The sequence below is a fragment of the Thermomonas hydrothermalis genome (genome assembly GCF_900129205.1).
GTDB lineage: Bacteria > Pseudomonadota > Gammaproteobacteria > Xanthomonadales > Xanthomonadaceae > Thermomonas > Thermomonas hydrothermalis.
Window position 1 is genome coordinate 1 of the sequence record NZ_FQUK01000011.1, and the last position, 57671, is coordinate 57671.

Consider the following 57671-nt stretch of genomic DNA (forward strand, 5'->3'; position numbering starts at 1 on the left):
AGATCCAGGCCGCCAAGGCCCGCGCCAAGGGCTATCGCACTGACGCCAACCTGATCGCCATCAGCTACCTGCTGTGCGCCAAGCTCAGGCATCTACCCCGTCACCCTTGGCTCCATGCTCCCCATCAGACATGAACCGTTTCCACTGGAATCGCGATTGAGCCCTATTTCGACAAGCCCACCCAGTACGAGGTCCTCCGCAAAATCGTGCCGCTGCTGGCGCCCGGCGGGCGCTTCTATGCCGGTCATTCGGAAAGCTTCACCCATGCGCTGGATCTGTTGCAGCCCTGCGGCCGCACGATCTACCGCGCCACCCGGGAGGCCGGATGAACGCCTCGTTCCCCTCCCCTGGCAGCGCCCCGCGCCCACCGGCCGGCAGTTATTACGACCCGGCGCTGGATGCACATGTGCTCAAGCTGTTGCCGGCGGAATGGAAGGTCTCGTCCGACGACGTGGCGCTGGCCACGGTGCTGGGCTCGTGCGTCGCAGCCTGCATGTATGACCCGCAGGCCAAAATCGGCGGGATGAACCACTTCATGCTGCCCGATGCCGCCCCCGGCGACGGCAGTGCCCGCTACGGCGCCCATGCCATGGAGCTTTTGATCAACGGCATGCTCAAGAACGGCGCCTCCCGCAGCCGCCTGCAGGCCAAGGTGTTCGGCGGCGGCAACGTGCTGCCGGGCATGACCATAGACCCGATTGGCACCCGCAACGCCAACTTCGTGCTGGAGTACCTCAAGGCCGAAGGCATCCCGATCCTGGGGCAGGACCTGGGCGGGACGCAGCCGCGCAAGGTGGTGTTTTTCGTGCGTACCGGACGCACCCTGGTCAAACGGCTGCCGGCCGCTGGCGAGATCGCCCGGGTCGAACGCGACTATCGTAGCCGTCTCACCCAGACCCCTGTGGCTGGTTCGGTGGAGTTGTTCTGATGAATACCCAGATTCCGCAACGCCCCGGCAAAATCCGCGTCCTGATCATCGACGACTCGGCGCTGGTTCGGCAGGTTCTGACCGAAATCCTCTCCGCCGACCCGGCCATCGAGGTGGTCGGCGCTGCCCCCGACCCACTGGTCGCCCGGGAAAAGATCAAGCAGCTCAATCCCGACGTGCTCACCCTGGACGTCGAGATGCCACGCATGGACGGGCTGACCTTCCTGCAAAACCTGATGCGGCTGCGGCCGATGCCGGTGGTGATGGTGTCATCGCTGACCGAAGCCGGCGCCCAGGTCACCCTGGATGCGCTCGCGCTGGGCGCGGTGGATTTCGTGACCAAGCCCAAACTGGACATCCAGCACGGCCTGACCGGCTACGCGCAGGAGCTGCAGGAAAAGGTCAAACAGGCCGCACGCGCCCGGGTGACCCGCCTGCAACCCACTGCGGCGCCGCCGCCGACCAGCGTCATCCAGTACCGCACCACCGACCGCCTGATCGCCATCGGCGCCTCCACCGGCGGCACCGAAGCCATCCGTGTCGTCCTCGAGCGCATGCCCGCCGATGCCCCGGCCATCGTCATCACCCAGCACATCCCACCCGCCTTCAGCAAACCGTTTGCCGAGCGCCTGAACAAACACAGCCGGATGACCGTGGTGCATGCCGAGGACGACATGCCGATCCTGGCCGGCCATGCCTACGTCGCCCCCGGCGGCCTGCACCTGCGGGTGCAACGCAGCGGCGCGCGCTGGCGCTGCCGGCTGGGCGATGACGAGCCGATCCGGCTGCACCGCCCGAGCGTGGATGCGCTGTTCGAATCGGTGGCCAGCGCGGCCGGCGCCAATGCCAGCGCCGCCCTGCTCACCGGGATGGGCGACGATGGCGCGCGCGGGCTGCTGGCCCTGCGCAAAGCTGGCGCTGCAACCATCGTCCAGGACGAGGCCACCAGCGTGGTGTGGGGCATGCCCGGTGCCGCCTACACCCTCGGCGCCGCCCAACAGGTGCTGCCGCTGACGCAAATCGCCGACGCCCTGCTGGCGAGCACCATGCAGGGGGCGGCGTGATGCCGCCAGTGCCCAGATTGCCAAGCCGCTAAAGAAGGCACCCAACGCTGCCGTTAATCCAGGTACGCAAGACACCGAGATCGACGATGGAACCCCGCACACTGCTTCGTATCGCCGCCCCTTTGCTGCTGACAGTTCTGCTCATGCTGGCCGAGCTGCTGGCCTGGCCGCTGCCCCTGCGACTGGCGCTGGTGGTGACCACGGCGTTGGCGTGGGGGGTGGTGGTCTGGCGCCACCTGCCCAGCAAGGCTGAGACGCAGCGACTGCACGACCACGCCCGCCTGCTGGATGAGCTGCGCGGCTTCGTCGGTAACGAAATCGACGGGACCCACAACGAAATCAACCGCACCCGCGCCCTGATCCGAGATTCGGTGGCCAGGCTCGGCATGAGCTTTGAAGCCGTCAACCGCAAATCACGCGAGCAGAGCACCGTGGTGGCGCGGCTGGTCGAACGCACCGGCGAGGACAGCGGCTCGATCGACATCACCCGCTTTGCCCAGCAGGCTGCACAGCAGGTCGAGCAGCTGGTGCAGGTGCTAGAAGAAGCCAGCACCCAGAACGGCGTGACCGTTTCCCACATCGACGCCATGGCCGGACACCTGGATGGCATCTTCTCGCTGCTGGAAGACGTCAAGTCGATTGCCGACCAGACCAACCTGCTAGCGCTCAACGCTGCCATCGAAGCGGCCCGCGCCGGTGACGCCGGACGCGGCTTTGCGGTGGTGGCCGACGAGGTGCGCAACCTGTCCGAGCGCAGCACCGCCTTCAACGAGCAGATCCGCAAGCTGGTGCACAGCTCCAAGGACGCCATCGCCAAAGTGCGCGAGACCGTCTCGCAGATGGCGTCGCGCGATATCGAGCGGGTGCGCACGGCTCGTGCGGAATCGGCGGCCATGCTGGAACGGGTGGACGTGATCCAGCGCAGCCTGGGCAACAGCGTGCGGGAAATCGCCGATTGCGGTCGGGCGATCGACGCCTCGGTGGCCGAGGCCGTGCGCTCGCTGCAGTTCGAGGACATCGCCACCCAGGCGCTGGGCGCCGCCGACATCCACCTGCAACGGCTGACACAGATCAACAACGAAGCCATCGCCCTGCATGATCTGCTGAAGCGCAGTCACGGCTTCCAGGATGAGGAAATGGAAAAGGCGCTGGCGCGCATCAGCAACCGCATCAACCAGATGCGCGGCGAGTGGGAGCGCCCGCCACACAAGCCGGTCTCCCAGGAAAACATGAGCCCCGGCGGTATCGAACTGTTCTGACCAACGTCACGCAAGCCCCTCCCCTTGTGAAGTGACGCAATCCCGGCCTCCGGCCGGGATTTTTTTGTTCCGCCCTGCCCGACCTGCGGCTGACGCCGGGTCAGCGCTGCGCAGCCCGCGCCTGCGCACGCGCTGCACGCAGGGCGTCGAGCTTTTCTTTGAGCCTGGCCTCAATCCCACGCTCGCTGGGGTTGTAATAGACGCGCTCGCCTAAAGCCTCTGGGAAGCCGGTCTGGGTCAGTGCCACGCCGCCTTCCACGTCATGGTCGTACTGGTAATCACGGCCGTAGCCCAGCCCCTTCATCAGCCCGGTGGGGGCATTGCGCAGATGCAAGGGCACCGGCTGGCTGCCGTGGGCCTGAACATCGGCACGGGCGGTGTTCCAGGCCCGGTAGGCGGCATTGGACTTGGCGGTGCTGGCCAGGTACAGGGTCAGCTGGGCCAGCGCCAGCTCCCCTTCCGGTGCGCCAAGCCGGTCATACGCCTCCCAGGCGTCGATCGCCATCGCCAAGGCGCGTGGGTCGGCCAGGCCGATATCCTCCACCGCCATTCGGGTCAGCCGACGCGCGAGATAAGCCGGATCGGCGCCGCCGTCCAGCATCCGCGCCAACCAGTACAGGGCGGCATCCGGGTTGGAGCTGCGCACGCACTTGTGCAGGGCCGAAATCTGGTCGTAGAACACATCGCCGCCCTTGTCGAACCGGCGGGTGCGGTCGGCCAGCACCTGTTGCAGAGTGGCCTCGGTGATCACCCCGCCCTCGTGCTCGGCGAGATCGGCGGCGATTTCCAGCAGGGTCAGGGCGCGCCGCACGTCGCCATCGGCCGCCTGGGCGATCTGCTCCAGCAAGGCCGGCGCCACGGTCAGGCCACGTCCCCCCAGGCCACGCTCGCGATCGTCCAGCGCCCGTTGCAAGGCCTGCACGATGGCCGCCACCGCCACCGGCTCCAGCACATGGACCCGGCAACGCGACAACAGCGCCGAGTTCAGCTCAAAGGACGGGTTTTCGGTGGTGGCACCGACAAATACGATGGTGCCGCGCTCGATATGCGGCAGGAAGGCATCCTGCTGCGCCTTGTTGAACCGGTGCACCTCGTCCACGAACAGCAGCGTGCGCACGCCGCTTTCGAAGCGGGCCTGCGCCCGGGCCAGCACCTCGCGCACCTGCGGCAGCCCGGCCAGCACGGCCGAGATGGCCTCGAACTCGGCCTGAGCATGGCGCGCCAACAGCAGCGCCAGAGTGGTTTTGCCGCACCCCGGCGGCCCCCACAGGATCATCGAATGGATCCGCCCGGCCTCCACCGCCCGGCGCAGTGCCGAGCCTGACGCCAGCAGGCGCGGCTGTCCCACCATCTCGTCCAGGCTGCGTGGCCGCATCCGCTCGGCCAGTGGTTGCAGGCCTTGCGCCTCGGTTTGCAGCAGGTCGGCGGCGGGCTCAGGCGGACGGGACATGTCCGGATTCTACCTGTCCGGCGTCAATCACCACCGATCACGTCCACGCCCTTGGGCGGCGTGAAGCGGAAGGTATCGGCGGCAAATGCCGGGTTGCGCCGCCAGCCGGAAAAGTGGATCACAGTGCGTTGACCCAGCGCGTCGGTGTATTCCAGCTGCCGCAACTGATCGCCTGCAAAGCCGAGCCGGGCCGACTTGAACGCTGCGTCGGCCTTGAGGGGCGCGATCTCCAGCCAGTCCAACCCGTCCTGGCTGGGCAGCTCGCGCACCTGATAGTCACGTTCTAGCCGGGCCGGTTCGAGCAACAACGCCAGCGGGCTCCCCGACTCCTCGACGCCCTGCGGGCGCTTGCTCACCTGGTTGAGGTCGGGTTCGTACACCCAGACCGTGCGACCATCGGCCAGCACCAGCTGCGCATAGGGCGCCTGTGCTTCCCAGCGCAACCGGTTCGGTGCCGCGAGCGCCACTCGCCCCTGGGTGCTTTCTTTGGGGCGGCCGCGGGCGTCGAACACCTGCTGCCTGAACTGCCCGTCCAGCCCTTTCAGGCCGGCCGTGAACGCCTGCAGCGCTTCACGTGCGCCGGCCCAGGCAGTGCCGGTCACACCCAGCGCCAACAGCAACAACGCAGAACCCAAAACGCGGTGGGGACGCATCGGAACAAGCCTCCAGACGTGGAAACACACCGGCACGAGTGTGTCGACAGCCGGCTGAATGCCGGCGGGACGAGGATACGGGCGCACGCCGATCAGGCCCGTGGCGGCGGCGGCGGTGCCAGCACCCGGCGATCGCCGTTGTGCTCGGGCGGGCTGACGATGCCCGCTGCTTCCATCGCCTCGATCAGGCGTGCAGCGCGGTTGTAGCCGATCTTCAACCGTCGCTGCACCCCGGAAATGGAGGCGCGGCGGGTCTCGGTGACGATCTGCACCGCCTGGTCGTACAGCGGATCGGCTTCCGGGTCGTCGCTGACCGCCACTTCCGGCAGACCATTGGCGCCGACGCTGGTGCCGTCGTACAGGGTCTGCGCCTCTTCCAGCACGCCCTGGATGTAGTCCGGCCCACCGCTCTGCTTGAGAAACTCCACCACCCGGTGCACTTCTTCGTCTGAAACGAAAGCGCCGTGCACGCGCTCGGGCATGGCGGTGCCGGGCGGCAGGTACAGCATGTCGCCATTGCCCAGCAGGGTCTCGGCGCCAGACTGGTCGAGGATGGTTCGGCTGTCGATCTTGCTGGACACCTGAAAGGCGATGCGGGTGGGGATGTTGGCCTTGATCAAGCCGGTGATCACGTCCACGCTGGGCCGCTGGGTGGCCAGGATCAGGTGAATGCCGGCCGCGCGCGCTTTCTGCGCCAACCGGGCGATCAGCTCTTCCACCTTCTTGCCGACGATCATCATCATGTCGGCAAATTCATCGATGAACACGACGATGAACGGCAGCGGCTCCAGCGTCGGCGGCGCGTCCGGCGCCTCCGGGTTGGCGCGGAACAACGGATCCACCAGCGGCTGGCCGGCCTCGATGGCGTCCTTGACCTTTTTGTTGAACCCGGCCAGGTTGCGCACGCCGACCGCGCTCATCAGCTTGTAACGGCGTTCCATTTCCGCCACGCACCAGCGCAGGCCATTGGCCGCCTCTTTCATGTCGGTGACCACTGGCGCCAGCAGATGCGGGATGCCCTGATACACCGACAGCTCCAGCATCTTGGGGTCGATCATCAGCATTCGCACGTCGCGGGCCGAGGCCTTGTACAGCAGCGACAACACCATGGCATTGACCGCCACCGACTTGCCGGAGCCGGTGGTGCCGGCCACCAGCAGGTGCGGCATGCGCGCCAGATCGGCCACGATCGGCTTGCCGGCGATGTCCTTGCCCAGCGCCAGGGTCAGCGGGCTTGCGGACTTGTCGTATTCCTTCGAGCGCAGCAGCTCGGACAGGTAGATCATCTCCCGGTGCGTGTTGGGAATCTCAAGACCAATCACCGACTTGCCAGGGATGACATCGACCACCCGCACCGACTTCACCGACAGCCCGCGGGCGATGTCCTTGTCGAGCGAGGAAATCTGGCTGACTTTGACGCCCGGCGCCGGCTCGATCTCGAACCGGGTGATCACCGGCCCCGGATAGGCCCCGACCACCTGCGCCTCGATCCGGAAATCGCGCAGCTTGAATTCGATCTGGCGCGACAGCGTCTCCAGCGTCTGCGTGTCATACCCCTTGGGCTGGGGCTTGGGATCATCCAGCAGCGCCAGCGGCGGCAACCCGTTGGGATCGGCGGCGGCAAACAGCGGGATCTGCTGCTCGCGCTTGGCACGCTCACTCTTCTCCACCGTCGGCGCAGCGGGCGGCTCGATCTTGACCTTCTCGCGCTGCTGGCGCTGTTCGCTATCGGTCTTGCGCGCCACCTCGCGCTGCTCGCGCAGGCTGCGCACCTGCTGCCACTCCGCCGCCTGCTGCGCACCACGGCGAGTGAGGCGCGCAAACAGCCCGGGCAAGGCCAGCACCAAGCCGCCCAGCCGGTCCATCACCCACAACCAGGACAGCCCGGTGGCCAGCGTGATCGACACCAGCAGCAGGCTGATCAGAAACAGATTGGCCCCGACCGGGCCAAACAGCATCAGTAGCGAGTTGGCCGCCAGCCGCCCCAGCACGCCGCCGCTGCCGGCGGCCAGATCATTGCCACCGGCAAAGCGCTGGGCCAGAAAGCCGCAGGCGGCCACCAGAAACCCGACGATCCCCACCAGCCGCAGGGCCGGGCCCAGATCGGCCTGGCCGTCGCCGTCCTCATCCATCCCAAACAGCGCGATCCAGGCGATCGCCGCCAGGATGAACGGCAGCAGGAACGCCACATAGCCGCACAAAAACAGCAAAAAGCTGGAGATCCACGCGCCCGCCAGCCCACCCCAGTTGTGCAACGGGGCCAGGACGCTGGGGTCGCGGTCAAAGCCCGGATCCTGCGGCGACCAGCTGACCAGACAGGCCAGTAGATACAACAGGGCCGGGGCGATGGTGATCAGGGCAAAATCCCGCCACAACCGATGCCGGCGCAGAGACGTCCCTGCGTCGGCACGGATCGGACGGGATTTACGGGCGGCCCGGCCCGCCTCGGATGTCGCGTTGGCCACCTGCGATCAGACCTCAGGAAGTGCTCCCAGGTCTTTGATAGTACGTCAAACCTTCATTTCACGCAGGGCCGGGTGCACGATCTGCCCGGCCTCGACGTTGATGCCCTTGGCCAGCGCCGGATTGCGCCGCCAGTCGGGATCGCCCGCCAGCTTGTTCACCCACGGCAGGATCGCCGCGCAGATCGCCTGCGAGCTGGTCTGCGGCACCGCGCCCGGCATGTTGGTGACGCAGAAGTGGGTCACGCCCTCCTCCACGTAGGTAGGCTCCTTCCAGGTCGTCGGTCGCGAGGTTTCAAAGCAGCCGCCCTGGTCGATGGCGATGTCCACCATCACGCTACCCGGCGCCATCGCCCGCACCATCTCGCGGGTCAGCACATGCGGCGCGCGTGCGCCGGTGATCAGCACTGCGCCGATCACCAGATCGGCCGCGGCCACTTCACGCGCGACCACGTCGTGATAGGGGTACAGGGCAGTGACGTTGTTGCCCAGCCGCATCATCTCGTCCATGCGGTCCTGGCGCATTTCGAACACGGTGACATTGGCCCCGGATGCGGCGGCCAGCGCTGCGGACGCACCACCGGCCTTGCCGGCACCAAACACCACCACCTTGCCGCGCTCGGTCGAAGGCAGCCCGCCCAGCAGCTTGCCCTTGCCACCCATCGGCTGGTGCAGCAGGTGGGTGCCGACCTGCACCCCGATCTTGCCAGCGATCACCGACATCGGCGCCAGCAGCGGCAACTCGCCATTGGCCAGCTCCACCGTCTCGAAGGCCACTGCCGTCAGGCCGATGTCGAGCAGGCGGCGGGTCAGCGCCGGCTCGGCGGCCAGATGCAGATAGCAGAACAGCAGGTGATCCTTGCGCAGGTGTTGCAGATCGCCTTCGATCGGCTCTTTGACCTTGACGATCAGCTCGCCCTGCTCGTACAGCGCGGCCGCATCGGGGGCGATCTTGACACCCAGGCGGGTGTACTCCTCGTCGCTGAAACCGGACTTCACGCCCGCGCCCTGCTCCAGCCAGACCTCATGTCCGCGCTTGACCAGATCACCGGCGGCCGCCGGTACAAGCGCGACGCGCCCTTCGAGGGTCTTGGTTTCCTTGGGAACACCGATACGCATGCAGTTTTCGCTCCTGGGCGATGGCAAAGTGGGGAAGGAAACACGACAGCGTTGCAGCCGTCGTGACTTGTGCCCGGGCGACGTCACCCCCAAGCTATGGGCGGTCACGGGCGCCAAAGCCCGCAAATTATAGAGTAAGGACTCCAATCACGATGAACCCGACCAAGCACGCCCGCCTGCTGATCCTCGGTTCCGGCCCCGCCGGCTGGACCGCCGCCGTCTATGCCGCCCGCGCCAACCTCAAGCCGGTGTTGATCACCGGTTTGCAGATAGGCGGGCAGCTGATGACCACCACCGAAGTGGACAACTGGCCGGGCGATGCGCATGGTCTGCTGGGGCCGGACCTGATGGCGCGCATGCAGGCCCATGCCGAACGCTTCAACACCGAGGTGGTGTTCGACCACATCCACACCGCCGACCTGTCCAAACGCCCGTTCCGGCTGGTGGGCGATTCCGGTGAATACACCTGCGATGCGCTGATCATCGCCACCGGCGCCACCGCCAAGTATCTGGGCCTGCCGTCGGAAGAGGCCTACAAGGGCCGCGGCGTCTCCGCCTGCGCCACCTGCGACGGCTTTTTCTACAAGGATCAGGACGTGGCCGTGGTCGGCGGCGGCAACACCGCGGTGGAAGAAGCCCTGTACCTGTCCAACATCGCCCGCAAGGTGTATCTGGTGCACCGCCGCGACACGTTGCGGGCGGAAAAAATCATGCAGGACAAGCTGTTTGCGCGGGTCGAGGCCGGCAAGATCGAGCCGATCTGGCACCACGTGGTCGATGAGGTGCTGGGCAATGACACCGGCGTCACCGGGCTGCGCCTGAAATCCGTGCAGGACGCCAGCACCCGCGACATCGCCGTGCAAGGCGTGTTCATCGCGATCGGCCACAGCCCCAACACTGCGCTGTTCGAAGGCCAGCTGGAGATGAAAAACGGCTATCTGAAGATCAAAAGCGGGCTGGACGGCATGGCCACCCAGACCAGCATTCCCGGTGTGTTTGCTGCGGGCGACGTGGCCGACCAGGTCTATCGCCAGGCCATCACCTCGGCCGGGTTCGGCTGCATGGCCGCGCTGGATGCGGAACGCTTCCTCGACGGCGAGTAAGCACACACACGGCATGAGCAGGCGTATCGTCGAACTCTCCCCTGACCCGGACGCGCCATTCCCGCCGGTGGACTGGGCGCTGCGTGACCCCGATGGCCTGCTGGCCGTCGGGGGCGACCTGTCTCCCACCCGCTTTCTCAATGCCTACCGCAACGGCATTTTCCCCTGGTTTTCCGAAGGTGAGCCGATCCTCTGGTGGAGCCCGTCGCAGCGTGCGGTGTTTCGCACCGATGGCGTGCATCTGGCCCATCGCCTGCGCAGACGGCTGCGGAACAGCGGCTGGACGGTGCGCGCCGATACCGCCTTCGCCGAGGTGGTGGCCGGATGTGCAGCCCCGCGCCCGGGCCAACACGGCACCTGGATCACCGCCGGAATGCAGGCGGCCTACCAGCACCTGCACGCACTCGGGCATGCACACAGCATCGAAGTGCTGGATGCCGATGGTCAGTTGATCGGCGGCCTGTTCGGGCTGTCCTTCGGCCGGATGTTCTGCGCCGACAGCATGTACTCCGCCGTGTCCGGCGCTTCCTCGCTGGCACTGGCCGCACTGGCATGGCGGCTGCGCGACTGGGGCTGGCCACTGATCGATGCCCAGGTTCCCAATGCCCACACGCAACGGCTGGGCGTGGATATCTGGCCGCGCCCGCGCTATCTGGCCGCACTGACGGAACTGCGCGATGCGCCGGGGCTGTCGCAGCCATGGTCTGACGCCTTCGGCCATTGGTCTGCCGCACAGGTGTGTCCACTCTTGCCCCACGCACCTGCCGCCTGAGCCATCGCTTCACCCTGCTTGTTTTTGCAAGCCCTGCGATGGCATGGCACAATGCTTGGCTTGCAGGCAGGCGCAACCCTGCCTGCACGTTTTCTCAACCGACATGCCCCACCTGACCAGGACGCTCCGGCACCCACATGGCGAAAGACGACGTCATCGAATTCGAAGGTACGGTTACCGAAACCCTTCCGAACACCATGTTCCGGGTCAAGCTGGAAAACGGCCACGAAATCATCGCCCACATCTCCGGCCGGATGCGCAAGAACTACATCCGCATCCTGACCGGCGACCGGGTCAAGGTGGAGATGACCCCGTACGATCTCACCAAGGGCCGCATCACCTACCGGCACCGCTGACGCCACACGCGTCCTGCCAGCCTGTGAGGTTCAAAAAGCGCCCCATCCGGGGCGTTTTTCGTGTTTCCCCCACATGACCGCTTGCCGACGGTCTTGCCGTAGCGTATGAAGCATGAACCGGCTTCGTACAGGACATGCGTGACCAGGGACGGTGCGGTCTGACACCCCACTCAAGGAGTGGCACCGCGCTGCCGAAAACGATGCTGTGGCACGCCTGTGGCGTGCCCCTGCCCAAGGGATCATGCCGTGCCGCCCACCCGCCGCTCCGATTCGATCCTGCGCCGTCTTTCCCTGACCATCTGGGGCCTGTTCCTGGCCCTGATCGTGCTGCTGCTGGGCCTGGGCTATCTGGCGATGCGTGCGGCCGCCGACCGCCTGGTGCCTGCCATTGCCGACCATACCGTTTCGTTGCGCGCTGCCGGCAGCCAGGCTCTGTTCCTGCAGGCAGAACAGAGCGTGCACCGGCTGCATGAGGAACTGCTGCGACGACTGGCCATGGCCGACCCCCAGGCCGCCTCCGCCCGCTTCGAGCACCTGTTTGCCCGCAGCCCGGATGGTCTGTGGCGGCTGCGGCCGCAATGGCTGGATCCCGAACACGCCCCCACCCTGTACCTGCATGCACCAGCCACCGGGCCCGACGACTCGACCAAGCTGCGCGCAGTGGTGGCCTATGACCTGCTGCGCGAACAGGGGCCGGCGCTGTCACCGCCGTTCTATTCGGTGTACATGGATTTCGTCGAGGATGGGCTGCTGGTGTACTCGCGCGGCCGAAACTTGGCCGCCAGCGCAACCGCCAGCTACACCAACCGCGACTACCCCACCATGCGCGGTTCCGATCCGCGCCGCAATCCGGCCCGCCGGCTGTTCTGGACGCCGGTGTATTTCGACCGTGAAGCCAACATCTGGATGGCGTCGGTGATCCAACCGCTGGACTGGCAAGGCCGCTGGGTCGGCACGGTCGGCCACGATCTTTCGGTGCAGACCCTGCTGCAACAGGGGGCAAGCCAAGACCAAATCGGTGGACTCACCGTGATATTGAGCGGCTCCGGTGATCTGATCGCACACCCGCAGTTGCAGCGCCGGATTGCCCATGCACAAGGACAGCTTGCAATCGCCCGACTGGGCGACCCCGATCTGGCGCAGGCGCTGGCCACGGTCACCGCCGCCGGCACCGAACATGGCGCCCGCCGTTCCCCGGACGGCCGTCTGTGGGTGGCCTGGGCCAAAATCCAGGGGCCGGGCTGGTATCAGGTCTATCTGCTGCCGCAGGCCCGCATCGACCGCCTGCTGGCGCTGGGGCTGCTGGCCCTGCTGGGCATCGGCATCCTGGCCCTGCTGCCGGCCCTGTGGTGGCTGCGCCGGCAGATTGCCCGGCTGATCGCCCAGCCCCTCAGGCGACTGACCCGTGCCGCCGACGAGGTCAGCGAGGGACTGACGCCCAACCCGCTGGCCATGTCGGGGGACGACGAGCTGAGCCGGCTGGGCCAGGCCTTCGACGAGATGGTCGAAGAGCTGTCCGCCCAACGCGCCCTGCAACAGGCGCATGCACAGGCCCTGCAGACCGAGATCGACGAGCGCCGCGATTACATGCAGCGCCTGCAGGAAGAACGCACCCGCCTGCACACGCTGTTGCAAGCAATGCGGCAAGGCATCGTGTTCGTCGATGCCAGCCATAAGGACGGCCGCATCATCACCCACGACGCCTACCCGCTGCAGGATGCAAAGGGCCAGCACATCGGCCGGTTGTGGGTGCAGGAAGACGTCACCCACGACCGCCAGGTGGCCGAACAACTGACCCGACTGGCGGAACAGGACCCGCTCACCCGTCTGCTCAACAGACGCCGTTTCGAGGAAGATTTGGATGCCTGTTGCCGCGAGGCCGAGCAACGCCCGACCGAGTTTGCGCTGCTGTTCTTCGATCTCGACGAGTTCAAGTACGTCAACGACACCTACGGCCATCGCGCTGGCGATGCCCTGCTGACGCGCATCGCGCAGCAAGTGCAGCTCTTGATCCGCGCTGGCGACCGCCTGTATCGCCTGGGTGGGGACGAGTTTGCGGTGCTGATGCCGCAGGCCAGTGTGCATGAAGCCACCCAGCTGGCGGATCGACTGGTGCGCCGGATCAGCCAGATTCCGCTGGAAGTGCCCGACCAGACCCTGCGGCTGACCGCAAGCCTGGGAATTGCCCACTTCCCGACCCACGCCACCGGCGCCCAGGATCTGGTCGCGCACGCCGACATCGCCATGTACCAGGCCAAGCACAGCGGCAAGAACCGCTGGAGCATCTACCGCCCCGATCACGATGCCTCGCGAGCGATGGCCACCCGGTTAGGCTGGAACGATCGCATCGCCCATGCCCTTGAACACGACCTGCTGCGACTGCACTTCCAGGGGATCTACCGCGCCCGTGATGGCCATCTGGAACATCTGGAAGCGCTGCTGCGCATGGAGGATCCGGCCCATCCAGGCGTCCTGATCCTGCCGTCGGAGTTCATCCTGCATGCCGAAAAAAGCGGCAAGATCCTCGATATCGACCGCTGGGTTCTGCGCACCGCCATTGCCCTGCTCGGCCGCCACCCACACCTGCCGGCACTGGCGGTCAACGTGTCCGGGCGCTCGCTGGACGACCCCGATCTTCCCGATTTCATCGTCGGCCAGCTCAAGGCCCGTCATGTCGCCCCGCAGCGTCTGCTGGTGGAGTTGACCGAAACCGCGGCAGTGTCCGACATGGGCGATGCCGCCCGCTTCATCGCAGCCCTGCGCCGCGCCGGCTGTCTGATCTGCCTGGATGATTTCGGTGCCGGCTTTGCATCGTTCGCCTACCTCAAGCACCTGCGCGCGGACATTCTCAAGATCGACGGCATGTTCATCCGTGACCTGCCGCAGGACCTCGACAATCAGGTCTTCGTGCGCACCATCATCGATGTGGCCCGCGGCATGGGCATCCGCACCGTCGCCGAGTTCGTGGAAGACGGCAAGACCCTGCTGATGCTGCGCGAGATGGGCGTGGACATGGTGCAGGGCTATCACCTGGATCGCCCCAAGGCCGATCACCCCGCCCTGCACCCGCCGCCGTTCCGGCTGGAGGGCTAAGGCGGCAATCACCAGCGGCTTGCACGTCCCGCTTTACCCCGCGGCGATACGGGCACGCAGATGTTGCAACGCCAGTTCCACCTGGTCGATCAGGATCAGACACAGATCACCGGGGCCAAGCTTCTCCAGGGCACGATCGATGGCAGCCAGCTCGCCGCGGATCTCCTCGATCACCCGTGTCCGAGTGGCCCCTTCCAGCCCCTGCCGCAACAACGCCAGCACCTCACCGTCGGCCCGCCCACGCTGGCAGGCATCCTGATACAGGATGACCTCGTCGAATGCTTCGCCCAGGATCCGGGTTTGTTGGCGAATGTCCTCGTCCCGGCGATCGCCGGCGCCACTAATGACCACCAGCCGGCGTGTGGCCGGCAGATTGTCCACCGCCGCCACCAGTGCGCGCATTGCATCGGGGTTGTGGCCGTAATCGGCGATCACCGTGGCACCCCGGTAGGCCATCAGGTTGAACCGTCCGGGGGCATTGCCCGCATTGGTCTTGAAACTGGCCAAGCCCTGGCGAATGATCCCCCAGTCCAACCCGAGCGCCCAGCCAGCGGCCAGCGCCGCCAGCGCATTTTCGACCTGGAAACCAATCCGACCGCCCCCGGTCATGGGCACCTCGGCCAGCGGCAGGCGCATCTCGACCCCATCTTCCGCCGCCACCAGATCACCCTGCTGTACGAACACCACCTTACCCCCCTGGGCACGATGGGCGGCCAGAACCGGCTCAGCCGGGTCGCGGGCGAAGAAGATGACCTTCCCCGGGCAGTGCGCTGCCATCGCAGCCACCACCGGATCTGCCGCATTGAGCACCGCATGCCCGGTGCGTGCCACATTGCGTACCACCACCCGCTTGAGCACCGCCAGATCATCGACCGTGGTGATGAAGTTCAGGCCGAGGTGGTCGCCCATGCCGATATTGGTGACCACCGCCACATCCGCCTGGTCGAACGCCAGCCCCTCGCGCAGCAGTCCACCGCGCGCGGTTTCAAATACGGCCGCCTCGACATGTGGATGCATCAAAATCCTGCGGGCACTGCTCGGCCCGGCGCAATCGCCGGAATCGATCTGCATGCCATCGACATAGACGCCGTCGGTACTGGTCATTCCCACGGTCCAGCCACGGCAACGCAACAGGTGCGCAATCAGGCGCACAGTGGTGGTTTTGCCATTGGTTCCGGTCACCGCCACGATCGGGATGCGGCCGGTCTCGCCCGGCGGAAACATGGCATCGATGATCGCCTTGCCGACATCGCGCGGCTTGCCATAGGACGGCGCCAAATGCATGCGCAGACCAGGCGCGGCATTGACCTCGACGATGCCACCGCCCTGTTCCTCCAGCGGCCGCAGCACGGTCTCGCAGACCACATCCACACCGCAGATGTCCAGGCCGACCATGCGCGCGGCATCAATGGCCCGCGCCGCCAGTTCCGGATGGACATCGCCCGTGACGTCGGTGGCGGTGCCGCCGGTGGAGAGGTTGGCATTGTTGCGCAGCACCACCCGACGCCCTTTTTCCGGCACCGAATCCGGGGTCAGCCCCTGTTTTTCGAGCGTGCGTAAAGCGATCTCGTCCAGACGAATCCGGGTCAGCGCCGTGGCATGGCCATCGCCACGGCGTGGATCGGCGTTGACCTGTTCGACCAGGGCGCGCACGCTGGAAACCCCGTCGCCGATCACGTTCGGCGGCTCGCGCCGCGCCGCTGCCACCAGCCGGTTGCCCACCACCAGCAGGCGATAGTCACCACCGGGCAGATAGCGCTCCACCATCACGTCGTCACGGAATGTGCGGGCGACTTCATAGGCACGACGAATCTCGTCCTCGCTACGCAGATTGACGGTCACGCCTTTCCCCTGGTTGCCGTCCAGCGGCTTGACCACCACCGGCAGACCGATCTCCTGCGCCGCGGCCCAGGCATCGTCGGCACTGGACACTGGACGCCCGTCCGGCACCGGCACGCCAGCAGCCCGCAGGAGTTTCTTGGTCAGGGCTTTGTCCTGCGCGATCGCTTCGGCAATCGCACTGGTGCAATCCATTTCCGCGGCCTGGATGCGACGCTGCTTGCAGCCCCAGCCGAACTGCACCAGGCTGCCCGTATTGAGGCGACGGTAGGGGATGCCGCGATTGACCGCCGCCTCCACGATGGAGCCGGTACTGGGACCAAGCCGCACATCCTCGTCCAGCGCCCGCAACTCGGCCAACGCAGCGTCCAGATCGAACGGCGTATCGTCCCGCGCCGACAGGCACAGCTGCAGCGCCAGCGTCAGGGCACGCCGACCGACCGCTTCTTCACTGTATTCGACCACGACCTGGAACACGCCTGGATCCACGGTTCGGGCAGTTCGACTGAAGGTGACCGGGCATCCAGCCTGGGCCTGCAGGCACAAGGCCGTGAACTCCAGCGCATGGGCAAGGGTGAGGGTGTCAGACTGACGGGTGGTTCGCAGAAAACCGAGTTCCGGGAACCGCTGCCGCAGGCGCTCTTCGAAGCCTGGCAGGCTATCCAGCGGGCGCTCGCCCTGCGACAGGGTCACGATCGCCTCGATCGCCGGTTTTCGGGTCCACAGATTGGGCCCGCGCAGAGCCCGGATACGGGTAATGTCCATCAGTCGTTCACCTGGTCCGCGACGTGAACGGCTGCCATCCACGTCTGCTGGAAATGCTCGATGCCAGCCGGGATCAGTGCCGGCGGCACATCCAGTGCCCACGCGCAAGCGATCGCCGCCAACACGGCCTCCACCTGGGCCGGGCTTGCGCCTGGGCCGGTCAGACGGAACCGCAAGGCACGCGCCAGTGGTTCTTCCTGCTGGCCGGCTGCCAGAACGAGCGCGCCGCCGCGCATGAACACGGCCCGCCCACCCGCGGCCAGATGCGCGTCGAGCCCCGGCGCCTGGTCGACATCACGTGCGAAATAGATGACCTCGCCGTCGCACAGCGGTGCCAGTGCCGCCACCTGCGGCTCGCAGGCATTGAGCACGGCCGCGCCACGTGCGAGCACCACGTCGATCTGGGTACGCAGAACGGCTTGCAGACGGTCGGGCGTATCGATGTAGAACTCCGCCAGGGACGGGTCGGGATCGGCATCCGTCACCACTCCGACCTGGCAACGGTCATACGGCAGGCCTTCGCTGAGGATGGCGCGGGCACTGGTTTCGATCACCGCGGCTTCGATGTCGCGGTTGATCAGCAGACATTCGCCACCGTCGTAATGGACACCGGAGCTTGCCCGGATCTGGCGCTGATCGAGAAAGACACCATCGCCACAGGCCAGCCCCACCCGACACCCGGCCAGATACAGCAGATGCGCCAGCAGATGCGCCAGCAACGTCGGCTCGCGCCGCCCCAGGATGCCGATCACGGGGATGCGACCATCCTCACCGGGTGGGAACAGGTGATCGACGATGGCCTGCCCGACCGGCCGCGGCGTGCCGGAGGCCGGTTTTAGATGCATCAACAGACTGGGTCCGGCATTGACCTCGACGATGGCGCCGCCGGTTTCTGACAGCGGCTTGCTGATGTCACGAGTCACCAGATCGATGCCGGCGATATCCAGCCCCACGACACGGGCCGCCAGTACCGCTGCGGCGGCCACCTGCGGGTGCACTTCGTCGGTGACGTCGAAAGCCATGTTGCCATGGCGTAGCACCAGCACCTCGCAGCCGGCTGCAGGCACCGAATCCGGGGTGTAGCCCTGCCGTGACAGCTCATGCAGAGCAATCGGCTCACGCTCCAGGTAGAGGGTTTCCAGCGGGTATTCCTCTTCCTCACCACGACGCGGATCGCTGTTGATCTGCTGGTCGATCAGCGTGCGGATGGTGGATTGGCCATCGCCTACCACGCTGGCGGTGAAGCCCCGATTGGCGGCAATCAGTCGGTCGCCGACCACCAGCAGACGGTGCTCCTCGCCCTCGATGAAACGTTCCACCATCACCCCGCTGCCCTCGGCCAGCGCGCCGGCATAGGCCGTCTCGACGTCCTGCTGGCTGCGCAGGTCGGCAAATACCCCGCGGCCATGATTGGCATCCAGCGGCTTGACCACCACTGGCAGGCCGATTTCCTGGGCTGCCTCCCAGGCATCCTCGGGGCTGTCCACCAGCCGCCCTTCTGGTACCGGCACACCGCAGGTCGCCAACAGGGTCTTGGTCAGATCCTTGTCACGCGAGATGCTCTCGGCAATTGCGCTGGTGTGTTCGGTCTCGGCAGTCCAGATGCGACGTTGCCGGGCGCCATATCCCAACTGCACCAGATTGCCGTCAGTCAACGCCAAGTGCGGAATGCCGCGGGCGCGGGCAGCCTCGACGATGGCCGTGGTGCTGGGCCCCAGCAGTCGCCGGTCCGCCAGTGCGCGCAACGGCGCAAGCCGGGCTTCGAGGTCAAACGGAGTGGCATTGATGGCCGCCATGAGCAGATCGCGCGCCAGCATCAGGCAGCCGCGGCTCACCTGCTCGTCGCGCGAGCGCACCACCAACTTGTAGAGACCGCGCGGGCCGGCTTCACGCGCTTTGCCGAAACCGGTCTGCATGCCAACCTGGGTCTGCACCTCCAGCGTGACGTGCTCGAGAATGTGCGCGGCCCAGGTGCCCTCGCGCAGGCGCTGCACGAACCCACCCGGCACACCCCGGCTGCAGCGATGTTCCTGCAGCCCTGGCAGCCAAGCCAGCAGACGTTCGGTCAGCCCATCGATACGGTCGGAGGGATAGTCCTCCAGTGCACCAATATCGACCCAAGCCTCCAGCACCGGACGGTACGTCCACAGATTGGGCCCGCGAAGGTAAGTGATCCGCAAAAACCGGATGTCGTCGAATGTCATGCTGGTTGGCCGTCTGTGTACGCAGGCCGGTGAACCAGCCAGCGCGATCGTATACTTGTGGTTCTTTGCACGCATGTGCCCCTGTTCGTGCACCAGATTACCGGGGCGGCACATTTACGTCAGCTTACAAAAACTTTAGCTTCCCCCATGCCAGCCCCCACCAGCGCCGCCCCCCTCCCTCTGCCGCCGCTGTGTCCGGGCCTTACCGCCCACTGGCAGCCTGCCCTGGAGCAACAACTGGCGCCCGGCGAAACCGCGTTGGCCGCCTTCCGGATCGATCTGGATCCACACATGCGCTATGCCGAGGGGGTGGTCATATTGACCGACCGACGCCTGCTGGCACACCTGCCGGGGGCCTCTGGCTGGCAGGACTGGCCGCTGTCACCGGATCTGCAGTTGCGCCACGGCGACCACGGCGGGATCGGACACCTTGAGCTGCTCGACGCACGACAGCGTCTGCTGCACTGTCGTTTCACCCTCGACCAGAATCTGGACGTCCTGCGTCTGCTGGCCCAGTTTGAACGCTGGCAGCAGCAGGCCAGTGGCCTGCCGTCCTCTGCCACGACCGAGGACGACGACACACTGTGCCCGCTGTGCAAGGCGCCACTGCCAGCAGATGCCGAGGACTGCCCGGTCTGCACGCGCGAACTGCATACCCCACCCTCGACCTGGACCCTGCTGCGGCTATGGCGGTTTGCACGCCCCTATCGCGGCGCTCTGCTGGCCGGCTTTCTACTGACGCTGGCCTCCACCGGCGCCACCCTGGTTCCGCCGTATCTGACCATGCCCTTGATGGACAAGGTGCTGATCCCGTTCCAGAACGGCACGCCGATCGACCAAGGTCTGGTGTTGATGCTGCTGGCCGGCATCCTGGGGGCGGCGCTGCTGGCCTGGGTGCTGGGCTGGGCACGCACCTACATCCTGGCCCTGGTCTCCGAACGCATCGGCTGTGACCTGCGAACCGTGACCTACGAGCACTTGCTGAACCTGTCGCTGGAGTATTTCACCAGCAAGCGAACCGGTGACCTGATGAGCCGGATCGGCTCGGAGTCCGATCGCATCTGCCTGTACCTGTCGTTGAACCTGCTGGATTTCGCCACCGATGTCCTGATGCTGGCGATGATCGCGGCCATCCTGTTCTCGATCCATCCGGGACTGGCACTGGTGACCCTGCTGCCCCTGCCGTTGATTGCCTGGATGATCCAGCGGGTGCGTGAACGCCTACGCACGGGGTTTGAAAAAATCGACCGCAGCTGGTCGGAACTGAGCAGCGTGCTGGCCGACACCATCCCGGGCATCCGCGTGGTCAAGGCCTTTGCCCAGGAACCACGCGAAATCCGACGTTTCCGCACCGCCAACCAGCATTATCTGGCGATCAATGATCGGCTCAACAAGACCTGGGCGCTGTTCAGCCCGACCGTCTCACTGCTGACCGAGCTGGGCCTGGTGGTGGTCTGGGCATTCGGAATCTGGCAGGTGGCTCATCACCAGATCACGGTCGGTGTGCTGACGGCGTTCCTGGCCTACATCGGGCGGTTCTACACGCGCCTGGACTCGATGAGCCGGATCGTATCCGCCACCCAGCGTGCGGCTGCTGCCGCCAAACGCATCTTCGACGTGCTCGACCATGTCTCCAGCGTTCCCGAACCGGCTCAACCGGTACCGCTGCCGGCACCCCGCGGTGCACTGAGTCTGCGCGACGTCGGCTTTCGTTATGGCAGCCGCGGCGTGTTGCGCGGAGTGAGCCTGGAGATCCAGCCTGGCGAGATGATCGGCCTGGTCGGCCACAGCGGCTCTGGTAAAACCACACTGGTCAACCTGATCTGCCGGTTCTATGACGTCACCCAGGGCGCCATTCTGGTCGACGGCGTCGACATTCGTTCGATCGCGCTGTCCGAATACCGCCGTCACATCGGGCTGGTGCTACAGGAACCGTTCCTGTTCTTCGGCACGGTCGCTGAGAACATCGCCTACGGCAAACCCGACGCCACCCGGGAAGAAATCATCGCCGCCGCCCGCGCGGCCCATGCTCACGAGTTCATCCTGCGTCTTCCGCATGGGTATGACTCGCTGGTGGGCGAGCGCGGGCAAGGGCTGTCGGGGGGCGAGCGCCAGCGTATTTCGATCGCCCGCGCATTGCTGATCAACCCACGCTTCCTGATCCTGGACGAGGCCACTTCCTCGGTCGATACCGAAACCGAAAAAGAAATCCAGCGCGCGCTGGACAACCTGGTCAAGGGCCGAACCACGCTCGCCATCGCGCACCGTCTGTCCACCCTTCGGAAGGCTGACCGACTCGTGGTGATGGATCGGGGACGGATCGTCGAGGTCGGCCCGCACGACGAACTGATGGCTCGCCGCGGCGCCTACTGGCGGCTCTATCAGGCGCAGCTGCGCAACGTCGACCAGGAGGACGCGATCAGCGAGCTGCCACGGCAGGAGATCGAGCATGTCCGCTGATTTCGACCTCGAGCGTGATGCGTTTGGTCAGCTGGTGCTGACTCTGGCCGATGGCCGCCGCCATGCCGGCGTGAGTGTAGTTCGCGCGTTTCCGCTGAGCGCGCCCGGCGAGCATATCGCCGTGGTCGGCAGCGACGGCCATGAACTCGCCTGGATCGCCCGCCTGGACGCAGTACCGCCGGGGCTACGCGCCCTGATCGAAGACGAACTGAAGCAGCGGGAGTTCATGCCGGTGATCCGCCGCCTGCTGAATGTCTCCAGTGTTGTCACACCCAGCCAGTGGCAGGTCGATACCGATCGCGGCCAGACCCGTTTCACCCTCAAGAGCGAGGACGACATCCGCCGCCTGGGCGATGGCAGCTTGCTGATCGCCGACAGCCACGGTGTGCACTATCGGATCCCCGATCTACAGGCGCTGGATCGGCATAGCCGGCGCCTGCTCGATCGCTTCCTGTAGCCCGTGATGCCCGACTTGGGACGCCTCAGTTGCCGTGCGGGGCGTCAAACCCAAGGATGGCAGCCACCACCCGGTCAGCAAGGACTGCCGGATCCTGCCCCAGCGTTTGCAAATGCAGTTCAGGCCGCTCCGGCGGTTCGTAGGGCGAATCGATGCCGGTGAAGTTGCGCAGCTCACCGCGCCGCGCCTTGGCATACAGGCCTTTGACGTCGCGTCGTTCCGCTTCTGCCAGCGGGGTATCGACGAACACTTCCAGGAACTCGCCGGGCTCGAACAGGCTGCGCGCCATCTCGCGCTCGGCGCGGAACGGGCTGATGAAGCTGACCAGCACGATCAGCCCGGCATCGGTCATCAACTTCGCCACCTCGGCCACCCGACGGATGTTCTCGACCCGATCCTCCGGCGTGAAGCCCAGATCCTTGTTGAGACCGTGGCGGACATTGTCGCCATCCAGCACGTAGGCATGCCGGCCGAGCGCCAACAGCTTGCGATCGACCAGATTGGCGATGGTGGATTTACCGGCACCCGACAGGCCGGTGAACCAGACACAGCGCGGCGTCTGGTGCTTGAGCGCGGCGCGCGCGGCCTTGTCCACATCCAGATGCTGCCAGTGCAGGTTGGCGGCACGGCGCAGGGCGAACTCCAACGTGCCAGCCGCCACCGTGGCGTTGCTATGGCGATCGATCAGGATGAACCCGCCCAGCGTGCGGTTTTCGGCATAGGGCGTGAAGGCGATCGGCTGATCCAAGTGCAGGTTGCACAGCGCCACCTCATTCATCGCCAGATGCTTGGCCGCCAGCGGCTCCTGGGTATTGATGTCAACCCGATGCTTGATCTCGGTGACCGATGCACCCACCGTGCGGGTACCGAGCTTGAACAGATACGGACGGCCCGGCAGCAATGGCTCCTCGCCCATCCACAACAGATGCGCGGCAAACTGGTCGGCCACCTCCGGCGCATCCGCTGCTGCGGCAATCACATCGCCACGGCTGACATCCAGTGCGTCCGCAAGCGTCAGCACGACGGCCTGGCCGGCCTGCGCCTGATCGAGATCACCGGCGGCCGTGACGATCCGCTCGACCTGGCTGCGCCGACCCGAGGGCAGCACCACTACCGCATCGCCGGGAGCCACGCGACCGCTGGCGATGGTGCCGGCCAGCCCGCGGAAATCCTGGTGCGGACGACAGACCCACTGCACCGGCATGCGGAACGGGGCGTTTTCGGCCATCCCCGGCAATGGCACCGTCTCCAGCAGTTCCAGCAGTGCCGGGCCGGTGTACCAGTCCATCGCCGGTGACCGGGTGATGACGTTGTCACCGCGCAGGGCCGACAGCGGCACCGCATGCACGTGGGCAATGCCAAGTCGGTCTGCCAGGGCGCGGTATTCCTGTTCAATGTCGGCAAACACGTCCTGGGCATAGCCCACCAGATCCATCTTGTTGACCGCCAACACCACCCTGCGTAACCCCAGCAGCGAGACGATGTAGCTGTGCCGACGGGTCTGGGTCAGCAGCCCCTTGCGCGCATCCACCAGCACCACCGCCAGATCGGCGGTGGAAGCGCCGGTGGCCATGTTGCGGGTGTACTGCTCGTGGCCCGGGCAGTCGGCGACGATGAACTTGCGCCGGCCGGTATCGAAAAACCGGTACGCCACGTCGATGGTGATGCCCTGCTCGCGCTCGGCCTGCAACCCGTCCACCAGCAGGGCGAAATCGATCGCCTCGCCCTGGGTACCGTGCCTGCGGCTGTCTTCTGCCAGCGTGGCCAGCTGGTCGTCGAGCAACTGGCGGGTATCGTGCAGCAGTCGGCCGATCAGCGTGCTCTTGCCATCGTCCACGCTGCCGCAGGTGATGAAGCGCAGCAGCTCGCGGTGCTCGTGCTGGTGCAGGAGCGCGGCCATGCGTGCATCGGCATCATCCAGACGCATCAGAAATAGCCCTCCTGCTTTTTCTTTTCCATCGAATCGGCCGGATCATGGTCGATCACCCGCCCCTGCCGCTCCGAGGTGCGCGCCTGCATGAGTTCGGCCACCACCTGCGCGGGTGTTTCTGCATCCGACACGATGCCACCGGTCAGCGGATAACAGCCCAGCGTGCGAAACCGCACCTTGCGCTGCTGCACCACTTCCCCAGGTCGCAGCCGCATGCGCTCGTCATCGACCATGAGCAACACGCCGTCGCGCTCCACCACCGGGCGCTGTCGGGCGAAATACAGCGGCGGCAGCTCGATGCGCTCGCGCAGGATGTACAGCCACACGTCCAGCTCGGTCCAGTTGGAGATCGGGAACACTCGCACCGACTCGCCCTTGTGGATGCGGGTGTTGTACAGGGCCCACAGCTCCGGCCGTTGCTGCTTGGGATCCCAGCGGTGCTGGGCGCTACGGACACTGAAAATGCGTTCCTTGGCGCGGGATTTTTCCTCGTCGCGGCGGGCGCCACCGATCGCACAGTCGTAACCGCCCTGCTCCAACGCCTGGCGCAGCGCTTGGGTGCGCATCACCTCGGTATAGAGGCTGGCACCGTGATCGAATGGATTGATGCCGCGGCGCACCCCATCCTGGTTGATGTACACGCGCAGCTCCACGCCAAAGCGCGCCGGCACCTGATCGCGGAAGGCATAGGCTTCACGGAACTCGAACGTGGAGTCGATATGCAGCAGCGGGATCGGCGGCGGTGCCGGGAAAAACGCCTTGCGCAGCAGGTGCAGCAGCACCGTGCTGTCCTTGCCGATCGAATACAGCAGCACCGGACGACGGAACTCGGCGGCGACTTCGCGCAGGATGTGGATGCTCTCGGCTTCGAGCCGATCGAGGTGGGTCAACGAGGTCATCGAAGGCAGGCAGCCCGGAAATCGCCGGCAAGGGTATCAGGTTGACTTGCTGCTGCGCAGGTGCAGCAGATGCGCGGGCGGCTGGAAGGTGTCGCTGCGCGCATGTGGCCAGAAATCACGGAACACCGCATGCGCAGGCACGCGCCCGTCGCGTAGCGCACCCGGCTCCAGGAAGCGGTACAACGCCGCTAGCGAGCGCACTTCCACCGGCGAGACCCGGCGCAGGATGTGTTCCGGCCCGAGCTGGTCGGGATGGGTCAGACCAGCCGCCGCCAGCAGATCGCGCAGCGCCAGCACTGTATTGCGGTGGAAGGCGAACACCCGGCTAGCCTTGTCGGCCACGTCCAGCGTTCTCCAGCGCGACGGATCCTGGGTGGCAATGCCGGTCGGGCAGCGATTGGTATGACAGCTCAGCGACTGGATGCAGCCCAGGGCGAACATGAAGCCGCGTGCCGCATTGCACCAGTCGGCTCCCATCGCCAGGGTGCGGGCGATGTCGAAAGCACTGACGATCTTGCCGGCAGCGCCAAGGCGGATACGATCGCGCAGCGCCAGCCCCACCAGGGTGTTATGCACCAGCATCAACCCCTCGTGCATGGGCACACCCACATGGTCGATGAACTCGGCCGGGGCCGCGCCGGTGCCACCTTCGGCCCCATCCACGACGATGAAATCGGGCAGCAACTCGGGATTATAGTCGGCTTGCTCGGCCATCGCCTTGGCGATTGCAAACCATTCCCACGGGTGACCGATCGCCAGCTTGAAGCCGGTGGGCTTGCCGCCGGACAAACGACGCAATCGGGCGACAAACTGCAACAGCTCGATCGGCGTGGAAAACGCCGAATGCCTGGCCGGCGAGATGCAATCCTGGCCCATCGGCACGCCGCGGGTGGCCGCGATCTCGGCGCTTAGCTTGGCGGCGGGCAGCACCCCACCATGGCCCGGTTTGGCGCCTTGCGAGAGCTTGATCTCGATCATCTTCACCTGCGGCGCAACCGCCTGCTCGGCAAAGCGTTCCTCACTGAATCGACCCTGCGCATCACGGCAGCCGAAATAGCCGGAACCCAGCTCCCAGACCAGATCACCGCCGCCCTCGCGGTGATACGGCGAGATCGAGCCCTCCCCGGTATCGAGATAGAAATGGCCGCGTTGGGCACCGGCGCTGAGCGCCCGGATCGCCGCTGCCGAAAGTGCGCCGAAGCTCATCGCGGAGATGTTGAACACGCTGGCCGAATAGGGCTGCGCGCACCCGGCCCCGATGGTGATGCGGAAGTCGCTATCGGCGATTTCTGTCGGCGCCAGCGACTGGTTGATCCATTCGTAATCGACATCATAGACATCCTGCAGCGAGCCGAACGGACGCACGTCGCTCAAATGTTTGGCGCGCTGGTACACCAACGCACGTTGCTCGCGCGAGAAAGGCGCCTGCTCGGTATCGGACTGAATGAAGTACTGGCGCATCTCCGGGCCGATGCTTTCAAGCCCGTAGCGCAGATGCGCCAACAGCGGGTAGTTACGGCGCAGCGTGCTCTTGCGCTGCAGCAGATCCACCGTGCCGATCACAGCCAGCAGCCCAAACCCGGCCACTGCCCACCAGGCGTTTGCCGACACCGGCACGAAGGCCAGGGCAACTGCGGTCAGCAGCAGGCTCAGGAGGTAGGGAATGAAGCGCGCCACGGCAGGCCTTCGTGCGGGTCAGAGGTGGTGCCCGGAGTCGGAATCGAACCGACATGGCCTTGCGGCCGAGGGATTTTAAGTCCCTTGCGTCTACCAGTTTCGCCATCCGGGCCTGTGCCGAGCTTACCGCGAAGACCGTTTTACTGCGTCATGACCGGGCGGTGCTCCCCCGGTACAAACGCCAGGGCCCCGCATGCGCGGGGCCCTGAAAGGTTGGAGGCCGGGGTCGGAATTGAACCGGCGTACGCGGATTTGCAGTCCGCTGCATGACCACTCTGCCACCCGGCCGTAAACGGTAGCGCGCTGCATTCTTCCACAAGCAGCGGCGGCTGCGAAGCCCCCGATGCCCTGGAAAAAACGAAGCCCCGCAAGCGGGGCTTCGGAAAAATGGAGCGGGAAACGAGACTCGAACTCGCGACCCCGACCTTGGCAAGGTCGTGCTCTACCAACTGAGCTATTCCCGCGTCGTTGGAGCCCGCCATTATACGGACGTTTTTCAGGTCGTCAACAGGTTGTCTGCATCTTCACACGTTGCGTTCCTGTTCCGACGCATGCTGCGCGGTGTGCGCCGCCTCACCCGCGCGCAGCACCGGCCAGGCCGCACGCAGGTACTCCCAGCCGGACCACAAGGTGAGCACGGCGGCTGCGGCCAGCAGCCACTCGCCGATCAGAAATACCGGCAGTCCCAGCACCGGGGCGCGGTACAGCAGGAAACCCAACGCCACCATCTGCACGATGGTCTTGATCTTGCCCACCAGCGCCACCGCCACCTTGGCGCGCTGACCCAGTTCGGCCATCCATTCGCGCAGTGCCGACACCGCGATCTCGCGACCGATGATGATGCTGGCCCACAGCGCCATCCAGACCGTGTGATGGTGCTGCACGGTGATCACCAGGGCGGTGGAGACCATCAGCTTGTCGGCCACCGGATCGAGAAAGGCGCCAAAGCGGGAGAACAGGCGGTAACGGCGTGCGATCCAGCCGTCCAGCCAGTCAGTCAACGAGGCGGCGACGAAGACCAGGGTGGCGGCCAGATTCGACCAGCGTGCATCGAGGTAATACACCACGACCAGCACCGGAATCAGGGCGATTCGGGCCAGGGTGAGCCAGGTGGGAACGGTCAGGGTCATCGCTGCCATTCTACCGGCCACCGGGCTCGCCCGAGCCTGGATCCGTCAGCCCGTGCAGGCTGTCCCACAGGCGCTGGGCAAGCGCACGGTGGATGCCTTCCACGTTGAGGATCTCCTCCACCGACGCCGCTTTGAGCCCCTGCAAGCCACCGAAATGACGCAGCAGTGCCGCGCGCCGGCGCGGGCCGATGCCGGGGATGTCCTCCAACCGGCTGGTGCTGCGCGCTTTCTGGCGCTTGCCACGGTGGCCGGTGATGGCAAACCGGTGGGCCTCGTCGCGCACCTGCTGAATCAACTGCAAGGCCTTCGACGCGGGTCCCGGCTGCACCTCGCGCCCATCCGGCAACAGCAGGGTCTCGGCCCCGGGCTTGCGCTCCGGGCCCTTGGCGACACCCACCACGGCCACTCCGGTGATCCCAGCGTCGGCCAGCACTTCGCGCGCTTGCGCCACCTGCCCTGCCCCGCCGTCGATCAACAGCACATCCGGCAGCAGTGCCGCCGGCTCGCCGTCAGCGACCGGCCGGAACCTGCGCTGCAGCGCCTGACGCATCGCTGCATAGTCATCGCCCGGAGCGATGTCGTGAATGTTGTAGCGCCGGTACTGGCTGCGCTGCGGGCCCTCGGCATCAAAGACCACGCAGGACGCCACGGTGGCCTCGCCCAGGGTGTGGCTGATGTCGAAGCATTCGATCCGTGCCGGCCGCTCGGGCAGTGCGAGCAACTCGCGCAGCGCCTCCAACCGTGCCTGCTGGGCGCTCTCGCTGGCCAACTCGGTGGCCAGTGCCAACTGGGCATTGCGCCGCACCAGCTCCAGATACGCCGCACGTTCGCCACGGACATTGACCCGCAACTGAACCTTGTGACCGCTATGTGCCGACAGGGCGCGCTCGATCAGGGCACGTTCGGGGATGTCGCGATCCAGCACGATCTCGGCTGGCGCGGGATGCTCGACGTAGTACTGCGAAACGAATGCCGCCAGCACGGCGTCAGCACCGTCTTCGCCATTGGTTTTGGGGAAGAACGCCCGGGTGCCGAGGTTGCGCCCCCCGCGAAATGCCAGCAACTGGACGCAGGCCGATGTCCCCTGCATCGCCACCGCCAGCACATCCAGATCGGCCGCACGGCCATCCATGGTCAGGCGCGCCTGCACCCGGCGGATAGTGGTGATCATGTCGCGCAGGCGCGCGGCGCGTTCGAACTCCAGCGCGTCGCTGGCCGCCTGCATGGCAGACACCAGCTCGGCATCCAGCTCGCGGCTGCGACCTTCCAGAAACAACTCGGCGCGACGCACCGCCTCGGCGTACTCATTTGCCTCCACTCGGCCGACGCAGGGGGCACTGCAGCGCCCGATCTGGTATTGCAGACAAGGCCGGCTGCGGCTTTTGAACACGCTGTCCTCACAGCTACGCAGGCGGAACAGCTTGAACATCAGATCCAGCGTCTCACGCACCGAGGCGGCACTGGGGTACGGGCCAAAATAGCGCCCGGGCAGCGCGCGCGGGCCGCGATGGAATGCCAGCCGCGGCCACGCTTCGCGGGTCAGCAGCACGAACGGGTAGCTCTTGTCGTCGCGCAGCATGACGTTGTAGCGGGGCTGCAACGCCTTGATCAGCTGGTTCTCCAGCAGCAGCGCGTCGGCCTCGCTGTGGGTGACGGTGATCTCGATCTGCGCCACCTGCGCCAGCATCGCCATGATCCGCGCTGGTTTCGGCGTGGCGTTGAAATAGCTGCCAACCCGGTTGCGCAAGGCGCGCGCTTTGCCCACGTACAGCACCCGGCCTTCGCGATCAAGCATCCGGTACACCCCGGGCGCCTGCGGCAGGCTGGCGGCGAACGCGCGTCCATCGAACGCGGGCGGGCTGCTTTCCGCCATTACAGCCGGCCCTCACGAAGGCGCGCCACGATGCCCGCCACCCCCTGTTCGATCAGCCGGTACGCCTGCTCGAAGTCGCGCGCGCCGCCGTAATACGGGTCGGGCACGTCCTTTTTGCCAACACCGGCCCATTCCAGCAGCAGCTCGACCTCGGCATGCGCGGTGCGTGGTTTGCGGATCCGCGCCTCATGCAGGATGGAGCGATCGGCGCACAGGATCAGGTCGAACTCGTCGTAGTCCTCCAGGGTGAGCCGACGAGCGCGCAGGCCGGACAGGTCGATCCCATGCCGGGCGGCGCAGGCGATTGCGCGCGGGTCCGGCGCCTGCCCGACGTGCGAGCTGCCCGTGCCGGCGGAATCCACCCGCACCTGCTGGTCTAACCCAGCTTCGGCCAGGCGCGCCCGCAGCACGCCCTCGGCAGTAGGCGAGCGGCAGATGTTGCCCAGGCACAGCATCAGGATGGAAAACGGTCGACTCATGCACGTCCCTCGCGCAGCATCGTCTGATAAAGGCGCTCCGCCCGCGCCAGATCTTCAGGCGTGTCCACACCCGGCGGAAACGGTGACGGCGCCAGCGCCACCGCGATCCGCCAACCCGCCTCCAGCGCCCGCAGCTGTTCCAGCGCTTCGATCTGTTCCAACCGCCCCGGCGGCAACGCGGCGAATGCACGCAGCGCGGCCACCCGGTAGCCGTAGATGCCGATGTGACGCAGCCAGGGCCCGGTATCCGGCAGCACACTGCGGTCGCGGGCGAAGGCATCGCGCGGCCAGGGCACCGGCGCACGACTGAAATAGAGGGCATCGCCGCTGGCAGCACGCACGACCTTGACCGCATTGGGATCGAGCAGGGTCTCCGCCGAATCGATCGGGGTGGCCAGGGTGGCGATCCCGGCACCACTCTCGGCCACGGTGCGGGCCACGCAGGCGATGCCATCGGCCGGCGCAAACGGCTCATCGCCCTGCAGATTGACGACGATGGCCGTATCAGGCCAACCGGCGATCTGCGCGCATTCGGCCAGGCGATCGGTGCCGGACATGTGGTCAGGTGAGGTCATCGCCACCTGCACCCCGGTGCCGTCCAATGCCGCAGCGATGCGGGCATCGTCAGTGGCCACCCACACCGCGTCGGCACCAGCCACCAGTGCACGCCGGGCCACGTGCAGCACCAATGGGATGCCGCCGATCAGGCGCAGCGGCTTGCCCGGCAAGCGGCTGGCCGCGTAGCGGGCGGGAATGGCGACAATGAAAGGCGGAGGCGGAGTCATGGCGTCATTATCGCCGCTTCACCACGCCACCGCCTCCAGCCTTGCTGGTTTTACGCTTGCGTATTCCAGTGCGGCAGACGCGCCAAGAGCGCCTCCCAGAACGCATCTGGCAAGCACGCCCGCACCGGCACCTGATACCAGTCCGGGGCGGCGAACGCCTCGCACTTGACTGCATCCTTGGCCGTCATCAGCACGGGAAGCCGGCTGGAAAAGTCGAAATCCCCCGGGGTGTAGGCATGGTGATCGGGAAAGACATGCGGCACCACTGCCAGCCCATGCCCACGCAGCAGGTCGAAGAACCGTTCCGGCTCGCCAATCCCGGCCACGGCATGCACGCGCTGGCCGGCAAACGCCGACAGCGGCCGCGCCCGCCCCGGAAGCAGAGGCTGTGCCTCGCCGGTCATCAGCCACATCGGCCATTCCCGACCCACCTGCGACGATAGCGGCTGCCCCGGCATCAGGGCGCCTAGATTGAGCACGCGCAGGTCACAATCAACGGCGCGTTCGAGCGGCTCGCGCAGTGGGCCGGCTGGCAGCAGACGGCCATTGCCATACCGGCGCCGCACATCCTGCACCTCGATTTCGACATCACGCGCCAGCCGGTAGTGCTGTAGGCCGTCGTCGCAGATGACGATGTCACAGCCGGCTTCCGCCAGCGCCACAGCCGCTGCCGCACGATCACGATCCACCCGTACCGGCACACCGGTGGCACGTGCGATCAGCCGCGGCTCATCGCCGCTCAGGGCGGCCGGCAGGTCAGCCGTCACCCAGCGCGCCACCTGCGCCTCGCTGCGACCATGGCCACGGCTGGCCACCCCAGGGCGCCAGCCTTCGGCCCGCAGCCGCTCGACCAGCGCCACTACCAACGGGGTCTTGCCGCTGCCCCCGGCCACCAGATTGCCCACGACCACCACCGGCACGCCGGGATGACGGCGACGCAGCCAGCCGCCTCGATAAAGGCCACGCCGCACGGCCACGGCCATGCCATAGGCATGACTGAGCATCCGCGCCCACAGCGGCGGCGGGCTGCCGTCGTACCACCAGGACGGGGTGTGCCACAGGTGCGGCGCACTCACGCACTCGCCTCCCGGAACTGCATGGCGTGCAGATGGGCATACACCCCACCGCGGGCGAGCAGCTCGGCGTGCGTACCCTGCTCCACCAGACGGCCATCGTCCAGCACCAGAATCTGGTCGGCATGTTCGACCGTGGACAGCCGATGCGCGATCACCAGGGTGGTGCGATCCGGAATCAGATGCGCCAGCGCGTCCTGGACCAGCCGCTCGGATGCGTTGTCGAGTGCGGCGGTGGCCTCGTCCAGGATCAGGATCGGAGCATCCTTGAGCATGGCGCGGGCAATGGCCAGGCGCTGGCGTTGACCGCCGGACAGACGCCCCCCCTTGATACCGATATGACTGTCTTCGCCTTCCGGCAGTTGGCTCACGAACTCCATCGCGTTGGCGGCTTCCAGTGCCCGATTCACCTCGGCCCGCGTGGCCGGTTGCAACTCGCCATAGGCAACATTTTCCAGCACGGTGCCATCAAACAGCATCACCTGCTGGCCAACCATGGCCACCTGACGGCGCAGATCGGCCAGCCGGTAGTCTGACAAGGGGTGGCCATCGAGCAGGATCTGGCCCGCATCCGGGTCGTAGAAGCGCGGGATCAGCTTGACCAGGCTGGATTTTCCACTGCCGCTGCGACCGACGATGGCCGTCACCGTCCCCGGCCGGGCGGTGAAGCTAATCCCGGTCAGTGCCGGCTTTTCCTGCCCCGGATAACGCAGGCTCACGTCGCGGAACTCGATCAGCCCGTGCGCACGTGGCAGCGGGCGCTGGCCGGTGTCCACTTCGTCGTCGGCGTCCAGCACCTGGAACAGCCGCTCGGCAGACGCCACCCCGCGATGCAACATGCCCTGGACATTGGTCAGCTGCTTGAGCGCCGGAATGATGGCCAGCATCGCGATCATCAGCTGGACGAAGCCACCGGCGGTCAGTCGCCCGGCCAGCGCCTCGCGGCTGGCAAAAAACAGCAGCAATGCCAGCCCCACCGCCCCGGTCAGCTGGACGATCGCCGAGGAAATGCTGCGGGTGGCCTCCACTTTCAGGCTCAAGCGCAGGGTGTCATCGGCCAGCCGGGTATAACGCGCCAGCTCCGCAGACCTTGCGCCATAGACCTTGACTTCCTGCTGGTTGGACAAGGCCTGGTCGGCGGCCTGCATCATCTGCGCAGCGGTTTCCTGCACCTTGTGACCGTAACGCCGGTAACGCCGCCCGACGCGATCCATCAGCCAGGCGATCAGCGGCCCCAGCAGCAGCACGGCCAGCGTCACCCGCCAGCTCGCATACAGCATCACGGCCAGCATCGCCACGACCTGCAGGGACTGCTGCAGCATCACCTTGCCGGCATCGACCACCGCCTGCGCCACCTGATCGCTGTCGGAGCCCAGCCGCACCAGCATGGACGGCACCGGCTCGGCATCAAACCGCAGCCCCGGCAGACGCAGGTATTTGTCCAGCGCACGCACCCGCATGTCGCGCGCCACCCCGCGAGCAGCCCGTGCCATGAAATAGTCGGACAGGTAGCCGGCGCCCCCACGCACCACGAAGATGCCGACGATGGCCAGCGGCAACAGCACGCCAAACTCACGATTGCGCGCGACAAACGTCTCATCGACCATCGGCTTGGTCAGCACGCCGAAGGCGCCCGCCGCCGCGCCTTCCACCAGCAGACCGAGCAGGGCCAGCAGCAGCGCCCACCGATACGGCCGCACCAGCCCAAGCAGACGCCGGTAAATCCGCCAGGGCGAACCGCCCGCGGGGCTGTTCATGGGCCAGCCTCCGGCCTGCTTGCGGCTGGTGACGGTGCGGTGGCATTGGCGACCGTGCGGAAGCCAAGCTGGCCCAGCGCCTCGTAGGCCGTGACCACCGCCTGCCAGGGCGTACGTGCATCGGCCCGCAGCAGCACCACCCGCTTGCGGTCATCGCCGGCCACCTCGCGCAGGGCCTGCTTGAGCGATTCCACGTCGGTGCGCAGCACCTCGCGGTCAGCGACGAAATAGCGCCCCTGGGCGTTGATCAGGATGCTCAGCGGCTGGGTCTCGGCGGCGGCCGGCTGGCCGTCGGCGCGCGGCAGTTGCAGCTTGAGCACCGAACGCGCATCGAAGGTGGTGGTGACCACGAAAAAAATCAGCAGGCACAGCATCACGTCGATCAACGGCACCAGGTTGATCTCGGGAACATCGTCATCGCGAAAATCGGTAATCCGCATTGGCCGTCAGCCCTTCCTGCCGGCCCCTCGGGACGCCACCGCGTCCAGCACATCGGAAAGTTGCATCGCCTCGTGCTCCATCTCGACGATGTAGCTGGCGATCCGGCCACGGAAATAGCGATGGAACACCAGCGCCGGCACCGCGACCACCATGCCGGTGGCAGTACACACCAGGGCCTTGCCGATCCCGCCGGCCAGTTGCGCGGCATCGCCCAGGCCGTGATCGAGGATGCCCAAGAACATCTGGATCATGCCGACCACGGTTCCAAACAGGCCCAGCAGCGGGCCGGCCGCCGCGATGGTGCCCAGTGCATTGAGGTAGCGCTCCATCCGGTGCACCAGATGCCGTCCGACGTCCTCCACCCGCTCCCGTACCACCTCGCGGCCACGCTGGCGCACGTCGAGCGCAGCCGCCAGCAGCGCCCCGAGCGGCGAGTTGGCGCGCAGCGATTCGATGTGCTCAGGCGCCAGCGGATTGCCACGCCCGACCCACTCGCGCACTTCCTCGCCCAGCCCGGGCGGCAGCACACGCTCACGGCGCAGGCTCCAGAACCGCTCGAGAATGATGGCCAGCGCCACCACCGCCAGCAGTAACAGCGGGATCATCGGCCAGCCACCGGCCTTGATCAGCTCCAGCACGTCACAATCCTCCGGCCTTCATGGCCGCATGAACTCCGGCGCGTAGCATAGCCCAGCCGCCTGCCCGCGCCGACGCACGGCGTCCCAGATACGCGCTTGGGCGCTGCGTTGCTCGCGTACCGCAAGCCCCTGCGCACCGAGCCACACCCGCAACGCGCCGGAACGGGCGGTATCGAGCACCTCGGCACCGGCCTGGCACCAGCGCCGCACCACCTCCGGACGCGGGTGACGGAAGCGGTTGTCGGCGCCGGAGGACACCAGCGCCAGGCGCGCCCCGGTGGCGGCCACGAACTCCGGAGTCGAAGACCCTGCGCTGCCGTGGTGCGGCACCAGTACCACGTCGGCCCGGAGCGCCTGCGGCATCGTGGCCAGCAGCCGGCGTTCGACAAAGCCACCGATATCGCCGGCCAGCAAAGCACGCCCGCTGCGGGCCTGGATCTGCACGACACAGGCCGACTCATTACCCAGATAGGGGAACCACCGCGTCGGGTGCAGGATGCGGAACGTCACACCATCCCACTGCCAGGACTGGCCGGCCAGACACGGCCGGGTCTGGGGAAGCGGGCTGCCATCCGGGGCCAGCACCTGCGGCAATGGGAAAGCGGTGTGCACGGCGTCGCGCCCGCCAGCGTGGTCGTTGTCGGCATGACTGATGATGGCCAGATCCAGCCGCCGTACCCCCAGCGCGTGCAACGCCGGCACGACCGCCTGCTCGCCGGCATCGAACCCGTCTTCCAACGCCGGCCCCATGTCGTACAGCAAGGTGTGACCGGCTGTCCGCACCAGGACCGACAGCCCCTGGCCGACATCGACCACCAACAGTTCGACCTCGCCTTGCCGGGGCAGCTCGCGCGGGGGCAACAGCAGCGGCAACCACAGCAGAAGCCCCAGCCAGCGTCCAGGCAGGCCGCGCGGCAGCAACAACCAGAACGCGCCCAGCAGCGCCAGCGGCACCGCGTAAGCGCGCGCCTGCGGCAGCCAGACCAGCGCCAACGGGCTGTCAGCCAGCCAGGTCAACGCCGGCCAGAGCAGCTCGAAACTGCCGGCTGCCAGGCGCCAGAACAGCACGCCCCAGCCGGCATGCAGGGTGTCCGCCAGCACGCCCAGCAGGCTCAGCGGCACCACCACCAGGCTCCACCACGGCACTGCAGCCAGATTGGCCAGCGGGCCAAGCAGCGACGCCTGCCCGAACAGCATCACACACAGCGGCAACAGGCCCAGGCTGGCCACCGCCTGGGCCGCCAGAAAACCACGCAGCATCCCGCCCAAGCCTGGGCTATCGCCCTCCGGCAGGCACCAGAGCAGCCAGGCCACACCGGCAAAACTGAGCCAGAAGCCCGCCCCCAGCAGTGCCAGCGGATCCAGCACCAGCAGGGTGATGCAGGCCAGGGCCAGCGCATCGACCAACCGCAGCCGTCGGCGCAGCCAACGCGCCAGCACCAGCACCGTGATCATCACCGCCGTGCGCAAGGTGGGCACGGCCATGCCCGTCAACGCGGCATACCCGAAGGCACCGATCACCGCGCCCACCCCGGCGGCCAGTGGCCGTGGCAGCCATCGGCACAGCCCCGGCCACAGCCACCACAGCGCCGCCACCAGCAGCGCGCCGAACCCGGCCACCAGGCCGACATGGAAGCCGGAAATGGCGATCAGATGGGTCAGCCCGGCGGCGCGCAACCGGGCCCAGTCGGTCGTGTCCAGCCCCCGGGTATCGCCCAACGCCAGCGCCTGCACGTAGCGTGCAGCCGGAGACGGTACCGCCGCGGCGATGCGTGCGCTCATCGTTTCACGCCAGGCCACCACACCTGCCGGAGCGGCCAGCCGGCGCGCCTCGACCGGCGACTGCACGCTGCCGGTCGCCACCAGCCTGTTCATCAGGGCAAACCGTTCGCTGTCACTGCCGCCCGGATTGCGCAACCCTTGCGGCGCGCGCAACCGCACATGCAGTTGCCAGCGGCTGCCCGCCTGCAGAGCCGGGCGCGGCCCGCCGCGATCCTGATACCAGGCCAAGCGCAGGCGCTGTCCGCGCAACTGCAGCGGCATTGCCGGCGTGGCATCCACTTCGAACAGAAAGCGAGTGCGCCGCGCCTCCTGCACCGGCAGATCGACGATCTGACCGCTGATCCACACCCGTTCGCCATTGCGTGCCGCCGGCCACTGCGCGGCCAAGACCAGTGCGGCCATCCAACCGGCATACGCAGCCCCGAGCGACATCACGCCCAGTACGCGCCGCCAGTCGCGCTGCCACGCCAGCACCACTCCGACCAACGCCAGCACCAGCAGCCACGGCCAGGCCGGCAGTCCCGGCAACAGCAGGCTGCCGGCGCAGCCGCTCAGCAGGGCGGCCGCGCAAGCCGGGCCGAGCAGCGGCCAGCCGGCAGCAGCAGACGCCCGGATCGTCTCAGGCGAGGAATGCGGACATGCCGCGATCGTGACGGCCATGCCGGCAGTCTCGCCGACCCCCGCACTGGCGTCGCTCGGTCAAGCGCGTGCAGTGGCGTCGGGGTTTTCCCCGACAGCCAGCACCGTAAGCGACCGTCGGGATCAGACCTCGGCGGCAGACAAGGTGCGCAGGCGCCCCTCATGCAACTCCAGTACCCGGTCCAGCCGACGTGCCAGGCTGCGGTCGTGCGTCACCAGCACCAGACTGGTGCCCTGCACCCGATTGAGCTCCAGCATCTGTCCGAACACCTGCGCCGCGGTGCGTTCGTCGAGGTTGCCGGTGGGTTCGTCGCCCAGCACGCAGGCCGGCCGGTTGATCAACGCCCGCGCCACAGCGGTGCGCTGACGCTCGCCACCGGAGAGTTCGCCTGGTTTGTGATCGAGACGATGCCCAAGCCCCACCGCTTCCAGCATGGCCTGCGCGCGTGTCTGCGCTTCCGCCAGCGGTCGCCCGGCCAGCAACAGCGGCATCATCACGTTTTCCAGCGCCGAAAGCTCCGGCAACAGGTGATGAAACTGGTAGATGAAGCCCAGCGCCCGGTTGCGCAGACGGCCGCGCTCGGCATCCGACAGCGCGCTCATCTTTTGCCCGGCCACATAGACCTCACCAGCGGTGGGGACATCCAGCCCGCCCAGCAAGTGCAGCAACGTGCTCTTGCCGGCTCCGGAGGCACCCAGGATGGCCACGGTCTCGCCGGGATGGATGGCAAGCGTCAGGCCGCTGAAGACTGGGGTATGCAGCTTGCCCTCGGCATAGGTCTTGCCGAGGTTTTCGGCGCGGATCACTGCTTGCGTGACGTCATTCATAACGCAGTGCCTCCGCCGGCGCCGTACGGGCAGCACGCCAGGCCGGATACAGGGTGGCAAGGAACGCCATGGTGAGAGCGACCAGCACAATCACTGTCACGTCCTGGGCCTGCATGTCGGTCGGCAACCCGGTGATGTAGTACACATCCTCGGGCAGCAACTGCACGCCAAACACGCGCTCGATGGCCTGCAAGATACGGTTGAGGTTCAAGGTCAGGGCGATGCCACCCACCAGACCGGTCACCGTTCCGATCAACCCGATCAGGCTGCCCTGCACCATGAACACCTGCATCACCTGCCGCGGGGTCATGCCGAGGGTGCGCAGGATGGCGATGTCGGCCTGCTTATCGGTCACCAGCATCACCTGTGACGAAACCAGATTGAAGGCCCCCATCGCCACCAGCAGCGACAACAGGATGCCCATCACCGTTTTTTCCATCTTCAAAGCGCGGAACAGATTGGCGTTGTCCTGGGTCCAGTCACTGACCCGATAGGGGCCGGCGAGCTTTTGCGCCAACGCCCGGGCGACATCGAAAGCCTGATCCATGTCATGCAGCTTCAGGCGCACACCGGTGACGCCCTCGCCCATCCGCAAGACGCGTTGCAAATCCTGCAGGTTGACCACCGCCAGCCCCTTGTCGAAGTCGTTGTAGCCGGCCTCGAAAATGCCGCTGACCCGGAACCGCTTCATGGTCTGCACGCCACCGACCGGCGTGCTGCGAAAGTCGGCCAAGGTGACGATCACGTCATCGCCCACCGACACCCCCAGCCACAGCGCCAGCTCCTTGCCAAGCACGATGTTGAATCGACCCGGCTGCAACTGCTGCAGACTGCCCTGCACCATCTTGGCCGGCAGCACCGAGACCGTGGCTTCCTGCACCGGATCGATGCCCCGCACCATCGCCGGCTGGTTGCTGGCACCGGAAATCAGCGCTTCTTTTTCGATGTAGGGCGCCGCGCCTGCCACCCTGGGATCGGCCAAGGCCAGCCGCACCGCACGCTGCCACTCCTGCAACGGCTCGCCATAACCGCTGACGGTGGCGTGCGCGGCCATGCCCAGCATGCGGGTGCGGATCTCCTTCTGGAACCCGCTCATCACCGCCAGTGTGGTGATCAGCGCGGTGACGCCCAGCGCGATACCGGCAATCGACGCCAGCGAGATGAACGAAATAAAGCCGTTGCGGCGCTTGGCGCGCAGGTAGCGCAGGCCAATGGCAACGGGAACCGGTTTGAACATCGCATCTCCCGGGAAACGTCAGCACCTCAAACGCGCCCATCCTGAACCTGCCAGCCCCGCACGAATCCGGCCAATACCAAGACGGGCCTTGCGTGCTTTCGCGGGCAGGCCATCCAGGCCGATGCACCTTCGAGGTTCGCAAAGGCCGCCTATCGTGCCACCGTTGCCGGCCTTGCAACAGCGCCCCGCCTGCGCAGAGCCAGGCTCAATTCACGGCGTGCCGCCGCAGACAGCTGGCCCGGCCAGAACATCCGGGCCTGCCGCCGACGACCACCGCTGCGCCAACTGACGAAGACCCAGGGGCCGCGCCAATGCACTTGCAGCGCGTCGATGCAGCGCCCGTCGCAACGCACCGGACCGGAACCGACCGGAATCTCCAGGACGCAACCCGGCTGGCGCCGGTAGCGCATGCAGGTGCGGACAGCGGCGAGCGCAACCAGCAGCGCGATGCCCCAGGCCGGGATCGCCGGCAGGTCGGACGCCAGCACGGCAAACACCGCCAGCCCCGACATGCCGATCAGCGTCCACTGCCCGGCACGGGCAGGACGCCACTCAATCCGGCAGGGCGCGGATTCGTGCGATGAGGTCGGCAAGCCCGGCATCCTCCGGCACCTCGTGTCCCAGGAACCAGCGCCAGAGTCTGTCGTCTTCGCTGTCTAGAAGCTGCAGGAACAGTGCGCGCTCATGGGTCGGACTTTGCCGCCAGCACTGCTCCAGCCAGCGCCCAAGCAGCTGGTCGAGTTCACGCATGCCACGCCGGCAGCGCCAGCGCAGTTTTCTCAGTTCGATCTCGTCATCCATGCCGGAAAACACCGCCCTAAGGAGCCGGCATTATCGCCGCAGGCGCGGCGTTCAGTTGGCCGCAGACGCCTGCCGGATGCGGTGATGGATCAGCAACGCAACGAAGGTGCTGATCGCCCCGGACAGCAGATACACCCCCAAAAACGCCAGCCCGAAACGGGCGCAGGCCCACAGCACCAGCAGCGGCGCAAAGGCAGCCCCGATCAGCCAGGCCAGATCGGTGCTCAGGGCGGCGCCGGTATAGCGATAGCGGGCACCGAAGTTGCGGGTCACCGCACCCGATGCCTGCCCGTAGGACAGCCCTAGCAGCAAAAAGCCCAGCAGAATGAAGGCCTGCTGCGCCAGTTCGCCGCCGGCCAGCAGGGTGGGTGAAAAACCGCTGAACATGGCGATCGCCAGCGCCAATCCGCCGAGCGTGGGGATCCGGCCGAACCGATCCGCCAGAAGTCCGGAAAACAGCACCCCAGCAATGGCCAGGAAACCGCCCAGAATCTGGATGCCAAGCAGCTTGACCAGTGGTTGCCCGGAAAACAGCAGCGCCCAGGACAGCGGGAAAATGGTGACGATGTGGAACAGCGCGTAGCTGGCCAGCGGCGCAAACGCCCCGATCACCACGTGCCGGCCCTTGACCGCCAGCAGCTCGCGCAGCGACACCGGCTCCAGCTCACGGGCATCCATTTCGCGCTCGTACTCCTCGGTGACCACCAGCCGCAGCCGGGCAAACAGGGCCACCACGTTGAGGGCAAACGCGGCATAGAACGGGTAGCGCCAGCCCCAGTCGTAGAAATCCTGCTCGGACAGGCTGGCCATCAGATAGGCAAACAGTGCCGCGGCGACGATGAAGCCGACCGGCGCCCCAAGCTGCCCCAGCATGGCGTACCAGCCCCGCCGGTGCTTGGGCGCATTGATGGCCAACAGCGACGGCAGCCCATCCCAGGAACCGCCGACGGCCATGCCCTGCAGCAGGCGCAACAGCACCAGCAGGACGATGGCAGTGCTGCCCAGGCTGGCATATCCGGGCAGGAAGGCAATCCCGGCCGTCGCCGTCCCCAGCAGGAACAGCGCCACGGTCAGCTTGACGCCACGCCCCCAGCGCCGCTGCACCTGCATCGATAGCCAAGTCCCCAGCGGACGGGTCAGAAACGCCAGGGCGAAAACGGCAAAGGCATACAGGGCGCCGGTGAAGGCATCGACGAACGGGAAGAACACCCGTGGGAACACCAGCGCTGAGGCGATGCCAAACACGAAGAAGTCAAAGTTTTCGGAAGCGCGCCCGATCACCACCCCGACCGCGATCTCGCCAGGGGCGACCTCGTGGCTGGCCTTGCGGCCGTGGTCATGGGCTGTCGCGGTGGGGAACTGTGCAGACATGGTTAACTCCAGGGCGCTGACAAACACGCAAGTAAGAATGCACCGATTTGACCATAGATCAAGTCAGAAGATCTTGCGATAGGACAAAACGTCCTAGTGCGGACACCGTCTGCGCCGACTAAACTTACGCCACCCCCACGTCACATCCTGATCATGCTCAAGCTCCCACGCTACACGTGGCTGCTGCCACTGCTTTTTCTTTTGACCGGCTGCGACCGCTTGGTGGTGCTCGATCCCAGCGGCGACATCGCCCGCCAGCAGGGCCAGCTGATCGTCATCGCCACCGCGCTGATGCTGTTGGTGATCGTGCCGGTGATCGCGCTGACGCTGTTCTTTGCCTGGCGCTACCGCGCCTCCAACCGCTCAGCGCCCTACACCCCGGATTGGGACCACTCCACCCAGCTGGAGCTGGTGATCTGGGGCGGCCCACTGCTGATCATCCTCGCCCTGGGTGCCATCACCTGGATCACCACCCACACCCTGGATCCCTATCGCCCACTCGACCGCATCGCCCCCGGCAAGCCGATCCCGGCCGGCGTCAAGCCGCTGGAGGTGCAGGTGGTGTCGTTGGACTGGAAGTGGCTGTTCATCTACCCCGAACAGGGCGTGGCCGCCGTCAATGAACTGGCGCTGCCGGTGAACCGGCCGGTGCGGTTTCTGCTGACCTCGTCGAACGTGATGAACGCGTTCTACGTGCCCGAGCTGGCCGGGATGATTTACACCATGCCCTCCATGCAGACCCAGCTGAACGCGGTCGCCAACCAACCTGGTGAGTTCGTCGGCTTTTCCGCCAACTACAGCGGCGCCGGATTCTCCTGGATGCGCTTTGCCGTCCATGCCACCGACGAGGCCGGGTTCCAGGCCTGGGTGAACAAAGCCCGCGCGGCCGGCGAACGCCTGGATCGTGCGCGTTATCTCGCCCTGGAAAAGCCCAGCGAGCGCGAGCCGGCACGTCTGTTTGCCGCGGTCGATCCTGGCCTGTATGACGCCATCCTCAACCGCTGCGTGGACCCGCGCAAGATGTGCATGCACGAGATGATGGCCATCGACGCTGCCGGCGGGCGCAGTGCCGCCAGCAACGGCATTGCCTCGCTGCGCCCGCGTGACCGTGGCGATCTGCGCGGCCGTCCCTACGTCGCTGGCGCCACCTGTGCCACCGACGAGGCCACTCCCGTGACCCGCAGCCTGGCGCTGCGTGCCCAATGATGTCTGCCCTGGCAACCACGATGATGACCCCCACCCTTTCTCCCGATGCCACCGGCATTTCGCCCTGGCTGGGCAAACTCAGCCTGGCGGCGATCCCCTATCACGAGCCGATCCTGGTCGCCACCTTCATCGGTGCCTCGCTGGCCGCACTCGCCGTGCTGACACTGATGACCCGCTACCGTCTGTGGGGCGTGTTCTGGCGCGAATGGGTCACCAGCATCGACCACAAGAAGATCGGCATCATGTACATGGTGCTGGGCCTGGTGATGCTGCTGCGCGGCTTTGCTGACGCGCTGATGATGCGTGCCCAGCAGGCGATCGCCTTTGGCGACAACTTTGGCTATCTGCCGCCACACCACTACGACCAGATCTTCACCGCCCATGGCGTGATCATGATCTTCTTCGTGGCCATGCCGTTCATCACCGGGTTGATGAACTACGTGGTGCCGCTGCAGATCGGTGCCCGCGACGTGGCGTTCCCGTTCCTCAACAACTTCAGCTTCTGGATGACCGCTGCCGGCGCCGGGCTGGTGATGATCTCGCTGTTCGTCGGCGAGTTCGCCAAAACTGGCTGGCTGGCGATGGCGCCGCTGTCGGGGATCGACTACAGCCCTGACGTCGGGGTGGACTATTACATCTGGGCCCTGCAGATCGCAGGCGTCGGCACGACCCTGTCCGGCATCAATCTGATCGTGACCATCCTGAAGATGCGTGCGCCGGGCATGAGCCTGATGAAGATGCCGGTGTTCACCTGGACGGCGCTGTGCTCCAACATCCTGATCGTGGTCACCTTCCCGGTGCTGACCGCGGTGCTGGCGATGCTGACCCTGGATCGCTACCTGGGGACCAACTTCTTCACCAACGACCTCGGCGGCAACCCGATGTTGTACGTGAACCTGATCTGGATCTGGGGCCATCCGGAGGTCTACATCCTGATCCTGCCGCTGTTTGGCGTGTTCTCGGAGGTGGTCTCGACCTTCACCGGCAAGCGCCTGTTCGGCTACAGCTCGATGGTGTACGCCACGGTGTGCATCACCATCCTGTCGTACCTGGTGTGGCTGCACCACTTCTTCACCATGGGTTCGGGCGCCAGCGTGAACTCGTTCTTCGGGATCACCACCATGATCATCTCGATCCCGACCGGGGCGAAGATGTTCAACTGGCTGTTCACCATGTACCGCGGCCGCATCCGCTTCGAGGTGCCGATGCTGTGGACGATCGGCTTCATGGTGACTTTCACCGTGGGCGGCATGACCGGCGTGCTGCTGGCGGTGCCCCCGGCCGACTTCGTGCTGCACAACTCGCTGTTCCTGGTCGCCCACTTCCACAACGTGATCATCGGCGGCGTGGTGTTCGGTGTATTTGCCGCCATGACGTACTGGTTCCCCAAGGCGTTCGGTTACCGGCTTGACCCGTTCTGGGGCAAGATGTCGTTCTGGTTCTGGTTCTTCGGCTACTGGTTTGCCTTTACCCCGCTGTACGTGCTGGGGCTGATGGGCGTCACCCGCCGCATGAGCCATTTCGACGATCCCAGCCTGCAGCCGTGGTTTGTGATCGCTGCCTTCGGCGCCGTGCTGATCGCCATCGGCATCGCCGCTTTCCTGGTCAATCTGGTGGTCAGCTACCGCAAGCGCGAGCAGCTGCGCGACCTCACCGGCGATCCGTGGAATGGCCGCACCCTGGAGTGGTCCACCTCCTCGCCGCCGCCGGCATACAACTTTGCCTTCACCCCGGTGGTGCGCGACAACGACGCCTGGGCCGACATGAAGCAGCATGGCTTCAAGCGTCCTGAGTCTGGCTTCCTGTCGATCCACATGCCCAAGAACACTGCGGCCGGCGTGGTATTGGCCGGCATCAGCCTGGTGCTTGGGTTTGCCCTGGTCTGGCATATCTGGTGGCTTGCGGTCACCGCCTTCGTGGCGCTGGTGATCTCGGCCATCGTGCACACCTTCAACTATGACCGCGACTTCCACATCCCGGCCGAAGACGTGGCCGCAACTGAAGCCGCGCGCACCCAGCAACTGGCCCACGCCCATGTCTGACGCGATGTCTCTACCTGCCACCGGCCGTCCGGCCGACCCCACCGCGGCCTTCCTCGACCTGGAAGGCCACCACCATCCGGAGAACGGCTCACTGCTGGGCTTCTGGATCTACCTGATGAGCGACCTGCTCATCTTCGCCTGCCTGTTTGCCACCTTCGGCGTGCTAGGCCGCAGCTATGCGGCCGGCCCGTCCGGCGCCGAGCTGTTCGACTTGACGCTGGTGGCGGTCAACACGGCGTTGCTGTTGCTGTCGTCGCTGACCTACGGCTTTGCCATGATCGCCATGCAGGCCGGCAGCAAGCGCGGCGTGCTGGGCTGGCTGGCGATCACCGGCCTGCTGGGCGCGGCGTTCGTCAGCATTGAACTCTATGAGTTCGCGCATCTGATCCACGAAGGTGCCGGGCCGCAGCGCAGCGCGTTTTTGACCTCGTTCTTCGCCCTGGTTGGCACCCACGGACTGCATGTGAGCTTCGGTATCGTCTGGCTGCTCACGCTGATGCTGCAGGTCGGTCGGTTCGGCCTGACCGGAGCCAACCAGCGCCGGTTGCTGTGTCTGTCGATGTTCTGGCACTTCCTCGATCTGGTCTGGATCGGCGTGTTCACCTTCGTTTACCTGATGGGCGTGCTGCAATGAGCCAACACCCGCATTCTTCCGACTCTCACGGCCACGACGCACACCACGGCCACGAGGCCACGCCGGGGATCCACTTCAGCCTGCGCGGCTACCTGACCGGGTTTTTCCTCTCGGTGGTGCTCACCGCCATTCCATTCTGGCTGGTGATGGGCAAGGTATTGCCCAGCGCGACCGTCACCGGCGTGGTGCTGATCGCCTTCGCGGTCGTCCAGATCCTGGTTCACATGGTGTATTTCCTGCACCTGGATGCGCGCTCCGAGGGCGGCTGGAACCTGATCTCGATCATCTTCACCCTGATCCTGCTGGTGATCGTGCTGACGGGCACGCTGTGGGTCATGCACCACATGAACACCAACATGATGCCGATGACCCCGCACGACGCGCGGATGGTGGACTGACACCGGGAGTGCCCGGATGCCCGCGCCCCGCCGCCTGTCTCGCCTGTTTCTGCTGGCGCTGCTGGTGTGCGGCGTAGCGGGCTTCTCGGCACTGGGCGTGTGGCAACTTAAGCGGCTGCACTGGAAACGGGCGCTGATCGCGCGGGTGGAGGGCTACTTGCATGCCCCGCCCACCCCGGCCCCACCGCCCGCTCTGTGGCCGACGCTGGACAGCCAGCGCGAGGAATATCGGCGCGTCGTCGTGCATGGCCAGTATGTGCAGGGTGCAGAGACCCGCACCCAGGCCGTCACCGAACTCGGCGCAGGGTATTGGGTGCTCAGTCCACTGCGGACAACACAAGGCTGGGTGGTGCTGATCAACCGCGGCTTCGTCCCTGCGGATGCACAGGCCGCGCCACCGCCTGCCGGGCCGGTGACGGTGCCAGGCTTGCTGCGCCGTAGCGAGCCCGGTGGCGGTTTCCTGCGTACCAACCAGCCAGCACAGGAACGCTGGTACTCCCGCGATGTCGCGGCGATCGCCCGTGCACGCCGATTGCAGCACGTGGCGCCCTATTTCATCGACGCTGCGGCCAATCCCGCTGCGACCGGCTGGCCGCGCCCTGGCATGACGGTGATCCGCTTCCGCAACCAGCATCTGCAATACGCGTTGACCTGGTTTGCACTGGCGCTGCTATCGGCATGGGGCCTCTGGCGGGTGCTGTCGGAGCCGACCCGTTTGCGGCACGATGGCGACCATGGCCACGTCTGATTCCGCCACCTCCGCAGCGCAGACCATCCCAGTCCGGGACTGGCGCAGCAGCGCGCGCGGTAAAAACATGCAGCAGCTGCAGCAGCTGCGCTGGATCGCCATCGCCGGCCAGTTGCTGGCAATCCTGGTGGTGCATGCCGGCATGGGGATTGCGCTGCCGCTGTGGCCGATGTTGCTGGTGCTGGCCGCGCTGTGCCTGGTCAACCTGCTTGGCCCGCTGTACTGGCGACACCTGCACAAGGTACGACTGCGCCACCTGCTGTTCTCACTGTTGGCGGACGTGGCAGCACTGACGGCGCTGCTGCATCTGGCAGGCGGCATCACCAATCCATTCGTGTTCCTGTACCTGCTCCAGGTGGTGTTGGCGGCAATCCTGCTGCCGCTTAAGGCACGCTGGCTGGTGGTGGCGGTCACCAGCCTGTGCCTGCTGTGGCTGGCTGTCACCCCCAGCCCGGTGCGCCTGCCGGCCAACCTGGACGCCGGTCTGGCCGACCGCTACGTGCAGGGGCTGTTGGTGTGCTTCGTGCTGATGGCGGCCCTGCTGGTGATTTTCATGGGCCGCATCGGCGAAATCCTGCGCGCCCGTGATGCCCGCCTGGCCGCACTGCGCCAGCGCGCCATCGAGGAAGAACACATCGTGCGCATGGGCCTGCTGGCCACTGGCGCCGCCCATGAGCTGGGAACACCGCTGGCGACCATGGCGGTGATCCTGGGTGACTGGCAGCATCTGCCGCACTTCACCTCCGATCCCGAGCTGCTCAATGACGTCACCGAGATGCAGGCGCAGGTGTTGCGCTGCAAAGCGATCGTGCGGGGCATTCTGCAATCCGCGGGCGAACCGCGTGGCGAAGCCCCGCATCCAACCGACCTGCACGCCTACATCGAATCGCTGGCCGACCACTGGCGTCAGCGCACCCAGGCCCCACTGGCGCTGCACAACCACATTCGGCCGGGGATCGGCATCGTCGCCGATGACGGCATCCGACAGATGCTGTTCAACGTACTGGACAATGCCCAGGAAGCATCACCCGGCCAGGTCAGACTGCATGCCCAGCTGGATGACGACGCGCTTATGCTCATCGTTGAAGATGACGGCCCAGGATTTGCCGATGCCATCCTGGATCGGCTCGGCACGCCTTATCTGTCCAGCAAGGATGCACCCGGCCGCGGGCTGGGGTTGTTTCTCTCGGTCAACGTGGCGCGCACGCTAGGCGGGAGCATCCAGGCAGAAAACCGGCGCGAGGGTGGTGCCCGTGTGCGTATCCGCATCCCCGTACAGGCGCTGGCCACCGGGACGACCGGGGAGGAGGATCTGGCATGAACACGTCATCACGCCGTCTGTTGCTGGTCGAAGATGATGCGGCGTTTGCGCGCACCCTGGCGCGCTCCTTCGAACGCCGGGGGTATACGGTGCGCACCCTGGACCGGCTGGAAGCCTTGCAGGCCGCGCTGGCCGATGGCGAAACCTTCACCCACGCCGTCGTCGATCTCAAACTGGCAGGCGGCAGTTCCGGGCTGGCCTGCGTCCAGGCGCTGCATGCGCATGACCCGTCCACCATCATCGTGGTGCTGACCGGCTACGCCAGCATCGCCACTGCAGTGGAAGCGATCAAACTCGGCGCCCGCCATTACCTGGCCAAACCCTCCAACACCGATGACATCGAGGCCGCCTTTGCGCGCGAGAGCGGCGACCCCGATGCCGCGCTCGGCGCCCGCCAGACCTCGATCAAGACGCTTGAATGGGAGCACATCCACGAAGTGCTGGCGGCCACCGGCTTCAATATCTCGGAAGCGGCACGCCAGCTGGGGATGCACCGCCGCACCCTGGCCCGCAAACTGGAAAAACGGCGGGTGAAATAAGCCAATGCAACAAAGCCGCTGCCATGAAGCAGCGGCTTTGTTGTCGGGACTGCGGATGCATGCGCCAGTTGACACACGCAACCGCTGCTGGCGCAGTGATCGGCTTAGAGCTTGCGCGCCAGCATCAGTTTCTTGATTTCGGCGATCGCCTTGGCTGGGTTCAACCCCTTCGGGCAGGTCCGCGCACAGTTCATGATGGTGTGGCAGCGGTACAGCTTGAACGGGTCTTCCAACTCGTCCAGACGTGCACCAGTGTCCTCGTCGCGGCTGTCCACGATCCAGCGGTAGGCCTGCAGCAGAATCGCCGGGCCCAGATAGCGCTCGCCGTTCCACCAGTAGCTGGGGCAGGACGTACTGCAGCAAGCGCACAGGATGCACTCGTACAGGCCATCCAGCTTGGCGCGATCTTCCTTGCTCTGCAGGCGCTCGCGATCCGGCGGCGGTGGCGTCTGCGCGCGCAGCCAAGGCCGGATGCTGGCATGCTGGGCGTAGAAATGGGTGAGATCCGGCACCAGATCTTTGACCACCGGCATGTGCGGCAGCGGATAGATGGCGATCTCGTCACCCTTGACGTCCTCGATCGCGCAGATGCAGGCCAGCGTATTGGTGCCGCCGATGTTCATCGCGCACGAACCGCAGATTCCCTCGCGGCAGGAGCGGCGGAAGGTCAGCGTCGGATCGATCTCGTTTTTGATCTTGATCAGCGCGTCCAGCACCATCGGCCCGCAGGACGCCATGTCCACTTCATAGGTATCCAGCCGCGGGTTCTGCCCGTCGTCGGGATTCCAACGGTAGATCTTGAACGTGCGCGGCTTTTTGGCCCCCGGTGCCGGGAAATGCCGACCCTTCTGGACCCTGGAGTTTTTCGGGAGGGTAAATTCAGCCATGGGGTTTGATCTCCCGGATCAGTAAACGCGCTTCTTCGGAGGCACCACCTCGACATCGCCGGTGAGCGTGTACATGTGCACCGGGCGGTAATCGATGCGGGTGTTGCCCTGTTCGTCGAGCCAGCAGATGGTGTGCTTGAGCCAGTGCTCGTCGTCGCGCTCGGGGTAATCCTCGCGCGCGTGGGCGCCGCGCGATTCCTTGCGGTTCTCGGCAGAGACGATGGTCACCAGCGCCTGCCCCAGCAGGTTCTGCAACTCCAGGGTCTCGATCAGATCCGAGTTCCACACCAGCGAGCGGTCGGAAACCCGCACATCGGCGAAGCTGGCATGAATGTCGCGGATCGCCTTGACGCCCTCGGCCAGGCTTTCCCCGGTCCGGAACACCGCGGCGTCTTTCTGCATCGCCCGCTGCATGTTGAGGCGGATTTGCGCAGTCGGCAGGCTGCCATTGGCATGCCGCAGACGGTCGAGGTTGGCCAGCGACTTCTCGCAGGCATCGGCGGCCAGCGACTTGTGCGGTGCGCCGGGCTTGATGGTTTCGGCACACCGGTTGGCCACGGCACGCCCGAACACGACCAGATCCAGCAGCGAGTTGGAACCCAGCCGGTTGGCGCCATGCACGGACACGCAGGCGGCTTCGCCAATGGCGTACAGGCCCGGCACCACCGCGTCGGGGTTGCCGTCTTTGAGCTGCACCACTTCACCGTGGTAGTTGGTGGGGATGCCGCCCATGTTGTAGTGGACCGTCGGGATGACCGGAATCGGCTGCTTGGTCACGTCCACGCCAGCGAAGATGCGGGCGCTTTCGGCGATGCCAGGCAGCTTTTCGTGGATGTCCTTGGGGTCGAGGTGGGTCAGATCGAGATGGATATGATCCTTGTGCTCGCCCACCCCACGTCCTTCGCGGATTTCGATGGTCATCGCCCGGCTGACCACGTCACGGCTGGCCAGGTCTTTGGCGTTGGGCGCATAGCGCTCCATGAAACGCTCGCCATTGCTGTTGCGCAGGATGCCACCCTCACCGCGCACGCCTTCGGTGATCAGGCAGCCGGCGCCATAGATGCCGGTGGGATGGAATTGCACGAACTCCATGTCCTGCAGGCCCAGCCCGGCGCGCAACGCCATACCGCCGCCATCGCCGGTGCAGGTATGCGCGGACGTGGCCGAGAAGTAAGCACGGCCATAACCGCCGGTGGCCAGCACCACGCCATGGGCGCGGAACAGGTGCAGGGTGCCTTCTGCCATGTTGAGCGCGAGCACGCCGCGGCAGACGCCCTCCTCGTCCATGATCAGGTCGAGGGCGAAGTACTCGATGAAGAACTGCGCCTGGTGTGCCAGGGCCTGCTGGTAGAGGGTATGCAGGATGGCGTGGCCGGTACGGTCGGCCGCGGCGCAGGTGCGCTGGGCCGTGCCCTTGCCGTAATGGGTGGTCATGCCACCGAACGGACGCTGGTAGATCTTGCCATCCTCGGTGCGGCTGAACGGCACACCTTGATGCTCCAGTTCGATCACCGCCGGGATGGCCTCACGGCACATGTATTCAATGGCGTCCTGGTCGCCCAGCCAGTCCGACCCTTTGATGGTGTCGTAGAAATGGAAGCGCCAGTCGTCCTCGCCCATGTTGCCCAGCGCGGCGGAAATGCCACCCTGTGCTGCCACGGTGTGGCTGCGGGTCGGGAAGACTTTGGTCAGGCAGGCGGTCTGCAACCCCTTCTGGGCCAGACCAAAGGTGGCGCGCAGGCCGGCGCCACCGGCGCCGACCACCACCACGTCAAATTTATGTTCCTGGATCGGATAGGCAGGCATCTTGGATCAGCTCCCGAGCGCGATGCGCAGCACCGCCAGCACGCCTGCAATGGCGGCCAGCGCACAAATGAAAAGAACCGCCAGCTGGGCCAGCACGGCCAGCAGCGGGGTGTGCACGTAATCTTCGATGATCACCTGCAAACCCAGCCGCGCATGCCAGAACATGCCCAGCAGGAACGCCACCAGCACGCTGGCATTGATTGGATCGGCCACCAGCGATTGCACCACCGCATACTCGGCGCTGCGCAGGCTCAGCAGCATGCCCAGCAGCCACAACCCGGATAGCGCCGTCGCAATCGCGGTCACGCGCTGCCAGATGAAATGGGCGGTTCCGTCCTTGGCCGACCCCAGCCCGCGTGCCCGCTTCAGCGGTGTCTGCATGTTGATGTTCTGGCTCATACCTGCCCCCAGTGCGACAACACAAACGCCCAGCCGATGGCGGTGAGCACCACGCTGCCGATGATCGAAATCCAGCTACTGCGGACGAAATCCGGGATCGCAAACCCCATCCCGCCGTCCTGCAGCAGATGCCGCACACCGTTGATGAGGTGATACGCCAGGGCCCAGGTAAACCCGACCATCAGCAGCCGGCCCAGGGGAGCGGCTAGGCAGGCAGTGAAGGCCTGCCAGCGCTGCTCGCCTCCGGCCAGTGCCAGCAGCGCCCACACCAGCGCCAGGGCTCCGATCGAAAGCAGCATGCCGGTGGCGCGATGCAGGATCGACGACGCCATCTGCGCCTGCCAGCGGTAGATCTGCAGATGCGGTGACAAGGGACGTGCGCGTGCACGGATATCGGGATCGGCCATGATGGGCGCTCTCCGGGCTGGGCGGTCGAAACCGCGTGGCGGGGTGGTTCAAAAGTCGATGCAGCGACCGTTTTTCTCCCAATCGCCATAACGCGTCGGATCCGGCCCCTGCCGACCGCCGATCTCACGCGGCGGGGGCGGAGGCACAGGCGCCTTCTGTACGTCATTGCTTGCCGGTGCAGATGCAGGCTCTGGCTCGGCGGGCGATTGGCCTATGATCGTTGCATTCATGACTACACAAGTGTACGTCCACCTGCCCATGTCCAACAACCTGCAGCCCATTGCCGGACACGACTTCGCCCTGCCCGCACACACCGTCCTGTGCCTGCATGGCGCTGATGCAATGGCGTTTGCCCAGGCGCAGTTCATGAACGATGTCGGCCGGCTGACCGATGGCCAGTGGCAATGGAACGGCTGGCTGACCCCGAAAGGCCGCCTGATCGCGCTGTTTGCACTGCTGCGCCTGGATCCCGAAACGCTATGGCTGCTGCTATTGCCGGGCACCGATGCAGCGACGCTCGCGCAGGCGCTGCAGCGCTACGTGCTGCGCCGCAAGGTGACGATTGCGCCGCAGTCGCTGCCTGTCAGCGCCCGCTTTTCCGCGCCGCAGGACGCCCGCGATGCAACGCTGGCGCAGATCGGGGACGGTGTGATCGAGCTGGACATGAGCGGCGATGGCGGCCCGCGCCGACTGCTGATCGGCGCGACCGGTCTCTGCGATGCACAAGCCGAGGCTGCCTGGGCCCGCGCTGACATGACCCACGGGCTGCCGTGGCTGTCGGAGGCGCAGGCTGGGCAATGGACGCCGCAGCAGCTTTCGCTGCAGCGCCTGAATGCCTTCAGCGTCAAGAAAGGCTGCTACCCGGGGCAGGAAATCGTCGCCCGTACGCATTTTCTGGGTCAGAGCAAACGCGGGCTGGTCCTACTGGAAACCGACTCGCCCATTGCCGTCGGTGCGCCGGTACAGGCAGCTGGCGAGACCATCGGCCAGATCATTGCCACTGCCGCCCCCCTGGCGCTGGCGGTACTGCCCCACGATGCGCCACTGGCGCTGCACAGCGCAGACGGACACCCACTCCAACGCCGCGCCTTGGCCGCCGGGCTGGTGCGCGGATAACGCCCACCTGTTCTCACCCACCCCCAGAAAATCCAACCAGCAACTGCCCGGCGGCACGATGCGACCGGGCGCACGCTTTGGCAGTCGCACCGAAAATGAGAGGTGAACTGCCCAGGGCAACCGGGTATAACGTCATCTGGCGAGGGGTCAGCAAACGACGCAGCAGGCATACGCAAGGCTCAGGCATGGAAACGGGCAAGATGCGCTGGCTGACGTGGATGTTGGGGCTATGCCTGCTCCTGACGGGCGCAGCCGCGCTCGGCCAAACCTCTGCCGCACCTGCTGCCGCACCTGCTACCGCACCTGCTACCGCACCTGCTACCGCACCTGCTACCGCACCTGCTACCGCACCTGCTGCCGCACCTGCTGCCGCACCTGCTGCCTCATCCGCTGCCGCAGCCTCTGGCCAGCCTGTCTCCGCGCCTCCGGCACGGATCCGGGTCGCCGTAGACAACAGCTATCCGCCCTACGTCTTCGTTGCGGACAACGGCACGGTACAGGGGTATCAGGCCGATCTCTGGCGGTTGTTCGAGCGGCATACCGGTATCCACATCGAACTGCTGCCGATGCCCTGGGATGACACTCAACGCGCCGTGCTGGAGCGGCGCGCCGACGTCCTGGACCTGGTGTTTCGCACCCCGGAACGGGAAGACCAGTTCGACTTCTCCGCGCCCTTCGGCTCGACGCCGGTGGGCATCTATGTCAACCGGCGCCTTCCGGGCATCCATGACCTCGTTTCCCTGCAAGGCATGCCGGTCGGGGTGGAACGAGGCGATGCCTGCGCCACGCGCCTGCGCCAGGCCGGCGTACGGCGCCTGCACGAGTACCCGACGTTCCGCGACATGATCCGCGCTGCCGAAGCAGGCGATCTCGGTATCTTCTGCGCAGAGGAAAACCCGGCCAACTACTACCTCTACCGCGCCGGCATCGACGATCGTTTCCAGCGCGCCTTCATCCTGTACGAGGGGCAGTTCCACCATGCCGTGCGCAAGGGGGAACGCGCCCTGCTGCAGCAGATCGCCCAAGGCATGGCTAGGATCCCTGCCCAGGAACGCGCCGCGCTGGCGAAAAAATGGCTGGCACCACCCGACCCGCTGCAACGCTGGCTGCGTCTGGCCTGGCCGGTGGCGGCGGCCATCCTGGGTCTACTGGCCCTGATGGCCTTGTGGATCTGGAGTCTGCGCCGCAGTGTCCGCCAGCGCACCCGCCAGCTACAGGAACGCCAGAGCCAGCTGCAGGCTGTCTTCGACGCCAGCCCGGATGCCATGTGGATTCGGGATCGTGACGGGCATTACCGCGACTGCAATGCCCGCGCCCAGGCACTGCTGGACCAACGCCACACCGAATCCGGCTCCCAGCGTGTGCTGGCAGAGGTCGACGATGCCCGCGTATTCGAGCGCGGCGAACCTAGCACCACGATGGTGGCCATCCCGGATGCAGATGGCCGGATCCATCACCACGAAATCATCAAGGTGCCGCTGCGCGATGCCGCCGGCCAGGTACACGGCCTGCTTGGGGTGGCACGCGACATCAGCGAGCGCCTGCAGCAGGAAACCCAGCTCAAACTGTGGGCGCAGGCGTTCGAACGCGCCGCCTTCAGCATGGCCATCCTGGACGCAAAGACGCTTGCGGTGCAGATGGTCAACCCTGCTTTCGCCCGTGAGCGCGGTTATCGTCCGGACGACATGATCGGCCTGCCACTGGAGGCACTGCATCCCCTGCAGCCCGCACATGAGGCTGCACGCATACGCGCCGCCCTTGCCCAGGGGACGCATACCCTGCTGGAAACCGAGCATGTCACCCGCGAGGGCCGCCGCTTCCCGGTGCAACTGGATTGCTCAGTGCTGTACGACGACACGGGGCAGCCGCACTACGTGGTGATGTATGTGCAGGACATCAGCCAGCGCAAACAGGCGGATGCCGAACTGCGTCTGGCCGCGGTGGCCTTCGAAACACTGGAACCGATGATGGTGCTGGATGACGCGGGCCGGATCCAACGCGTCAATACCGCCTTCACCTTGCTGACCGGCTTCGAGATCGGTGACGTCGTGGGCACGAGCCCGCAGACCTTGTTCCAGCCACGCCAGGACGACGAGGCATTCGAGCGCCTGTGGCCGCGGATCCAGCGCGAAGCCTTTTGGCAGGGCGAGCAGTGGATCGCCGTCAAGCGTGGCTCACCACGCATCGTCCGCCTGGAAATCACCGCCGTCCCGGACGAACATGGCGCCACCAGCCACTACCTGTGTGCCATGACCGATCTCACCGGCGAGCGCGAAGCGCTGGCCCGCGCCGAGCATCTGGCGCTGTTCGACCCGCTGACCGATCTACCCAACCGCAATTTTTTTGCCGATCGCCTGCTGCATACGCTGTCGGCCCCTGAGGTCAGCGCCGCCGCGCTTCTGCTGCTGGATCTGGATCACTTCAAACGGGTCAACGACCTGCGCGGCCACAGCACCGGCAACCAATTGCTGGCGTTCGTCGCCCAGCGTCTGCGCACGCTGCTGGGTGAGTCCGCCATCCTGGGTCGGTTCGATGGCGACACCTTCGCGATCCTGCTGCCCTGCACGGCGTCCATGCCCGCCCTCGACCAGCACGTGCTTGCCAGCGCCGAACGCATCCGCCAGGCGCTGCACGAACCGTTCTGGATCGACAACACAGTACCCATCACCCTCACCGCCAGCATCGGCTGGACCTTGCTGGATCCCGACATCCGCCATGCCGACGATGCCATCAAGCAGGCGGAGCTTGCGATGTATGCGGCCAAGGCCGCCGGTCGCAACCAGGTCATCCGTTTCGATGCATCGATGGCCGACCAGCTGGCCGAACAGGAAGCCCTGGCGCGTGAACTGCTGGACGCACTCGGCCGCGAAGACGGCGGGCTGGCCTTGCACTACCAGTTGCAGATCGATCAGGAAGGCCGCGCCATCGGTGCCGAGGCCTTGCTGCGCTTCACCCGACCGGACGGGCGCATGGTCACGCCGGATCGCTTCATCCCGCTGGCCGAAGAAAATGGCTTGATCCTGCCGCTGGGCGAATGGGTGCTGCAACGCGCCTGCCAACAACTGGCCGCCTGGGCGCACGCGCCACTGACCTGCGCCCTGTCGTTGGCCATCAATGTCAGCGCCCGCCAGTTCGTACAACCGGGGTTCGTGGACGACGTGCGGCGCGCGCTACAAGAAAGCGGCGCCAACCCGGCGCGTCTGGAACTGGAAATCACCGAATCCAGCCTGTTGGGTGATCTCGACCAGATCGCGGAACGGCTGATGCAGCTACAGGCACTGGGCATCCGCATTTCGCTGGACGATTTCGGCACCGGCTACTCCTCGCTGGCCTATCTGGCCAAGCTTCCCCTGGATCAGCTCAAGATCGATCGCAGCTTCATCTGTCACCTGCCAGACGATGCCAGCAACGCCGCCGTCGCCCAGACCATCATCCGCATGGCGCATGGTCTTGGGCTGGACGTGATCGCCGAAGGCGTGGAGACCTCAAGCCAGCGCGACTTCCTGGTCGCCCACGGTTGCCACGGCTTCCAGGGGTATCTGTTCGCCCGGCCGCTGCCGGTCGCCGAGTTCGAGCGGCTGCTGCGCGAGCAGTATCCGCTGCAATGAGTGGCACGTCGGGGCGTATCCAGACCGGCCGCACGCAGCCAGAGCGCCGGAAGCTCACTTTGGAACGCCTGGGCAACGCCATCCTGATGCTGTCAGCCCACGCCCGCCATGGCCGACGAGACGCGCCAACGTGTTCGGAGATTGCCTATCCTTGCCAGGCCAAGGCTTGGGGGCACGCATGGTGACAAGACGCGCCGATGTGGTGGTGGTGGGCGGAGGGCTGGCGGGGATCGTGACGGCGCTGGAACTGCGCCGTGCCGGACGGCATGTGGTGGTGATCGACCGCGACACGCCCGAGCGCTTCGGCGGGCTGGCGCTGTGGGCGTTTGGCGGCATGGCGCTGGTGGACACGCCGCTGCAGCGCCGCCGCGGCATCGCTGACTCGCCCGAGCGCGCGCTGGCCGACTGGCTGCGCTTTGGCGAGCTCGACCCAGGCGACACCCATGCCGTGGCCTGGGCGCGCCGCTATGTCGAGCGTTCCTGCCCGGACGTGTATGACTGGCTGCGTGCGCATGGCCTGCGTTTTCTGCCGGCGGTCAACTGGGTGGAGCGCGGCCGCAACGGCGACGGCAACACCGTCCCGCGCTACCACATCGTCTGGGGCACATCGCGCGAACTGACGCGACGGATGATCGCGGCCTTGCACGCAATCACAGCGCCCGGCTCGCTCACCGTACTGCATCGCCACCGGGTCACAGCCCTGCAAACCCGAGCCGGTCGCATCAGTGGCGTGCTGGCACAGCAAACCCTTGGCGGCGCCGAGGTGACCGTGGACGCCGATGCGGTGGTGCTGGCCACCGGCGGCCTCAATGGCAGCCACGAAGCATTGCGCCGCCACTGGCCACCGGAGCGGCCGCTGCCGACCGAGCTGCTCAACGGCGCGCATCCGTTCGCCGATGGCCAGATGCACGACGAAGCAGCCCGGCTGGGCGCGCAGATCGTCCGTCCCGGCGAGATGTGGAACTACGCCGCCGGCATCCCCCACCCATTTCCGCATTTTCCCGGCCACGGGCTGTCGCTGATTCCCTGCAAATCGGCGCTGTGGCTGGATCACACGGGCCGCCGCATCGGGCCGGAACCGTTGGTCACCGGCTTCGACACCCATTGGCTGTGCCAGCGCGTGGCCGAACAGGCAAAACCCTGGACCTGGCAGCTGCTCAACTGGCGCATCGCGATCAAGGAATTCGCCATCTCCGGCGCGGAACACAACCCCCGCATCCGCGACCGCCAGTTTG

47 protein-coding genes, 3 tRNA genes and 1 pseudogene (1 of these 51 running past the window's edge) are annotated in these 57671 nt (G+C 66.2%); 20 read left to right on the plus strand and 31 right to left on the minus strand.

The window, feature by feature from the left end; translation table 11 throughout:
• Positions 1-155: 155 nt before the first annotated feature.
• The 4 genes from BUA29_RS04545 to BUA29_RS04560 all read left to right on the plus strand — a co-directional run bounded on the left by BUA29_RS04545 (position 156) and on the right by BUA29_RS04560 (position 3251).
• Positions 156-329, plus strand: coding sequence for a CheR family methyltransferase (locus BUA29_RS04545; RefSeq protein ID WP_281247898.1), 174 nt, complete (start codon positions 156-158; stop codon positions 327-329).
• The gene (cheD, locus tag BUA29_RS04550; protein WP_084602345.1) at positions 326-928 is read left to right on the plus strand and encodes a chemoreceptor glutamine deamidase CheD; all 603 of its coding nucleotides are present in this window, start codon (positions 326-328) and stop codon (positions 926-928) included. Before BUA29_RS04545 ends, cheD begins: the two co-directional genes overlap by 4 nt.
• Positions 928-1992, plus strand: a complete 1065-nt coding sequence (locus tag BUA29_RS04555) for a protein-glutamate methylesterase/protein-glutamine glutaminase (RefSeq protein ID WP_072755438.1) — start codon at positions 928-930, stop codon at positions 1990-1992. The genes cheD and BUA29_RS04555 overlap by 1 nt, the downstream gene beginning before the upstream one ends.
• A gap of 86 nt (positions 1993-2078) precedes the next feature.
• Positions 2079-3251: a methyl-accepting chemotaxis protein gene (locus tag BUA29_RS04560; RefSeq protein ID WP_072755439.1), complete on the plus strand. Its 1173-nt coding sequence runs from the start codon at positions 2079-2081 to the stop codon at positions 3249-3251.
• A gap of 100 nt (positions 3252-3351) precedes the next feature.
• Here the strand turns inward: BUA29_RS04560 and BUA29_RS04565 are convergent, their stop codons facing one another.
• The 4 genes from BUA29_RS04565 to ald form a co-directional block, all read right to left on the minus strand.
• A complete protein-coding gene (locus BUA29_RS04565) occupies positions 3352-4701 on the minus strand; it encodes a replication-associated recombination protein A (RefSeq protein ID WP_072755440.1) in 1350 nt (449 codons plus the stop codon).
• A 23-nt stretch (positions 4702-4724) separates the two neighbouring features.
• Entirely contained in the window at positions 4725-5354 is a 630-nt protein-coding gene (gene lolA / locus BUA29_RS04570) for an outer membrane lipoprotein periplasmic chaperone LolA (RefSeq protein WP_072755441.1), read from the minus strand.
• Positions 5355-5446: 92 nt separating this feature from the next.
• On the minus strand, positions 5447-7768 hold the full coding sequence (locus tag BUA29_RS04575) for a DNA translocase FtsK (RefSeq protein ID WP_072755480.1): 2322 nt from the start codon (positions 7766-7768) through the stop codon (positions 5447-5449).
• Between the two features lie 96 nt (positions 7769-7864).
• Positions 7865-8935 carry an alanine dehydrogenase gene (gene ald / locus BUA29_RS04580; protein WP_072755442.1) on the minus strand — a complete coding sequence of 357 codons (1071 nt, stop codon included), beginning with the start codon at positions 8933-8935 and terminating at the stop codon, positions 7865-7867.
• 152 nt (positions 8936-9087) lie between these two features.
• Between ald and trxB the strand changes: the two genes are divergently transcribed.
• The 4 genes from trxB (at position 9088) to BUA29_RS04600 (ending at position 14259) form a co-directional block, all read left to right on the plus strand.
• On the plus strand, positions 9088-10038 hold the full coding sequence (gene trxB, locus BUA29_RS04585; RefSeq protein WP_072755443.1) for a thioredoxin-disulfide reductase: 951 nt from the start codon (positions 9088-9090) through the stop codon (positions 10036-10038).
• A 13-nt stretch (positions 10039-10051) separates the two neighbouring features.
• A complete protein-coding gene (gene aat, locus BUA29_RS04590; protein ID WP_072755444.1) occupies positions 10052-10810 on the plus strand; it encodes a leucyl/phenylalanyl-tRNA--protein transferase in 759 nt (252 codons plus the stop codon).
• Positions 10811-10947: 137 nt separating this feature from the next.
• A complete protein-coding gene (gene infA, locus BUA29_RS04595) occupies positions 10948-11166 on the plus strand; it encodes a translation initiation factor IF-1 (RefSeq protein WP_072755445.1) in 219 nt (72 codons plus the stop codon).
• 246 nt (positions 11167-11412) lie between these two features.
• Positions 11413-14259 (plus strand): bifunctional diguanylate cyclase/phosphodiesterase, encoded by a 2847-nt coding sequence (locus tag BUA29_RS04600; RefSeq protein ID WP_072755446.1) that lies wholly within the window; start codon positions 11413-11415, stop codon positions 14257-14259.
• Between the two features lie 33 nt (positions 14260-14292).
• On the opposite strand, the gene cphA is transcribed toward BUA29_RS04600, so the two are convergent.
• Together cphA and BUA29_RS04610 are read right to left on the minus strand one after the other, a co-directional pair.
• Complete coding sequence (gene cphA, locus BUA29_RS04605; RefSeq protein ID WP_072755447.1) at positions 14293-16863, minus strand: cyanophycin synthetase; 2571 nt, start codon at positions 16861-16863, stop codon at positions 14293-14295.
• A complete protein-coding gene (locus BUA29_RS04610) occupies positions 16863-19067 on the minus strand; it encodes a cyanophycin synthetase (protein WP_072755448.1) in 2205 nt (734 codons plus the stop codon). The genes cphA and BUA29_RS04610 overlap by 1 nt, the downstream gene beginning before the upstream one ends.
• 147 nt (positions 19068-19214) lie before the next feature.
• On the opposite strand from BUA29_RS04610, the gene BUA29_RS04615 reads away from it, so the two are divergent.
• Complete coding sequence (locus BUA29_RS04615; protein WP_084602347.1) at positions 19215-21527, plus strand: cyanophycin metabolism-associated ABC transporter; 2313 nt, start codon at positions 19215-19217, stop codon at positions 21525-21527.
• On the plus strand, positions 21517-21984 hold the full coding sequence (locus tag BUA29_RS04620; protein WP_072755449.1) for a cyanophycin metabolism-associated DUF1854 family protein: 468 nt from the start codon (positions 21517-21519) through the stop codon (positions 21982-21984). The genes BUA29_RS04615 and BUA29_RS04620 overlap by 11 nt, the downstream gene beginning before the upstream one ends.
• 25 nt (positions 21985-22009) lie before the next feature.
• Here BUA29_RS04620 and cysN read toward each other — a convergent pair whose 3' ends face one another.
• From cysN to BUA29_RS04720, 20 genes and pseudogenes are all read right to left on the minus strand, one after another.
• Complete coding sequence (gene cysN / locus BUA29_RS04625; protein WP_072755450.1) at positions 22010-23911, minus strand: sulfate adenylyltransferase subunit CysN; 1902 nt, start codon at positions 23909-23911, stop codon at positions 22010-22012.
• Positions 23911-24813 (minus strand): sulfate adenylyltransferase subunit CysD, encoded by a 903-nt coding sequence (cysD, locus tag BUA29_RS04630; protein ID WP_072755451.1) that lies wholly within the window; start codon positions 24811-24813, stop codon positions 23911-23913. The genes cysN and cysD overlap by 1 nt, the downstream gene beginning before the upstream one ends.
• Positions 24814-24849: 36 nt before the next feature.
• Entirely contained in the window at positions 24850-26490 is a 1641-nt protein-coding gene (locus BUA29_RS04635; protein WP_072755452.1) for an FMN-binding glutamate synthase family protein, read from the minus strand.
• A gap of 25 nt (positions 26491-26515) precedes the next feature.
• Positions 26516-26602 (minus strand) — tRNA-Leu (locus tag BUA29_RS04640).
• Between the two features lie 102 nt (positions 26603-26704).
• Positions 26705-26778, minus strand: a tRNA-Cys gene (locus BUA29_RS04645).
• A gap of 100 nt (positions 26779-26878) precedes the next feature.
• Positions 26879-26954 (minus strand) — tRNA-Gly (locus tag BUA29_RS04650).
• Positions 26955-27014: 60 nt separating this feature from the next.
• The gene (gene pgsA / locus BUA29_RS04655; protein WP_072755482.1) at positions 27015-27620 is read right to left on the minus strand and encodes a CDP-diacylglycerol--glycerol-3-phosphate 3-phosphatidyltransferase; all 606 of its coding nucleotides are present in this window, start codon (positions 27618-27620) and stop codon (positions 27015-27017) included.
• Between the two features lie 10 nt (positions 27621-27630).
• Positions 27631-29493 carry an excinuclease ABC subunit UvrC gene (gene uvrC / locus BUA29_RS04660; protein WP_072755453.1) on the minus strand — a complete coding sequence of 621 codons (1863 nt, stop codon included), beginning with the start codon at positions 29491-29493 and terminating at the stop codon, positions 27631-27633.
• Positions 29493-29972 (minus strand): low molecular weight protein-tyrosine-phosphatase, encoded by a 480-nt coding sequence (locus BUA29_RS04665; RefSeq protein ID WP_072755454.1) that lies wholly within the window; start codon positions 29970-29972, stop codon positions 29493-29495. Before BUA29_RS04665 ends, uvrC begins: the two co-directional genes overlap by 1 nt.
• Positions 29969-30757 carry a 3-deoxy-manno-octulosonate cytidylyltransferase gene (kdsB, locus tag BUA29_RS04670; RefSeq protein ID WP_072755455.1) on the minus strand — a complete coding sequence of 263 codons (789 nt, stop codon included), beginning with the start codon at positions 30755-30757 and terminating at the stop codon, positions 29969-29971. The genes BUA29_RS04665 and kdsB overlap by 4 nt, the downstream gene beginning before the upstream one ends.
• Positions 30758-30807: 50 nt before the next feature.
• On the minus strand, positions 30808-31833 hold the full coding sequence (gene lpxK, locus BUA29_RS04675) for a tetraacyldisaccharide 4'-kinase (protein ID WP_245770507.1): 1026 nt from the start codon (positions 31831-31833) through the stop codon (positions 30808-30810).
• Positions 31830-33587 carry a lipid A export permease/ATP-binding protein MsbA gene (gene msbA / locus BUA29_RS04680; RefSeq protein WP_072755456.1) on the minus strand — a complete coding sequence of 586 codons (1758 nt, stop codon included), beginning with the start codon at positions 33585-33587 and terminating at the stop codon, positions 31830-31832. Before msbA ends, lpxK begins: the two co-directional genes overlap by 4 nt.
• Positions 33584-34027, minus strand: a complete 444-nt coding sequence (locus BUA29_RS04685) for an ExbD/TolR family protein (protein WP_072755457.1) — start codon at positions 34025-34027, stop codon at positions 33584-33586. The genes msbA and BUA29_RS04685 overlap by 4 nt, the downstream gene beginning before the upstream one ends.
• Positions 34028-34033: 6 nt before the next feature.
• Positions 34034-34666, minus strand: a complete 633-nt coding sequence (locus BUA29_RS11970) for a MotA/TolQ/ExbB proton channel family protein (RefSeq protein WP_072755458.1) — start codon at positions 34664-34666, stop codon at positions 34034-34036.
• Positions 34560-37108 (minus strand): annotated as a pseudogene (locus BUA29_RS04695) (DNA internalization-related competence protein ComEC/Rec2). The gene BUA29_RS11970 and the pseudogene BUA29_RS04695 overlap by 107 nt, the downstream one beginning before the upstream one ends.
• A 102-nt stretch (positions 37109-37210) precedes the next feature.
• A complete protein-coding gene (lolD, locus tag BUA29_RS04700; protein WP_072755459.1) occupies positions 37211-37915 on the minus strand; it encodes a lipoprotein-releasing ABC transporter ATP-binding protein LolD in 705 nt (234 codons plus the stop codon).
• Positions 37908-39152, minus strand: coding sequence for a lipoprotein-releasing ABC transporter permease subunit (locus tag BUA29_RS04705; RefSeq protein ID WP_072755460.1), 1245 nt, complete (start codon positions 39150-39152; stop codon positions 37908-37910). The genes lolD and BUA29_RS04705 overlap by 8 nt, the downstream gene beginning before the upstream one ends.
• 149 nt (positions 39153-39301) lie before the next feature.
• Positions 39302-39664: a hypothetical protein gene (locus BUA29_RS04710; RefSeq protein ID WP_084602348.1), complete on the minus strand. Its 363-nt coding sequence runs from the start codon at positions 39662-39664 to the stop codon at positions 39302-39304.
• A gap of 40 nt (positions 39665-39704) precedes the next feature.
• Positions 39705-39953, minus strand: a complete 249-nt coding sequence (locus BUA29_RS04715; protein WP_072755462.1) for an FAD assembly factor SdhE — start codon at positions 39951-39953, stop codon at positions 39705-39707.
• A 51-nt stretch (positions 39954-40004) separates the two neighbouring features.
• Entirely contained in the window at positions 40005-41324 is a 1320-nt protein-coding gene (locus BUA29_RS04720; protein WP_072755463.1) for an MFS transporter, read from the minus strand.
• Positions 41325-41477: 153 nt separating this feature from the next.
• On the opposite strand from BUA29_RS04720, the gene cyoA reads away from it, so the two are divergent.
• The 7 genes from cyoA to BUA29_RS04755 are packed head-to-tail and all read left to right on the plus strand — an operon-like array spanning position 41478 to position 48212.
• A complete protein-coding gene (gene cyoA, locus BUA29_RS04725) occupies positions 41478-42530 on the plus strand; it encodes a ubiquinol oxidase subunit II (protein ID WP_072755464.1) in 1053 nt (350 codons plus the stop codon).
• Positions 42531-42550: 20 nt separating this feature from the next.
• Positions 42551-44572 carry a cytochrome o ubiquinol oxidase subunit I gene (gene cyoB / locus BUA29_RS04730; RefSeq protein WP_425443763.1) on the plus strand — a complete coding sequence of 674 codons (2022 nt, stop codon included), beginning with the start codon at positions 42551-42553 and terminating at the stop codon, positions 44570-44572.
• A 4-nt stretch (positions 44573-44576) separates the two neighbouring features.
• The gene (cyoC, locus tag BUA29_RS04735; RefSeq protein WP_425443764.1) at positions 44577-45206 is read left to right on the plus strand and encodes a cytochrome o ubiquinol oxidase subunit III; all 630 of its coding nucleotides are present in this window, start codon (positions 44577-44579) and stop codon (positions 45204-45206) included.
• Positions 45203-45604, plus strand: a complete 402-nt coding sequence (cyoD, locus tag BUA29_RS04740; protein ID WP_072755466.1) for a cytochrome o ubiquinol oxidase subunit IV — start codon at positions 45203-45205, stop codon at positions 45602-45604. Before cyoC ends, cyoD begins: the two co-directional genes overlap by 4 nt.
• Before the next feature lie 16 nt (positions 45605-45620).
• Positions 45621-46352, plus strand: a complete 732-nt coding sequence (locus BUA29_RS04745; RefSeq protein WP_072755467.1) for an SURF1 family protein — start codon at positions 45621-45623, stop codon at positions 46350-46352.
• The gene (locus BUA29_RS04750) at positions 46339-47673 is read left to right on the plus strand and encodes an ATP-binding protein (RefSeq protein WP_072755486.1); all 1335 of its coding nucleotides are present in this window, start codon (positions 46339-46341) and stop codon (positions 47671-47673) included. Before BUA29_RS04745 ends, BUA29_RS04750 begins: the two co-directional genes overlap by 14 nt.
• A complete protein-coding gene (locus BUA29_RS04755) occupies positions 47670-48212 on the plus strand; it encodes a response regulator transcription factor (RefSeq protein ID WP_072755468.1) in 543 nt (180 codons plus the stop codon). The genes BUA29_RS04750 and BUA29_RS04755 overlap by 4 nt, the downstream gene beginning before the upstream one ends.
• 104 nt (positions 48213-48316) lie before the next feature.
• Here BUA29_RS04755 and BUA29_RS04760 read toward each other — a convergent pair whose 3' ends face one another.
• The 5 genes from BUA29_RS04760 to BUA29_RS04780 form a co-directional block, all read right to left on the minus strand.
• Entirely contained in the window at positions 48317-49099 is a 783-nt protein-coding gene (locus BUA29_RS04760) for a succinate dehydrogenase iron-sulfur subunit (protein ID WP_072755469.1), read from the minus strand.
• An 18-nt stretch (positions 49100-49117) separates the two neighbouring features.
• Entirely contained in the window at positions 49118-50905 is a 1788-nt protein-coding gene (gene sdhA / locus BUA29_RS04765; RefSeq protein ID WP_072755470.1) for a succinate dehydrogenase flavoprotein subunit, read from the minus strand.
• Positions 50906-50911: 6 nt separating this feature from the next.
• The gene (sdhD, locus tag BUA29_RS04770) at positions 50912-51304 is read right to left on the minus strand and encodes a succinate dehydrogenase, hydrophobic membrane anchor protein (RefSeq protein ID WP_072755471.1); all 393 of its coding nucleotides are present in this window, start codon (positions 51302-51304) and stop codon (positions 50912-50914) included.
• The gene (sdhC, locus tag BUA29_RS04775) at positions 51301-51696 is read right to left on the minus strand and encodes a succinate dehydrogenase, cytochrome b556 subunit (RefSeq protein WP_143148809.1); all 396 of its coding nucleotides are present in this window, start codon (positions 51694-51696) and stop codon (positions 51301-51303) included. Before sdhC ends, sdhD begins: the two co-directional genes overlap by 4 nt.
• Positions 51697-51759: 63 nt before the next feature.
• On the minus strand, positions 51760-52080 hold the full coding sequence (locus tag BUA29_RS04780) for a DUF1674 domain-containing protein (RefSeq protein ID WP_425443765.1): 321 nt from the start codon (positions 52078-52080) through the stop codon (positions 51760-51762).
• Between BUA29_RS04780 and ygfZ the strand changes: the two genes are divergently transcribed.
• The 3 genes from ygfZ to BUA29_RS04795 all read left to right on the plus strand — a co-directional run.
• On the plus strand, positions 51971-52828 hold the full coding sequence (gene ygfZ, locus BUA29_RS04785) for a CAF17-like 4Fe-4S cluster assembly/insertion protein YgfZ (RefSeq protein WP_072755473.1): 858 nt from the start codon (positions 51971-51973) through the stop codon (positions 52826-52828). The genes BUA29_RS04780 and ygfZ overlap by 110 nt on opposite strands.
• Positions 52829-53028: 200 nt before the next feature.
• Positions 53029-56436, plus strand: a complete 3408-nt coding sequence (locus BUA29_RS04790; protein WP_143148806.1) for an EAL domain-containing protein — start codon at positions 53029-53031, stop codon at positions 56434-56436.
• Positions 56437-56614: 178 nt separating this feature from the next.
• Positions 56615-57671 carry the 5' portion of an FAD-dependent oxidoreductase gene (locus tag BUA29_RS04795; RefSeq protein WP_072755475.1) on the plus strand. It continues 548 nt past the right edge of the window, so only the first 1057 of its 1605 coding nucleotides appear in the window; its start codon is at positions 56615-56617; the stop codon falls past the right edge of the window.

What these genes read in the sequence shown, in the direction of transcription:
- cheD (WP_084602345.1), top strand. Translation starts at nt 326, where the DNA reads ATGAACGCCTCGTTCCCCTCCCCTGGCAGCGCCCCGCGCCCACCGGCC.
- BUA29_RS04555 (WP_072755438.1), top strand. Translation starts at nt 928, where the DNA reads ATGAATACCCAGATTCCGCAACGCCCCGGCAAAATCCGCGTCCTGATC.
- BUA29_RS04560 (WP_072755439.1), top strand. Translation starts at nt 2,079, where the DNA reads ATGGAACCCCGCACACTGCTTCGTATCGCCGCCCCTTTGCTGCTGACA.
- BUA29_RS04565 (WP_072755440.1), bottom strand. Translation starts at nt 4,701, where the DNA reads ATGTCCCGTCCGCCTGAGCCCGCCGCCGACCTGCTGCAAACCGAGGCG.
- lolA (WP_072755441.1), bottom strand. Translation starts at nt 5,354, where the DNA reads ATGCGTCCCCACCGCGTTTTGGGTTCTGCGTTGTTGCTGTTGGCGCTG.
- ald (WP_072755442.1), bottom strand. Translation starts at nt 8,935, where the DNA reads ATGCGTATCGGTGTTCCCAAGGAAACCAAGACCCTCGAAGGGCGCGTC.
- trxB (WP_072755443.1), top strand. Translation starts at nt 9,088, where the DNA reads ATGAACCCGACCAAGCACGCCCGCCTGCTGATCCTCGGTTCCGGCCCC.
- aat (WP_072755444.1), top strand. Translation starts at nt 10,052, where the DNA reads ATGAGCAGGCGTATCGTCGAACTCTCCCCTGACCCGGACGCGCCATTC.
- infA (WP_072755445.1), top strand. Translation starts at nt 10,948, where the DNA reads ATGGCGAAAGACGACGTCATCGAATTCGAAGGTACGGTTACCGAAACC.
- cphA (WP_072755447.1), bottom strand. Translation starts at nt 16,863, where the DNA reads ATGGACATTACCCGTATCCGGGCTCTGCGCGGGCCCAATCTGTGGACC.
- BUA29_RS04610 (WP_072755448.1), bottom strand. Translation starts at nt 19,067, where the DNA reads ATGACATTCGACGACATCCGGTTTTTGCGGATCACTTACCTTCGCGGG.
- BUA29_RS04615 (WP_084602347.1), top strand. Translation starts at nt 19,215, where the DNA reads ATGCCAGCCCCCACCAGCGCCGCCCCCCTCCCTCTGCCGCCGCTGTGT.
- BUA29_RS04620 (WP_072755449.1), top strand. Translation starts at nt 21,517, where the DNA reads ATGTCCGCTGATTTCGACCTCGAGCGTGATGCGTTTGGTCAGCTGGTG.
- cysN (WP_072755450.1), bottom strand. Translation starts at nt 23,911, where the DNA reads ATGCGTCTGGATGATGCCGATGCACGCATGGCCGCGCTCCTGCACCAG.
- cysD (WP_072755451.1), bottom strand. Translation starts at nt 24,813, where the DNA reads ATGACCTCGTTGACCCACCTCGATCGGCTCGAAGCCGAGAGCATCCAC.
- pgsA (WP_072755482.1), bottom strand. Translation starts at nt 27,620, where the DNA reads ATGACCCTGACCGTTCCCACCTGGCTCACCCTGGCCCGAATCGCCCTG.
- uvrC (WP_072755453.1), bottom strand. Translation starts at nt 29,493, where the DNA reads ATGGCGGAAAGCAGCCCGCCCGCGTTCGATGGACGCGCGTTCGCCGCC.
- BUA29_RS04665 (WP_072755454.1), bottom strand. Translation starts at nt 29,972, where the DNA reads ATGAGTCGACCGTTTTCCATCCTGATGCTGTGCCTGGGCAACATCTGC.
- kdsB (WP_072755455.1), bottom strand. Translation starts at nt 30,757, where the DNA reads ATGACTCCGCCTCCGCCTTTCATTGTCGCCATTCCCGCCCGCTACGCG.
- msbA (WP_072755456.1), bottom strand. Translation starts at nt 33,587, where the DNA reads ATGAACAGCCCCGCGGGCGGTTCGCCCTGGCGGATTTACCGGCGTCTG.
- BUA29_RS04685 (WP_072755457.1), bottom strand. Translation starts at nt 34,027, where the DNA reads ATGCGGATTACCGATTTTCGCGATGACGATGTTCCCGAGATCAACCTG.
- lolD (WP_072755459.1), bottom strand. Translation starts at nt 37,915, where the DNA reads ATGAATGACGTCACGCAAGCAGTGATCCGCGCCGAAAACCTCGGCAAG.
- BUA29_RS04705 (WP_072755460.1), bottom strand. Translation starts at nt 39,152, where the DNA reads ATGTTCAAACCGGTTCCCGTTGCCATTGGCCTGCGCTACCTGCGCGCC.
- BUA29_RS04710 (WP_084602348.1), bottom strand. Translation starts at nt 39,664, where the DNA reads ATGTCGGGGCTGGCGGTGTTTGCCGTGCTGGCGTCCGACCTGCCGGCG.
- BUA29_RS04715 (WP_072755462.1), bottom strand. Translation starts at nt 39,953, where the DNA reads ATGGATGACGAGATCGAACTGAGAAAACTGCGCTGGCGCTGCCGGCGT.
- BUA29_RS04720 (WP_072755463.1), bottom strand. Translation starts at nt 41,324, where the DNA reads ATGTCTGCACAGTTCCCCACCGCGACAGCCCATGACCACGGCCGCAAG.
- cyoA (WP_072755464.1), top strand. Translation starts at nt 41,478, where the DNA reads ATGCTCAAGCTCCCACGCTACACGTGGCTGCTGCCACTGCTTTTTCTT.
- cyoB (WP_425443763.1), top strand. Translation starts at nt 42,551, where the DNA reads ATGATGACCCCCACCCTTTCTCCCGATGCCACCGGCATTTCGCCCTGG.
- cyoC (WP_425443764.1), top strand. Translation starts at nt 44,577, where the DNA reads ATGTCTCTACCTGCCACCGGCCGTCCGGCCGACCCCACCGCGGCCTTC.
- cyoD (WP_072755466.1), top strand. Translation starts at nt 45,203, where the DNA reads ATGAGCCAACACCCGCATTCTTCCGACTCTCACGGCCACGACGCACAC.
- BUA29_RS04745 (WP_072755467.1), top strand. Translation starts at nt 45,621, where the DNA reads ATGCCCGCGCCCCGCCGCCTGTCTCGCCTGTTTCTGCTGGCGCTGCTG.
- BUA29_RS04750 (WP_072755486.1), top strand. Translation starts at nt 46,339, where the DNA reads ATGGCCACGTCTGATTCCGCCACCTCCGCAGCGCAGACCATCCCAGTC.
- BUA29_RS04755 (WP_072755468.1), top strand. Translation starts at nt 47,670, where the DNA reads ATGAACACGTCATCACGCCGTCTGTTGCTGGTCGAAGATGATGCGGCG.
- BUA29_RS04760 (WP_072755469.1), bottom strand. Translation starts at nt 49,099, where the DNA reads ATGGCTGAATTTACCCTCCCGAAAAACTCCAGGGTCCAGAAGGGTCGG.
- sdhA (WP_072755470.1), bottom strand. Translation starts at nt 50,905, where the DNA reads ATGCCTGCCTATCCGATCCAGGAACATAAATTTGACGTGGTGGTGGTC.
- sdhD (WP_072755471.1), bottom strand. Translation starts at nt 51,304, where the DNA reads ATGAGCCAGAACATCAACATGCAGACACCGCTGAAGCGGGCACGCGGG.
- ygfZ (WP_072755473.1), top strand. Translation starts at nt 51,971, where the DNA reads ATGTCCAACAACCTGCAGCCCATTGCCGGACACGACTTCGCCCTGCCC.
- BUA29_RS04780 (WP_425443765.1), bottom strand. Translation starts at nt 52,080, where the DNA reads ATGAACTGCGCCTGGGCAAACGCCATTGCATCAGCGCCATGCAGGCAC.
- BUA29_RS04790 (WP_143148806.1), top strand. Translation starts at nt 53,029, where the DNA reads ATGCGCTGGCTGACGTGGATGTTGGGGCTATGCCTGCTCCTGACGGGC.